Origin of the sequence: Neobacillus vireti, from assembly GCF_001026695.1 — a bacterium.
Taxonomy (GTDB): Bacteria; Bacillota; Bacilli; order Bacillales; family Cytobacillaceae; genus Neobacillus; species Neobacillus vireti.
In genome coordinates this window covers 230,687-288,357 of record NZ_LDNB01000017.1, presented here as the reverse complement: position 1 = coordinate 288,357, position 57,671 = coordinate 230,687, and the positions used below count along the sequence as shown (strand labels likewise).

The window sequence follows — 57,671 nt, the reverse complement described above, 5'->3', positions numbered from 1 at the left end:
ACGATTACATTTAATCTATTTAATTATAGTAAAATATCTAAAAATTTTCAATACTTTTTAGATTAAGAGGAAGGAGTTTTTCAACTGGCAGCAACAACGAGATGAAAAACTCCAACTTGAACATTTCAACTTTAAAATTAATACCCGGTACCTTGCCCGCCAGTAATAATTGCAATACTAGAGCTTGCACCAATTCTTGTTGCACCAGCTTGAATCAATTTTCTAGCGGTATCTAAATCTCTGACACACGCAGAAGCCTTCACACCTAAATCCGGACCAACTGCTTCCCGCATAAGCTTAATATCTTCAGCTGTTGCACAGCCAGGTCCAAAACCGGTGGATGTTTTCACAAAATCGGCGCCTGCCATCTTAGCAAGAATACAAGCTTTTTTCTTTTCTTCAATTTCTAAAAGGCCCGTTTCAATGATTACTTTTACAGGTGCATGACCTTTTGCCGCTAATACAACACCTTCAATGTCCTTTTTCACTGTTTCGAAGTCGCCTGATTTAAGCGCACCGATGTTAATGACCATGTCGATTTCCGTCGCGCCATTTGCAATCGCATCGCGGGTTTCAGCGGTTTTTACAAATGTGCTCGTTGCCCCTAATGGAAAGCCGACAACCGTGGTAACGCCGACACCAGAACCTTTAAGTTCCTTCGCAGCTGTGGACACCCAATATGGATTAACACAGACAGTGGCAAATTTATGTTCCTTCGCTTCTTCACAAAGCTTTACGATTTGGTCTTTGGATGCTTCCGGCTTTAATAACGTATGGTCAATCATCCGCGCAACGGATGGACCAGTAATAATATTGGACGCAGAACCTTCTTTATAGGTCACGTTCCCGGAAACAGCTGGTTTCGCTTCCTTCAATGCTTGTTTATTTGTTAATTGTTCCATAATTTGATTCGTAATTTGTTCAACTAATGCCTCAATTTGCACCCTTGTTCACCTCACATTAATATAGTCGATCAACGATTCCGGCAATGACTGCATCAAAAGAGCCTTTCGGGTCTTCTAGGATGTCCCGTGCCGATCCACCTTCTTCAAGGATTAGCACATAGTCGCCAACGCCTGCTTGAAAGCGGTCAAAGGCAATCATCGCGTCACCGCATTCATTGCCTTTTGCATCAACAGGGATGACAACCATCAGTTTTTTATTCTGATGACTCGGTGTTTTAATCGTTGATACGACATTCCCAACCACTTTTGCTAGTTTCATTATTTTGCTGCAGGTAGAATCTTCTCGATATCTGAGTGTGGTCTAGGGATAACATGAACGGATAAAAACTCGCCAACACGCTGCGCTGCATCAGCACCAGCCTCCGTTGCTGCTTTAACGGCACCAACATCACCGCGTACCATTACCGTAACCAAGCCGCCGCCAACATTCACTTTTCCGAGTAGTGTCACGTTTGCTGCTTTCGTCATGGCATCTGCTGCTTCAATTGCTCCTACTAACCCTTTTGTTTCAATCATTCCTAATGCGTTGCTCATTTATTTTTCCTCCATTCGTTTCGTCACGTTATAATAGTCGATAATTCCGAGAATCCCAGCATCTGACGGGACTAAATCTTTGTTAAGCGGCAGAGACGACTCTCTGCTTTTTGCTAAGTAAACGAGGTCGCCTTCTCCAGACTGTCCAATCGTATCGATAGCCACAAGTGGTTTGCCTTTTTCTTTCAACCCGTCATCGACTGGTTGGACAATAAGAAGCTTTAAACCCTTTAAATTGTCATTTTTATGGGTACAAACCATATTGCCAATCACTTTGGCTACAAACATTGAAAAAACCTGCCTTTACCGGTGTAAAAACCGGCTTTCGATTTCCATTATTTTTGTCACACGGCGGTCATGACGACCGCCGGCAAATTCGGTTTCCAGCCATGTCTTCACTAATTGCTTGGCTAATCCCTCGCCAATAAATTGACCGCCAATCGATAGCACATTAGCGTTATTATGCTCTTTGCTGTTAATAACAGAGGATAAGTCCCAGCAGACTGCGCCGCGCACACCCGGTATCTTATTCAAGACCATCCCGCTGCCAATGCCGACACCATCAATCATGATGCCAACATAGTCAGCATTCGTCGCAACCGTTTCACCTACTAAAAAGGCAATATCGGGATAATCTACTGATTCGTTTGCCTTACAGCCAAAATCTAAATATTCATAGCCTAATTCAGTTAAATAGAGTTTTAAGGTTTCTTTAAGTTCGTATCCACCATGATCGCAACCTATCGCAACTTTTTTCATGAATTTTGTTCTCCTTTGGCAAATACCTTGATCATTCCATCAAAAGATTTAGCCTTCAAGCTAGCGCCGCCAACGAGCAGGCCGTCGATATCCGGCATCCTGCTATATTCGGCTGCATTACTTTCATTTGCCGAACCGCCATATAGGATCGAGACACTCTCTGCTTTTTCACCTAAAATTTGTTTCAAAACAGATCGGATATAGGCGTGTGTTTGCTGCGCTAATTCAGCAGTAGCTGACTGCCCAGTTCCAATCGCCCAAACTGGCTCATAGGCAATGATAAAATGACTGGAATCAATCTTATTCAAGGCACCGAAAAGCTGTTTAGCTAAAACCACTTCGGTCTGTAATGCGTTTTTTTGTTCTAACGTCTCTCCGATGCAAATAATCGGAGTAAGACCAGCCATAATCGACTGTTTTACTTTCATATTGACCAATGAATCATCTTCACCGGCATATTGTCTTCTTTCGGAATGGCCAATAATGACGTATTCACAGCCGACATCCTTCAACATCTCAGTCGATGTTTCTCCGGTGTATGCACCATTGTCGGCCCAATGTACATTTTGCCCGCCTAAGTGAACCGGCTTCCCTGACTGTTTAATAAAAAGATGGGCCGGGTAAAGCAGCTGTGCCGGGGGGCAAACGACCACAGTCACATCATTACTGCTATTGATTTCTTGAAAAAATTCAGCTGTTTCCGCCAGCGTTTTGTTCATTTTCCAATTCGCAATCACATATGTCTGCCGGTCACCTTGGATTTGCAGACCGCCTAAAGTTTGGCCAATTACATCTCTGACAAGGTTTTTGATATAGCTTTCAATGGATTGTTCCATTTGAATTCACCTTATTCTGCTTTCGGTAAAATACCTTCTACATCGCCGTTTGGACGTGGTATCACGTGTACAGATAGAAGTGTGCCAACGCGCTGTGCCGCATCTGCTCCTGCTTCTGTTGCTGCTTTAACGGCACCAACATCCCCACGCACCATAACCGTAACAAGACCGGCACCCACTAATTCCCTGCCTACTAACGTAACATTTGCCGCTTTCACCATTGCATCTGCTGCCTCAATTGCTGCTACCAAACCTTTTGTTTCGATCATTCCTAATGCTTCTTGACTCATTTTATTTCCTCCTTTAGTAACTTCTAATTTTGGTGTTGTCGCTTTTGTTTCTTGTGAAGTGACGGTTTTTTCTTCTTTCGACTTTGCCAATTAACACACCCCACTAAATAATTCTAAATCCATCTACTAAAACGCAGCGGCGCTGGCGTGTAAATGTTTTTGCACTTGTTAAGCCTTCACCAGTCGGACCTGCAATTGTAAGCGTTGTGAAGCCTTCACTTTCAAAGCCAAGACCAGCAACAGATGGTCCATTTTTCACAAAAATAGTCGCTTGGATTTCTTGTGCCATCTTAGTTAAGTTGGTGATATTTTGCGAGTGCATGATCGCCGTATGACGATTTCCTTTTTCAGCTATGACGGCCAATTCAATTGCTTTATCCACGTCAGGAACTCGGACGATTGGTAAGATTGGCATTAACATTTCAGTCATCACCAATGGGTGATCTTTTGTGGTCTCAGCAATAATTAACTTCACATTCGGACTTACTTGAATGCCGGCTGCTTGCAAAATCACCGAGGCATCCTTGCCGATAAAGTCTCTGTTCGGATAAAACTTATCATTTTTCTTCACTAACACTTTTTCCAATAATTTTTCAAATTGGAAGCCTTTGAGTTCTATCGCTCCGTTTTTGACCATTTCTGCCTTTAAAGCGTTTGCAGCCTTATCAACAACGAAGACTTCTTTCTCAGCGGTACATAAGACGTTGTTATCAAAGCTTGCACCTTGGACAATATGAGCCGCCGCTTGTGAAATGATCGCTGTTTCATCTACCACCACTGGTGGATTTCCAGGACCTGCAGCAATTACTTTTTTACCAACAGCCATCGCTGCCTTGACAACAGGTCCCCCGCCTGTGACAACAAGTGCATTTACTTTAGGATGGTTCATCACTTGTGCCGAGGTTTCAAGATTCGGTGCGGCTACAGAGGTAAGGGCGTTTTCAGGCCCGCCTGCAGCGACAATCGCTTGGTTTAGCAGCTTTAATGTTTTCAGCGACACCCGTTTGGCGCTTGGGTGCGGGTTGTAAACCACAGTATTCCCGGCGGCAATCAGCGAAATCGAGTTATTAATAACAGTTGCTGCCGGATTTGTTGATGGTGTTATCGAGCCAAATACACCGATAGGGGCATATTCTACAAGTGTTAAACCATCATCCCCGGAATAGGATGTACTGACTAAATCTTCGACTCCTGGTGTTTTGTTGGCAGCTAAAAGGATTTTAGCCACCTTGTCCTCCACCCGCCCTAAGCCGGTTTCGTCAACGGCGAGCTGTGCCAGCTCATTTGCTTGAGCGCAGCTGACTTCTCTCATGTTGTCAATCATTTGCCTTCTCGAGGCCAATGGGAGCTTGCGCAGCTTTTCCCAAGCAACTCTTGCTGCTGCGGCAGCTTCATCGACTGTTGCGAACACGCCGTCGCCTAAGCTGACATCATTTTGTGGCGCAATAGGAGCACCGGCTGCTTCAGTCTGGCCTAGTTGCTTTAGCACCTGTTCAACCATTTTTTTGATATCGGTTTCATTTATTTGCAAAATTAGTTACCCCCTTTTTTAAAGGTTAAGGACCCTTTTATCTCAATCTGATCGACAATTCCCACGATTGCCGCATCAGCAGGCACACCGTTTGTAATTTCTGTTTGTCGTGCAGAACTTCCGCTGACGAGTAAAACGACTTCACCGACTCCTGCTCCAACAGTATCGATTGCGACGAGTGGTTTTCCGTCTTCTTCGATACTTCTCATATCAAGTGGTTGTACAATCAGAAGTTTCTTCCCTTTTAATTTCTCTGCTTTAGTGGTAGATACAATCGATCCTACCACTTTACAAATGATCATAGCGTCCCTCCTTTCGAGGAATCGACCTGCTTAATATCAATCTTTAATTCTCTCGCTAAGTCCTTTGCCGAAGGTGTCACCTTACTCCTAGCTGGAACAACTATTTCTCGTAATCCATCGCGATCAGCTTTTTCTACATGCTTCGCTAGGATGAGAGCTTGTTTTTCTTGGGAGACAATGTATTGGTCTTCAACCGTTTGTGCAAGCTTCTTTAACGGCACCCACTTCACATCATCTGCTTGAATCTGCCGAATGTATGACTGCAGGCGTGCCTGGACAGAATGCGGCGCATAGATTTGCTGATACACATTCGGTTCGACATCATCGTTTGCGATAACAATGGGCTTACCAACTAATTGATATTGAATCGCTAACCACACCGCTATTTCATCATCGATTGTTAAGGCAAGCTTCGATACCAATTGATAGGATGCAGCAGGGACAACAAGAACGGCTGATTTTTCCATTAAGGCAAGCAATTCTTGTTGTGAAGTCTCTTCTAATAAAACATATGACTTTCCGCTCAATTTAGTAGTTGCTTCGAGCCAATCCTTTGATAAAATTAACGTCACCTCGTAAGAATTCACTAACGGGGTAACCGCTTCCAATATTTCCGCTGGATTAGGAGATTGGTAACCTAAAAGTATAGCAATCGGTTGTCCTTTTTTCACTTGCGACTTTTCCTTTAAGTAGGTCTCGACAACTTGCTGGACGAGCATTTTAACCTGTGATTTAATATCCACCAGCATTACTCCCCACTAACTTTATTTCTACTTTCAATGGCGACAATTTCTCCAATTTGTCCATTTTTGATATCTGCAGCATTTGCCTCATCGAGGTCAATATGCATCTCAAGATTGTATTTTGGTGAAACACGAATCAAAACATTGGAGAAAATAACTCCGCGTGCTCCAGCAACTTTCACTTGAACAAGATCTCCATCCGAAACAGCAAACGCTTCGGCATCTACAGTATGCATATGGATATGGCGTGCGGCACATATCAGCCCTTCATTAATGGTGATTTGCCCGCGCGGACCTTGGATAGTGATCGATTCTGAACCTTTAATATCACCGGAGTTACGAATTGGCGGTTTCACACCAAGCGTAAAGCCGTCGAATAAAGACACTTCCACTTGCGTGCTGCCCCGCGCAGGGCCAAGAACTCGAACATTTTCAATCTTACCCTTTGGACCAATTAAGGTAACAGTTTCCTTTGCAGCAAATTGATTCGGCTGGGAAAGGGCTTTCAATTTATTTAATTCGTAGCCTTTCCCGAAGAGCCGTTCGACATGTTCAGGTGATAAATGAATATGCCGGTTTGAAGCTGCAATCGGAACTTGCTTTGCTGGTTGAAGTGTATTTTTGACAATCTTTTCGACTAGTTCTCTAATACTCTCTTTATCCATTAATGTTATCACCCCCCATTTCGAGTAAAGCCTTGGCAGTATACTGATCGGTAATCAGTACATTTGCGTGCAGGCCAATCAGGGCACCATAAATACCATCAACTTTCGTATTACCGCCTGCAATCAGGATGCCGTAATCTTTTCCGGCCAAGTGCGAGAGTTCAATGCCAATCGTACGGTCATTTAAAGCTTCGTGGCTTATCTTCCCGTCGATATCAATAAACCTAGAGCAGATATCACCAACCGTTTGATTTGAGCGTAAAATCTCGATATCACTGTCTAAAAAGTAACCCGCATGCATGAGCGTCGATTGTTCGCCAGGCTCCCCGACCGTAAAAATCGCGATATTAGCCTGTTTGCCTAACTCTAATATTCTTTTTACATGCCTGTCAGCCACAATCGCCTGCTTGACGACGATATGGTCTACCACCGCTGGGACCGGTAAGAAATGTGGTGTCGTATTGAAGGCATTAGCAAGGCCATTGATTATTTCTGATGCATATGTGTTTGACTCAGAATAACTTACCCCACCATTAAGTTGAACAATCGTAATATCCTTTACATTCTTAGGCTGCAGTTTTTTCACGAGTTGATAAAGGGTTGTTCCCCAAGTAATTCCAATGGTGTCGCCGTTTTGAACAATTTCATATAAATAATCGGCAGAAACGTCTCCCAGTTTCTCTTTGATGAGTTCATCTTCATATTCTGGAATCGAAGCGACAATACAATGCTTTAACTGGAATTTATCCTTCACTTGCATTGCTAATTCCTGAACATCCTCGGCCGGATTAATTATTTTGATATGGACAACACCTTCTTGAATCGCTTGATCCAGAAGCCTGGAGACGGTGGGGCGGGAAATACCTAACTGCTTCGCAATTTCCTGTTGACTGTAGTCTAATTGATAGTACAATTTCGCCACTTCAACAAGGCGCGAAATTCTTTCATCCGCCATTTTAAACTCACCTAATTTTTAAAGTTATTAAAATCAAAAACTAAAAGAAAACGATTACAAACTATTGTTTAAAGAAACATTGCATATTTTCATGAACGAGAACTGCGTGAAATTATGTAAATCTTATGTGAACAATTGCTAAATTTATTATAACTCATTCAAATCTTCTGTCAATTATTACTTCGAAAAATTTCGACATTCTTTCACACGGATACGCGAAAAGAACCCCATTCTATTAAATGATTGATATAGTGAATTTATGTCCTAAAATGAAAAAAAAGAACACTCGTAATTTACAATTTGTAAGTTACGAGCGCTCTTCTTTATCGAAATCAACGGATTTTATCCAGTGATTCAGTGAGTGTTTTGACGATAAAATGTAAATCTTTCTGTTCAATGTTGAGTGGCGGTGCTAATGTCAACACATTGTTGTATCCTGCTACTGTTGCGCCGTTTTTCCCGATGATAATCCCTTCCTGTTTACAATTTGCAATTACTTGATTAACAAGGGCTACATCCAACGGTTCCTTTGTGCCCTTATCCTTCACTAATTCAATCCCCACTAGTAAGCCTTTACCACGAACATTTCCGACATAGGGGTGGTCCTGTAACAGGTTCGTTAGATCATTCAGTAACTGTTCCCCTAAATCTCTGGAGCGGTCAAATAAGTTTTCCTTTTCCATAATCTCGAGATTCTTTAACGCAAGTGCACAGGCTGCGGGATTGCCGCCAAATGTATTTACGTGACGGAAGTAATCATACTCCTCTGTCCCTTTAAACGCTTCGTATATGTCTTTACGAACTGCTGTCGCCGAGAGTGGCAGGTAGGCACTTGTAATTCCTTTTGCCATGGTAATGATGTCCGGCTTTACCCCATAGTTCATAAAGCCAAACGGTTTGCCGGTCCTGCCGAAACCGCAAATGACTTCATCAACGATAAGTAGTGCGCCATGTTTTTCACAGACCTCTTTTGCTGCCTGCATATAGCCGTCCGGCGGAACAAGTACACCGCCCCCGGTGATAATAGGTTCCATAATCATTGCCGCAATTGTCTCACTGAGCTCCCATGTCATCGTCTTGTCAATTTCTTTGACCGAAGCTAGGTCCCTTGGGTCTGAAACGTTTGTATCATCTCGGTACGAATCCGGAGGTGATACATGGATAAACCCTGGTGATAACGGCTCATATTTATATTTTCGTTGTGCCTGCCCGGTTGCAGCTAAAGCTCCCATTGAGTTACCGTGGTAGGACCGGTACCGGGAGACGATTTTATAGCGATTATGTTCGCCCTTTTGCTGATGGTATTGCCTGACGATTTTAAAAGCCGTTTCGTTTGCCTCTGAACCGCTGTTCGAGAAAAAGATGACATATTCATCGCCTAGCATTTCATTTAATTGTTCTGCTAGTTTAATAGCCGGAACATGGCCTTGCGATAGTGGAAAATAGGCCATTTCCTTTAATTGTTCATAGGCAGCTTCTGCAAGCTCGGTCCGGCCGTAGCCAACATTTACACACCACAGCCCTGCCATTGCATCCAAATAACGTTTGCCGTCGGCATCTGTCACCCACGAACCCTCTGCCTTCGTGGCAACAATCGTTGCTTTCGGGTTATAAGGCTTCATCGAATGCCAGACATACTTATCATCCTGGTCTAATAATGTTTCATGGGGCCGACTTGTTTGAACCATTTTCATTCCTCCATATTTTGGAATTTGGTGCCTGACACCATTTCTACGCGTCAAATCTTGAGGTGATCATTTTCTTCCGAGTATAGAAGTTTAACCCGTCTTTTCCATTCACATGGAGGTCACCGTAGAAGGAATCCTTCCAGCCGGAGAATGGGAAGAAGGCCATTGTTGCCGGAACGCCGACGTTGATCCCTAACATGCCGGCATCAGCTTCTTCGCGGAACTGGCGAACAGCTTTTGCGTTATTTGTATAAATGGTAGCTCCGTTTCCGTACCTCGATTTACGGATAAATTCTAACCCCTCATCTAAATTATTCGCACGAAGCAGACTTAAGACCGGTGCAAAAATTTCGTCTTTAGCAATGGTCATCTCTGGAGTAACATGATCAAATATCGTTGGTCCGAGGAAATTTCCTTCGGGAAGGTCATCCATTTCCCGGCGGCCATCCCTGATCAAATCTGCTCCTTCCTCTACTCCTTTTTCGATATAGCTTAATGCCCTTTCACGGTGTTCCCTGCGGATGACAGGAGTTAATAATACTTCGTCATCCATGCCGTTCCCGATAATTAATTCATCTGCCTTTTTCTTCAATGCTTCAACAAAAGGTTCATTATCGCCGACAACGACAACAGCACTGCAGGCCATGCAGCGCTGCCCGGCACTGCCAAATGTGGAACTTAGCACGTGCTGAACGGCCTTATCCATATCAGCATCAGGCATGACAATATGGTGGTTTTTCGCGCCAGAAAGGGCTTGAACCCGTTTACCTTCAGCAGCTGCCCGCTGATAAACATACTTTGCCACTACCTGCGAGCCGACAAAGGAAATCGCTGCAATATCCTTATGCTCGAGTAAACCGTTGACGACATCATGGGCACCATGAACGACATTTAAGACACCATTTGGTGCACCAGCCTCTGTGAATAACTCTGCTAATCGATTAGCTAAAATCGGCGTGCGCTCAGATGGTTTCAATACAAAGGTATTTCCACACGCCACGGCAAGCGGAAACATCCATAAAGGCACCATCATCGGGAAGTTGAACGGGGTAATTCCGCCAACAACCCCTAGCGGATAACGGAACATTTCTGAATCGATGTCCTCGGCAATACCTGAAAGTGTTTCACCCATCATTAATGTGGGTGCGCCTGATGCGAATTCAACACACTCAATCCCGCGCTGCACCTCCCCAAATGCTTCCTTGTAAGCCTTTCCATTTTCCTCAACAATTAACTTTGCCAATGCTTCATGGTTTTCAGTTAACAGATAGTGATATTTGAACAGGATCCTTGCCCGCTTCGGTACCGGGACGTTTTTCCATTTTTTAAACGCTTCTTTAGCTGCTGCAACAGCAAGATTGACGTCCTCTTGAGATGATACCGGAACTTTTGTTAACAGTTCATTCGTTGCTGGATTCGGTACATCGAGTGTTTGATTGCTGTTCGAATTCACCCATTCACCGTTAATAAAGTTTTTTAAAACTGCTGTATCATTTTTTGTAACGCTCATACTGTAACCTCCTTATTTTTTTAAAAAATAATCGATTGAATTTTCCAACAATAAAACGTTGATACCATCATTATCTCGTATCGAAAGTCGCCTTTCATTAGACAATCCGTAAAATATCTTGAAGCATTTCTGCGACAAATTGAATAATCATTTAACATTTTGCTAATTTTGTGACGATTTACAAGGCTTGATTTGCTCTCTTAAGCTGGGAGGCCGAGAGATAATCATGAACCAAAAGCATAAATTCGATCGCCACCCTTTTTTCATGCTCCATAAAGTCTTCTCCTAACAGGTTTTCGAGTTTATGCAGACGATGGTATAACGTTTGTCTGACGATAAATAACTTGTTCGAGGTTTCCTGCTTCGACCCATTACACTCCAAATAGGCTTTTAACGTTTCTAACAATTTACCATTGTATTGTTGATCATATTGAATGACGGGCTGTAAGTATTCAGAGGCTAGTTCATGTAAATCAGTGTGTCTGCTCATTTGCGAAATCAGCCGATATAAATGCAGATCTTCATAAAAATGATAAATTTGTTTGTTCGTCATTTTTTGTTGAATCCGCAGCGTTTCTTTTGCTGTTTGATAGCTTTTATGTACCTCACTCAGTGATTGAATGAACTTACCAGCTGCAATGATCAGCTTTGCCGAAGTTTGCTGACGGATAAATTCTGAGTCTTGGATCGATTCAATCGCCTTTTTAATCCGTTCCTTTAGATTTTTCTTCGTTCGATTATTTAACAGTATAAAGGTAATCTCATTTCTTTTTTCGACGAAAAAGACAGCAAAGCCATTCTGTTCAAAAACAGAGCGAAATAATAATTTGAAGTAGGTAACATCCTTACTTGATTTTTCCTTAACAGGAATCTGTTTTGTGATTAATACCGCAACATCACTTGTCTTTGGTTTGATTCCATTTTCAACGAGGTATTCGTGGATGTCTTCAAGTGAATGCTCACCGTCAAGCCAGCCGTGCAGCCACTCAAACTCTTCGACGCGCTTTTTTTCCTCCACATACAAATCTCTTAATAAATGCTGGGCTAATGCGGTTGCGGTTCGATCTAAAATCAACGAATCATATTCACTGATGGGAATATCCTTTGAATAGACAACCAATTCAGCATATTCCTGGCCAAACAAAAAAATCGGCGCCGAAGCAATATAATCATAAGGCTGCTTTTTCGCCTCCTGAAGCTTGGTGATAATTGAAACTTGTTCTTGGCGATTGATTTCAGGTACGAATTCATACTCCTGGTTTTTCAAGCGGAAAATGATTTGCACATCCAATGCTGAGAAAATAAATTGAAGAATATCCTCATATGTTTCAATGGTAAGAAGTCGTTTATTTAAGCTCTGCGAATAATTCTCTAAGTCAGAAATCTTCTGGTATTGCTGGTTAATGATGACGGAATGGATGTCTTGAGTGATTTCAACAAACGGCACTTCTTTTTGAAAAATAATAATCGGAAATTGCTCATTATTAGCAAGATCAATGACCTCTGAAGGGACCTCGGACATGTATGTCCCCATCTCAAGGCATAACCCTGCCGTATTGTTTTCAATAAATTCCTTCACCATCGAGACAAATAAATTCACATTTTCCTTCCAGGCCACCCCTGTTGACAAAATAAGCTCGTTCCCATTTAATAGGTTGCGAATACTTGTTACCTCGACAACATGAACCCATTTAACGGTTCTGTGGATGCCCTCCTCGCCTGCAATAACGATTGAGTTTTCAAAGTGCTTTCGTTTCAAAATATCTGCGGTCGTTAATTGAAAATGTTCTTTCATTTGAATAGCACTCCTTGATAATAGTAAGAAAAGGACTGGTCTTTCAACCAGCCCTCTTCCTTTGTAATCAGTCTTTCGGCTGATTCTGACTAATTAATAGACTGGAAAAATATTTCCTTCCGTTGGCGGTCCCAATTAGTAAGGTTTCTGTGACATTTCCATTTGGATGTAAAAAATCAACAGAAGCCCCATTTAAATGTTCTCTTACACTGTTAATTTGGCAGCCTTTTTGGATAAGAAAATCAATCTTGTCACGTTCATCGAGAAATTGTTGATAGTCTGACATCGTATCCCCATCCTACTCTGAGTTAATGTATATAGGTAAGTTGATATTTTTTAGATAGATAAGGTTTCATTTTGGTTAACAGGCTTCGTTTTGCGATATTTCGCCCGCTTCAAATATTGACCGGCACCCGGCTTCCCAACAAATTGCTTGTCACGGACGACATATTCACCGCGTACTAACACAGAAACAGGTTCACCGGTGACCTCCATGCCTTCAAACGCATTGTAATCGACCGCCATATGATGGGTATCAGCAGATATAACCCGTTCAACATTTGGATCAAAAATCACAAGATCAGCATCAGTGCCAACAGCAATCGTTCCTTTTTGCGGATACAGTCCAAAGAGTTTTGCGGCTCTTGTCGAGGTCAGGTCGACAAACTGGTTTAGACTGATCCTTCCTTTCTTCACGCCCTCCGAAAATATAATCGCTAAACGGTCTTCAATAATTGGACCGCCATTCGGGATTTTCGTAAAATCATCACGGCCTAAATCCTTTTGCCCGTTAAAATCAAACGAGCATTGATCGGAGCCAATTGTTTGGAGCTGACCGCTCTTTAACGCATTCCAGAGGGCTTCTTGATTCCATTTTTCACGGAGCGGCGGCGACCACACATATTTGGCTCCTTCAAAATTCGGCTTTTCTAAATAACTTTGATCAAGGACCAGATATTGCGGGCAGGTTTCGCCCCAGACATCAAAGCCCTTGCTGCGCGCCTCAGCAATTTTTTCGGCCGCATCGGCACAGGAAACATGGACCACATATAGCTGCGAATTGGCGAGCCCGGTAAACCTGGCAGCACGACCCGTTGCTTCCCCCTCTAATTCCGGCGGTCTTGTTAACGCATGATAAATCGGTTCTGTATTTCCTTCGTCGAGTGCTTTCTTTGTTAGATAATCAATGACATCGCCATTCTCGGCATGAACCATAACCAAAGCGCCAAGGTCTTTTGCGGTGATAAGCGTCTTGAACAAGGTTTCATCGTCTGCCTGGAAGACATTTTTGTAAGCCATAAAGACTTTAAACGAGGAAATTCCTTCTTCATTTATTACTTGTGGCAGTTCATTTAGAACATTCTCGTTGATTTCCGAAATCATTAAGTGGAAGCTATAGTCAATTACGGCTTTGTCCTTCGATTTATCATGCCAGGTTTGAATCGCATTTTTTAGCGGCTCGCCCTTATTCGTTAAGCAAAAGTCAATAACCGTCGTCGTGCCGCCGAAAGCAGCAGCCATTGTTCCCGTTTCGAAATCATCCTTTGTGACCGTGCCGCCAAAAGGCATATCCAAATGGGTGTGCGGGTCAATTCCTCCTGGGAAAACTAGACAACCCTTGGCATCAATAATCTCTGCGCCAATTGCCGATAGATTCGAGCCAATTTGCGTAATTTTTCCATCTTCGATTAATAGTTCTGCTTGAAAGGTGTCAGATGCGGTGACAATCGTTCCATTTTTAATAATTTTTTTCATTTAGTGAATCCTCCTAATCTATTATTTGACAATATCTGCTTTGCATTCTGCTGCGACACTTAGGACCGCTTGGCGTTCATTCCAGGTCATTGGCGCCAGCTCTCTTGGTGCTTCAATCATGTCGATAGCTCCATCAACCGGGCAGACAATCGAACATAAATTACAGCCAACACAGTCTTCTTCTCTTACTTTCAGATAGCTTTTTCCATTCGCATCTGTAAGCATATCAATGCATTGATGAGAGGTATCTTCACAGGCAATATGGCATTTATTACAATTGATACATACTTCCGGATTGATTTTTGCGACAATGTTATAGTTTAAATCCAAGTTACCCCAATCGGAGTATTTTGGTACAGATTTCCCGATAATATCGGAGACGGCAGCTATCCCTTTACAATCTAAGTAGTTATTGAGACCTTCAATCATATCTTCTACAATTCGGAAGCCATGGTGCATCGCAGCCGTACAAACTTGGACACCCGTTGCGCCCATCAGGATAAATTCAACCGCATCCCGCCAATTGGAAATCCCGCCAATTCCGGAAATAGGCACATTGATATGCGGGTGCCTTGCACATTCAGCAACCATATTTAAGGCAATCGGCTTAACAGCAGGGCCGCAATACCCACCGTGTGCCCCTTTTCCAGCAACATGTGGGACCGTATTCCAGGTATCAAGGTCCACTCCCATTAGGCTATTAATCGTATTGATCATACTAATCGCGTCTGCCCCGCCATTGCAGGCTGCTTCAGCAGTTGCGGTAATATCGGTAATATTAGGTGTTAATTTGACGATGACAGGAGTTTTCGCTACTTCTTTCGCCCAATAGGTCTGACGTTCAACAAGGGCTGGGACCTGCCCGGAGGCTGAACCCATTCCACGCTCGGCCATACCGTGTGGACAGCCGAAGTTTAACTCGAGTCCATCAACCCCGACATCTTCAACACGCTTGACGATTTCATGCCATTTTTCCTGCTTCGGTTCCACCATTAACGAAGCGATAATCGCATGGTTTGGGAATTTCTTTTTCGTTTCATAGATCTCCTTTAAATTGACATCCAACGGACGATCTGTAATCAGCTCAATATTATTGAAGCCAGCGACTCGTTGACCGTTAAAACTGATTGCGGCAAATCTTGAAGTAACATTTAGGATTGGGTCGCCAAGTGTTTTCCAAACCGCTCCCCCCCAGCCGGCCTCAAAGGCTCTTTGAACCTGATAGCCTGAGTTGGTTGGAGGTGCTGATGCCAGCCAGAAAGGATTAGGAGATTTTATTCCTGCAAGGTTTATACGTAAATCAGCCATTATTTTTCCTCCTTTTGATCGATTAAGCTGTTCCCACAGCGATAAATTGCTTGTGAATCGCATAGGCAACATCTTTGCCCTGCTGAGCAGCGGTTACGACCATGGCATCGCCTTTTCCTTTGCCAAAAATCACGTCGCCGCAGGCAAATATTTGCGGATTCGAGGTTTGAAGTGTTTCTTTATCGACCTTTACGACACCGCCTTCATGTGTTAGACCAAACTGCTCAATCAAATCCAAGTATCTTGTTTGACCAATTGCTTTGACAACAGCATCTACCGGGAGGACATGCTCCGACCCTTCAATTGCTGCAGGTCTGCGGCGGCCATCCGGTTCCGGTTCACCTAGTTCCATCTTGATACATTCAATGCCGGTGACACTACCTTTTTCGTCACCGATAATCCTTTTTGGTGCGGTTAACCAGCGGAACTCGACGCCATCCTGCTTAGCAAATTCATATTCAAAGTCATATGCCGTCATCTCATCTTCAGTTCTTCGGTAGAGGATTTTAACGTTTTCGGCACCTAAGCGGACCGAACAGGTGGCTCCGTCAATCGCTGTATTTCCGGCACCGATGACGACAACCCGCTTTCCACGGAAGTCATTGGACAGCTCTCCGTCCTTTGTTGCCTTGACAAATTCAATCGCATCAAAGACACCATCTAGATTCTCGCCTTCAATGCCAAGGTTTGGCACATGGGCCATTCCAATTGCAATTACAACCTTATCGAAATTTTCAGTTATTTCAGCAACGGAAATATCTCTGCCGACCATTGTGTTTGTTCTGATTTTGACATTCATTTTTTCAACTTGCTCCACTTCCCAGAAGGAAATCTTCTGTGGCAATCGGAAAGAAACAATCCCGTACGTATTTAATCCGCCAGCTTTCTCTGCTCCTTCAAATATTGTTACATCATAGCCAAACCTTGCAAGTTCGCGTGCCGCAGATAATCCAGCAGGACCGCCGCCAATAACGGCAACTGTTTGTCCATTTGATTTTCCAGATTGAAATAGGGTTTGTTCATTTTGAATGGCCCAATCTGTCGCATATCTTTGCAGATTGCCAATCATAATTGGTTTTGTTGAGTGATTGAGGACACAAGCTCCTTCACAGAGTTCTTCTGTTGGACAAACCCTTGAACAGCTTGCACCGACTGGGTTTGAAGACATAATCGTTTTTGCGGATCCAAGAAAATTACCTGAGGCAATTTTCTTAATAAAGGTTGGAATATCGATACCTGTTGGACAGGCTTTAATACATGGGGCATCATAACAATAGAGGCAGCGATTGGATTCTTCCACCGCTTCTTGGTTTGTCAGTCCTGGTTCCACCTCTTGAAAGTTTATTTCAAGATTTGAAAGGGAAATTCGTTGCATTTTTTCAATCGCCAATGCGAAACCCTCCTTTTAATCAATGGTTTATTAACCAATTAATATTTTCAAGATGAAAGCGCTTAAATAATTATCCATCTCTGGTTTCGGAAATGACTCCACTCCCCTCAGGTTCATATATGTAGTTTGCAGAATATTCTGCAGCTTATCTTCATTTTACAGACCCATTGTTGGCATTACACCTGACAACTAGTTAAATAATACAGCTATTTCATTATCCACTATGTAAAATGATTTGCTTCCTTAAAAACTTCCTTCTTGTTTATTATTCTGAATTCTCTACCAATTTACCATATAAAAAGTAAGGATATTGTAAAAAAAACTCGAAATCTATCTTTCTTTCTTTTTATCGAAAAAATTCTTGATTCTCTAAACATCATTAGTTTTACTGAAAAAATCATCTTTCCATCGAAATCAAATGCTTACTTTTTCTTAAGAAAGTTTTCGACATACTTCATGAATTTTGTCGAATCATTATTAAAAACAGGCATCGGATTCTCTTCCGATGCCCCTTTCTATCCTTATTCTTTTCCTTACTTTTCTTCCGCCGCTTCAACAAGCTTAAATAAAAACCGATAAATTAACAGGAAAGCTTCGCCAATTGTCATTTCTTCTGTAAATCCTTCTACATAATTCAGCGCAAAATTCAAATTCCATAAACCGTCATCATGACTAAACATTAAATCGAATTTTGCTTCCCCGCCATGTAAATGAGTATTCAAATGCTCCTTTAACGTTTTTTCGAATTTCTTCTGAAGTTTTAATCCTAACATGACGTCATATGTCCCGAAGACATCGTCAGCCTCTAATGAGACAGCTTCAACTCCAATCAACTCAAACCAATGGGACTCTAAATAAATAAATTCATTTTTATGCTTTTTTAGGTAATCGAGTGGCTCCGATAAGAACGAGGAATTCTCATTCTTCAGCATATTTTCTGATTCTTTATCACAACGTTCAATATAGGCACCCGCGAATCGAGTGTTAGGATCCTTTAGGTCAATTTGGCTGTTTTCAGCTAATTTATTTTTTTCTACATACTCTTTTTCTTCTTTAAACATCGCGAATCCATCGCTATTATGCTCTGATATGTATTGTTTAATTTGATCTTTTAACATTAAAAAATCCTCCTATTGAACATTTCTTTTCTTACTATAGAGTTTTTTTGCAGAAAAAAGCAAATTTGTTCACTTCACAAACTGCTTATGCAAAAAAATAGAGGTGACTTTGACAGTCACCCCCTGGTTTAATATTTAATTTTCCGCTAACTTAGCCTTCATCATTTTTCCTGCTGACTTGACTCCGCCTGGATCTTCAGCTTGTTTTGCCCGTTTAATAAAGAAAGCAAGAATGAGCGCAACAACGGCAATACCGGTGGCAATTAGGAATGAGAAATTTATTCCATTTAACATTGCCTGCTCCATAATTTGTTGTTTCATTTCTTTGATTGCGGCTGGTGTCGGCTGTTCAGTAAAGTGTTTCATAGCAGCATCTCCGAGTTCTTTCGCCTTTGATGCCGTCCTGTTTGTCATAATCGTTACCAATAACGCGGTGCCAATCGCCCCGGCGACCTGGTTCATCGTATTGTTCATTGCAGTCCCATGTGGATAGAAACGTGCAGGTAATTGATTCAGCCCATTTGTAGAAACCGGCATCATCACCATAGACATACCGAAACTTCTTATTGAGTACAGAATAATTAAATGTGTATAGCTAGTTGTCAATGTTAATTTGCTAAATTCATAAGTCGTTACAACGATAATTAATAAGCCAAGGATTGCTAAAAGACGTCCGCCGAACTTATCAAATAATTTCCCTGTAATTGGCGACATAATGGACATCAAAATCGCTCCTGGCAACAGCAATAGTCCAGCATCCATTGGAGAAATTCCCCTTAGTGTTTGAACATAGATCGGGAGAAGTAACATTCCAGAAAACAAAGCCATATTAACAACCATTGCAATGGCAGATGATAAAGCAAACATCGGGTATTTATAAATTTTAAAATTAAGCAAGGGCTGTTCTTGTTTTAATTGACGTAATATGAACACTGTTAAAGAAATAACCCCAATGATTATTGTCCCGTAGACCTGCGGACTATCCCAACCTTTACTGCCGGCAGAACTAAATCCATATAGGATTCCGCCAAAACCGATACTGGATAATAGTAAAGAAAGAAAATCAAGTCTAATATTAACTTTTTCCTTTTTATCTTTAAGCATGAAAAATCCTATTAATATGACTACAATAGCAATTGGAGTCACAAAGTGGAATAGCATTCTCCAGTCATAATGTTCAATGATCCATCCCGATAATGTAGGCCCAATCGCCGGTGCAGACATTAATATTAATCCGAAAACTCCCATCGCTGCCCCTCTTCTTTCTACAGGGAAGCTAATTAACATAACATTCATTAATAGTGGCATCAAGATGGCTGAACCAGAGGCTTGAATCATCCGGCCCGCTAATAACATTGGAAAGACATGGGCAAATCCTGCTAGGATGGTTCCGACTGTAAATAATCCCATAGCAGCTAAAAATAATTGTCGAACGGAATATTTTTGAATTAAATAGGCTGTAGCAGGAATCAAAATTCCGTTTACTAACATAAACCCTGTCGTTAGCCACTGAACCGTCGCCGGTTCAATTTTTAAGTCCTTCATTATAGATGGCAAGGCAATGTTTAGTAATGTGTTATTCAAGAATGCAATAAAAGCCCCAATCATCAAAACCGCAATAATCCCGTACGGTGGACGCTTGGTCTCTTTTATAGTTTGATTCATTAAGTTTCCCCCTATAATATTAGTACATTTTTTTATACCCCTGTTATACACCTTGCTAATAATATACTCTCGGTTCAACTTTTGCAAGTAAAAAAAACATTAAAAATTAGGCGTTTGTGTTCAGTATATAAATAAGGTAGTATAAATTTATACAGTAAGTACAAATCAAACAAAAGGTGATTAAATGTACAACCGGAAACAAAATGTGATTAAGATGGCACATCAATTATTTGTCGAAAAGGGCTTCCATGCTACCTCTATTCAAGATATTTTAGATTATAGCGGCATTTCTAAAGGAACATTTTATAATTATTTTTCATCAAAAAGCGAATTATTAATCGGTATTTATAAAACGATTTTCAAGGAGCTAGAAAAAGAGCGCTCTGATTTACTATTGGGTCATGATCCATCAGATATCGAGATATTTATCAAACAAATGGAATTACAGCTGATTTCAAATAAAAAGAATAAGTTAATTGCCCTTTATGAAGAAGTCATGGCTTCCAATGATGTCGACCTTAAACAATTTATTCAACGCACTCGTTTGAGTACACTTCATTGGTATTATGCAAGGTTCTTAGATATCTTCGGCGAGGATATGAAACCATACTTGCTAGATTGCGCCATCATGTTTCAGGGAATATTACAGCATAATCTTCATTATAATCGAATGGCCTTTGAAACAGGGGAGAAAATCAACCAGGTGGTCCGGTATAGCGTCGGGCGTCTAGTAAAAATGGTTGATGATGTGGCCGAATCCGGTAGTCAATTGCTAGAACCTGGGCATTTGGAAAAGTGGCTGCCTTCTTGTAACCGCAATAATCAAACATTTAAACAACAACTACTCCACCACGCTTTACCGTTGCGAAAAATGATAACGAAGAATTTGCTTGACGAAGGCGAACAGGAGAAATACCTCGAACTTTTAGACTTTATCCACGATGAATTATTGGATGGAAATAAGCCTCGAAAATTTCTAATTGAAAGTGCTCTGATTTCTTTGGATAGCAGTTCATTATGGAAAAAAGAATTGAAACAGCTGGAAGAACTGATTGAACATTATTTTAAGCAGTTAGAGGAAGTGCACTAAAAAATTGACCCCTAATCAACCGATTAGGGGTTTTTTAATCCAGCTCCAGCGCCTAGCCCCTCGGGGTCAAATAACCTTCAGCACTAAAAGTCAAAGGGCGGTCTTTTAGTGCTGAAGAACATTTGCCTGTCGGGGCTGACCAAGGCGCTTGCGCTTTTTGTTTCTGGATGTGTTATGTATCGCTGTCGCTAGTAAACAATGCTTTCTGAACATCCCAGATGATGAAATACTTCGAGTATTGCCTGGTTTCAACAATAGCCTCTTTACCTTCTTTAACAAAGATTAATCCAGAACCCATTTGTTCTTCATATTTCCAGCCATTTGACTTCATAAATTCCTTAACGATATCATATCGGCTATCCCCTGTATTTTTCGATAAATACCGGCTGCGATTTTCTGTTTTTGAGAACTGCTCGTACTCAGAATCGAAAAAATGCAGTTTCATGGCTGATACCATTAATGGAACTGGATTCCCCTCCTGAAATAACACAGACCCAAAAGAACTAATAATAATAGCTGATCCAAGTGCCAATATAATAATGGAAGTAATAAATATTCTTTCCAGCTTTCCCATCCTTTTTCCTCCCGATCAAACCTCTCATACTTCATTAGACGGTTTAGGGGTGGTTTTTGTTTCAAAATGGGATATTTCAGTTTTATTACAAGATATTTACTTATTGGTTAAAAAGGTGCTTGGCATGACGACAGCAACGACCTCACCAAGTGCGCAAAGAATATCATTTGCATAAACCTCGGTTTCCACCTTAAACTTTTTCGGGTGAATTTCATGGACGATTCCAACAGCCTTTAACGGGACACCATGTGGAGTAGGCTTAAGAAAATTAACATTTAGTGAAGCGGTTACAAAACGTGGCGGGTCAACTTTCTCTCCCGGTTCATGACCATTTTTTCGATGCAGTGCAAGAGCTGCAGAACCTGTTCCGTGGCAATCGATTAGCGAAGCAATAAGTCCGCCATAAACAAATCCCGGCAATGCGAGATGCTCTTGTTCAGGTGTATAAATCGTTACGGTTTGCTCATCTTCCCAGCCGGTTCGGAAATGATGCCCCTCCTCATTCAAGCGGCCGCAACCATAACACCATGCAAAGTCATCCGGATACTCATCTTGAATTGCATTTACTATTTTTTCAACCAAAGTAATTCCCCCTTTTTCAGAAAAGTATAACATATTTCTCGTCCTATGATAATATTTAGTAGTACGAAATAGTAGGGAGGAATGACAAATGAAAAAAAAAGTTGAAAAAAGGCTTACCCGTGCTGAAGTACCGGAGGAATTGACATGGAACCTCGTGGATTTATTCCCGTCTGAACAGGCTTGGGAAGCAGAATTAATTGTGATAGACCAAGAAGTCGCAAAGTTTGAGAAATATAAAGGTACCTTACATACTGGTCCAATTGCATTACTTGATTGTTTAAGTGCCCAAGAACAGCTGTTGATGAAATTAATAACGGCCGGGACCTTTGCAAGCTTAAAGCAATCGGCCGATGGAACCGACTCGCTTAACCAGGCAAATACAGCAAAATTTTCAGCCCTTCGTACAAAAAGTATGGCGGCCATGTCGTTTATTAACAGTGAAATTCTTTCACTTACGGAAGGGACAGTCGAAAAATACCTTCAGGAAGAACCTAGACTTGAAGATTTCCGAAAAAATCTCTCCGAGCTCCTTGAAACAAAAAAACATATCCTTTCACAAGAAACGGAAGAAGCAATGGCAGCACTTGGTGAACTACAGGGTTCTCCATACCAAATTTATCAAATGACCAAATTAGCTGATATGGACTTTTCTTCGATTGAGGATGCAGAAGGAAATGAGCTCCCTGTATCGTTTGCCTTATTTGAGAGCCGTTACGAATTCTCAGCTGATACAGACATTCGCAGAAAAGCATACAACTCGTTTGTTTCATCGTTAAAGCAGTATAAAAATACCATGGCCGCTACCTATGCTGCTGAAGTGAATAAACAAGTAACCCTCGCCCGGCTGCGGAAGTATGAGTCTGTTACACATATGCTGTTGGAACCGCAGCAAGTAACACTTGATATGTACAACAATCAGATTGACATCATCTATAAAGAGTTAGCACCGCATATGCGCCGCTTTGCTCAATTAAAGCAAAAGGTTTTAGGCCTTGACAAGCTGTTGTTCTGTGATTTGAAGGCCCCTCTTGACCCGGATTTCAATCCGAAAACAACTTATGAAGAGGCTAGTCAAGTAATCTTGGACTCTCTCCAAGTAATGGGACCAGAATACTGTGCTATTATCGAGCGTGGTTTTAAAGAAAGATGGGTTGACCTCGCCGATAATGTTGGGAAATCAACCGGTGCATTCTGTTCCAGTCCATATGGTGCGCATCCATATATTCTCATTACTTGGCAGGACAACATGCGCGGCTGCTTCACCCTTGCACACGAATTCGGCCATGCGGGACATTTCTATTTAGCAAATAAAAATCAACGAATTATGAATGTCCGTCCCTCCATGTATTTCGTCGAAGCTCCTTCAACGATGAATGAAATGTTATTAGGGCAGCATTTACTCGCCAGGACGGAAGATAAGCAAATGCGCCGCTGGGTAATCCTGCAGTTGCTAGGAACCTATTATCACAACTTTGTCACCCATTTACTTGAGGCGGAATACCAGCGCAGGGTGTATGCACTTGCTGAAGCTGGCAAAGCCCTTACAGCACAGACATTAACTGAAACCACCGGGGCGGTTCTTTCCGAATTCTGGGGAGACTCTGTTGAAATTGATGAAGGAGCGGGCTTGACTTGGATGCGCCAGCCACATTATTATATGGGCCTATATCCATACACATACTCCGCAGGCTTAACCGCATCGACCGCTGTTGCGCAAATGATCCAAGAAGAAGGCCAGCCTGCCGTTGATAGATGGCTTGATGTACTACGAGCCGGCGGAACAATGAAGCCAGTGGAGCTCTTAAAACACGCAGGCATAGATATGTCAACACCAGACCCAATCCGCAAGGCAGTTGCATATGTTGGCTCCTTAATTGATGAGTTAGAACGTTCATATCAATAAGAACGGGAATAAAGGTGTCAGGCACCATGTGAATTTTTCACATGGTGCCTGACACCCTAAATGACCCACTTAATAACACTTAATAACACTTAATTCTTAAGCTGGCTTTGGTAGGCGTTTGTTGTTCGTATTTCGATTGTTAATGTGCCTTTTCCGTAGATGGTTTTTATTAGGAATGGAACTCCTGTTGTGTTTTGAAACTGAAAGTCGGGACCGCCATAGGAAACGGTCGCATCCCTTCCTGCAGGCACATAGCCGACAGATAAGGAATGATGATGTTTCTCTACATACTTTACACCTAATTTGTCTACGGTATTGAACAAAGTCGAAGATGTTTGGCAAATGCCCCCGCCGACTCCATCAACTAATTTCTTGTTGACAATTTCTTTCGCTATTTGATATCCATGGGCGGCATCGCTCGGGCCCACAGTTGTATTAAATGAAAAAATATCCCCGGTGCCAACAATGATATTATTAATTGCTTGTGCTGAGATCTCAATATTTTTTGACCGGCCAACGACCGCGCTATTGAATTTTGTTGTATAGGATGCGACAGCTACTTCATCTAAATGGGCAGCGTCTTCCGGCTTATAGCCGCTTTCAGTCACATATAATGGCAACTCGACATCACCACCGACTACCGATGCCGCCATCAGCTTTTCAACCAACTCGGATTCCTCTAAAATGATTTTTGGCTTTCCTTTAATAATCTGTCCATTGGCGTCCAGCTTATCTAAAATCATCCGTTGGTCATACCCAGGCGATTGATCCGTCCCCCGCGCCAGTTCCTTGGCCCACTTTTCCATTTCCTTTTTATATGTGTCATTTTCATTACCAAACCCTAAATCAACAGGAAGAAAGGATTTGACTAGATCCTTCGTAATAGGGTCGATAACATTTACCACAACAGGCTTTGGTTCCTCTTCCTTCTTCGGTTCCTCCTGGGGCTTCCTTTCAGGCTGCTGTTGCGGCTCGGTTACACTTCCTTCTAAAGACTTATCTTTCACCGTTTTTTCTGTACACCCAGCCAACCCAACTAAACTGCTAATTAAAAAAATGGACAGGATCCACGTCCGCTTTTGGATTTTCCACAACTTCTCCACTTATCCTTTCATTAAATGGTTTCTTAGTAACAATCATATAAAAAATTTAGATGGGGCCCTTCGGCTCCCACTCACCTATCCTATTCCTTCCAGCATGTCGATATTACTATAACTCCTCTTTTAATTTGCAAATACAACCAACAAAGGAACTTTCTGTATTTTAGTTGCGATTTCGACATAAATCTACAAAATACACGATGCTCCGAGCAAAGAAAATTATTATATGGTATAATGGAAATATCTGATTCGCTTTTTCAGCCTTGATGAAGAAATAAATGTAAAAGGAGGTTTTTTTCATGGAACATTCAATTGAAACAGTTTATTTCTTGGAAAACCCTGAGAAGAATATTGTGAAATTTGCAACTGGCACCCAACTTCGATATGAGGATGTAATAAAAGAGGTTTTTGGTGTAGCTAGTATCAATGATTTACAAATGATGATTCAGTATAATAAAAGTTTTCAAACAAGCATATGTAATAGCCATGGAATAAGTGAAAAGAAGATTACACTTGATAAAATCATTCGGATTGCATCTAAGGTGGATATGCTTCTTCTAAAAAAGCAATTAATGGACCAAGAAAGAACTAGCATTGACGAATATCTTGAAGCGAACATCCCCATCACACGCCCCTTTGATACCATAATTAAACTGCAAGAAGGAATTTTTCAATGGGATGACAATGAATCTTCATATAATTCAGTAAACTTACGCGCCTGATACCTTTGTGGTTAACAAAAATTAACATACATTGGCAAGGTTCTTTTTTTTAAATATTAAGAGCTGACAACAAAAAACCGCTAGGATTTAAGTCCAACGGTTTTTTTGTTCCCTGCTTTATCGATAATAAGCTGACTAATCGTGAATTTATTTACGTCTATTACTCTTCTTTTTCGTCATTCTCCCCAATAAAAACGCTCCTGCCGCTACGCCGAGGATTGTATTGGTTTTTTTGTTAAATACTTGTTTGGCGACAAGATTTAAGTTTTGCGGTCTTTCTGCAAGACGTCTCATGAAATAGCCATACCAGTCATTTCCAAATGGTACATAAGTACAGAAGTTGTATCCTTCGCTTGCTAGTTTTAACTGAAGATCTTTTCTGAACCCATAAAGCATTTGAAATTCGAATTTTTCTTTGGGAATGTTGTTCTTTTTAACAAATTCCTTTATATGATTAATGATTTGATGATCATGAGTGGCAATCGATGTAAATTTTCCGTTAAGCAGATGCCATTCAGTAATCTTAATAAAGTTCGCATCGATATCTTTTTTATCTGGGTAAGCGATTTCATCGGACTCTTTATAGGCACCTTTTACAATCCGAATCCGGAAGTTCCGATATTTTTCAAGATATTCTTGTGCCTGGCGGAAGTAAGACTGAATAACCGTTCCGACATTCTCATATTCAAGTGAAAGATCATCTAAAAGATCAAAAGTCGGCTGCAGGTGGCTGTAGTCTTCCATATCGATATTAACAAAAATCCCATAATTGTTTGCCTTGTCGACAATTTCTTTGACGTTGTTTAAGCAAAAGTGATAGTCAATATCCAATCCTAATTGTGTCGGTTTCAAAGAAATATGTGCATCCACTTGATTCTTATAAATCGCTTCAATAACCTTAAGAATTTGTTCTTTCGCTTCTACCGCTTCTTCTTCTTTAAAGACGAATTCTCCTAAGTTATCAACAGTACAAGAGATTCCGTGGGCATTAAGCTCTTTAATACTTCTGATGGCTTCTTCTATATTGGTGCCGGCAACAACGGTTTGGGCTCCCATTTTTAACCCATACTTTTTAGCTGTATTATTAAGAAATTGATTTTGGGATAAACCCATGAAAAAATCTTTTAACATAGCGATTTCTCCTTGCAGTTAAATTTACTAGTTTATTATAGCATACGCTTTCAATAAAAATTATTTTGCGAATATTTCCAATTTAATATTATGAGAAATGGTAATATTCAAAGGTTTGGAAGATTTGAACGGCACACAAAAGGGTGTCAGGCATACTTGGCACCTGACACCCAATTATCATTTAATATTTATTCCTTCTGTTTCGATTCCGCAAGAAAGCAGGGATATCCAGTGAATTTTCCGTCTCTTGACCGTACCGGCTGCTTTCTCTGTATGGTTCTCTTGTCTCTTGTTTATTATCCTCATTATTATACAGCGTTTCTTCAGGATAGTCCCATTGCCCGCGGACGTTTCCATGTGCTGGTTTCTCTGATTCTTGCCACCCATAATAATTTACTGGTTCCTCTACTTTAGGTCTTTCACGTCTAGGCTGTCCTTGAAAATTTGACTTTGGCAGTGCTTCCCTAGAGGATTTGGAAGATGGTTTCTCCTTATCCATAAATCCAGTGGCAATGACTGTTATCATGATTTCATCCTTATAGTTATCGTTAATGCTCGACCCGAAGATCATGTTCAATTCCTTGTCAGCTGCCGAAGCGACAATATCCGCAGCCGCTTGCACTTCAAACAGACTTAAATTACTGCCGCCTGTTATGTTCATTAAAACGCCTTGGGCTCCATCGATAGATGTTTCAAGCAGGGGGCTCGATATCGCCTTTTTGGCTGCATCCACAGCACGATTTTCCCCCTTTGCCACCCCAATCCCCATTAATGCCGTGCCTTGATTCGACATAATCGCTTTCACATCAGCAAAATCAAGATTAATTAATCCCGGAACAGCAATTAAGTCGGAAATACCCTGCACACCCTGACGAAGAACATTATCCGCTTCCCGGAATGCTTCAACCATCGGTGTTCTTTTATCGACAATCTGTAATAAGCGGTCATTTGGGACAATAATTAAGGTATCAACCGCTTGCCTCATTAACTCAATGCCGCTGACAGCATTTAATCGGCGCTTATGCCCTTCAAATCCAAACGGACGCGTTACAACTCCTATCGTTAGGGCACCAAGCTCATGGGATATTTCTGCTATTGCCGGCGCAGCTCCTGTTCCCGTTCCCCCGCCCATTCCAGCTGTTACGAAAACCATGTCGGCACCCTTTAAAACTTCTTGAAGCTGACTTCTGCTCTCTTCCACTGCTTTCCTGCCAATTTCCGGATTTGCCCCTGCTCCTAAGCCTCTTGTTAATGACGCACCAATTTGCATCCTTATCCCGGCCTTCGATGAGTTAAGTGCTTGGGCATCGGTATTCACTGCAATAAATTCAACACCTTGAACACCATCCTCAATCATTCGGTTCACGGCGTTATTTCCGCCGCCGCCTACACCAATTACTTTAATTTTTGCTGCTTGATCTATGTCCATGTCCCACATAATTCTTCCTCCTAATTTCCATTCACTATTATAAATAATTTAGCGATAATTTTTTCTGATTTAGTAGCTTTACAATAAAAAAACTCTATATTTAGATATTTTACCAATATAATAGCGTTTTTTATATAGTCCGCAGGACATTCCTTTTAAAAAAATGCCATGAAACATCCAAATCGTTAGTTGGATGTTTCCCGACATTTCATTTTCAGCGATTATTAATCGTCAGACTTCTTAATCTCCATGTAAATGGAACGGTCACTGGTAATACCGAAACTGATCGTTTTCTCTTCCCCTGACGCTACCTCTGCCCAAAATTCGATATGGTTGGCGTCTACTGATTTAAACTCATCAGTTGATTCCTCAATCTTCCAAAAACGGTCACTAATGTTATGGTTAATTTTAATCAGGACGCTTTCACTCTTTCGGTTTTTCAAAATATATTCATGCTTTTCGTATTCGTAGTTTTTCATTTTATAGCGTTTTAAGATTTTGCTTTCACAAACAATATCAAAGGCATTGCCAATATATAAGGAAATGTTTTCATCCTTCGTGGTGTGGGAAATACGGTCTTCGCCGATAAATTCAGTCGTATTCTCTTCGCAGTCGTCTTGATAGACTTTAATCTTCCCTTTAGGCAGAGGGATTCCCATTCGATTAAGCACAGAATTCTTGATCTCGAGCATGACTTTCGGATTTTCACTATAGGAATCAAACTCGTAGTAGCGTTTAAAGGTACCATTTTCAACATGGATAAACTTAATTTGTTTTTTCTGATTATCCTTTAAGGTGGTCGTTCCTTTTAACGTATAAATATGGTAGTCTGCGAATGGCTTATCTTCAAAATGTTCTTCCAAATTCGTGAGGCTATAAACAACTGGCTCTATATCGTAAACTCTTCCCTCTTCTGCCCGGTTCACATCGCCAGCTAAAACCTTTAGCTTAGCATCATGAAAAGCAGCTCCTGAAAAATTATCGATTTCTACCCATCCACTAAGGTCAAATGTCTCATTTTTAAGTTTGAGCACATAATTAGTTTCCCAGCTAATCCCTTTTGTTATGTAAGATACATTGATAGATTTAGAGTTTGATGGGACCACTTTCCAGATAAGTGCAGGTTTAACAATTAATTCATTGGGAAGTTTTGGTAAAATAATCTCCCCGGCTGGATCAAGGACAATTTCTTTCGTGGCGGCATTTTCCAAAACAAGTCCGCCACTCACACTTAGCAAGCGATACTCGGCTTTTTCTTTCGTTTTACTATCTTGTAAAAGAACCGTGTGATCCATATACTTCTCCAGCAGCTTTGATTTATCTACTAAATCAAAATCATAGTTCAACTCTTGCACTTCAACACCGGCAACAATGATAGAATCGGTTTCAATCTTTTTGGCAACATCTAAATAATGAACAATGGTCTCATTCTCCTGCGGTGCATAATCCCTCGTCTCTTTCACAACTGCAAAATTGGCATTATAAATCGTTAATGATAGGTTTTGAGTATTAGCAGAAGAAGATTTGTAGACCATAATTTGATTCCTCCCAGTAATTAAGATATTTATACACATTTTAACATAAATATCCATCGTTCCGCCAAAACTTCCTGTAAAATAAACGGAATTTTTAGATATACAACGACAAAAAAAGCCCACTATTAGATGTGAGCTTTTCCTCTTAGTCTATATAACAGATTAAATCCAATTTGTCAGTTCCATTTCTCTGCAAGCACAATCGTTTTGGTCAACAGTTTATGATTCGGTTCGTCTTGCAAGGAAATATGTTGGAAAAAGCAAATCTCTTCGCACAGATGACAATCGATACATTTAGCGGGTTCAAGGTTAATTCTGGTGGTCCTATTCGCGTTCTCTAGGGTTAATGCACTGGTCGGACAAAGGATGGTACAGGCTCCGCAAAAATTACAGTCTGGTAAAATAGTCGGTAATCGGCAATCTTTCCGTTTTTTTAAGTCTTCATTTTTCTGTAATTCAGCTAGAAATAGGTTGCGCTTATTCAAATATGGAAATGCCGATTCATTTGTGAACCTTTCGACAATCCTGTTTGTTACCGCTGTCCATTCTTTTTTCAGGTTTTTAACAGGATGATCCTGCAGCTTTTCTTGATAAGTTTGAATTCCAGCACCGCCTAATTCCACGCGAAGCGCATGCTTATTCGTTGTCTTGATTTCACTTACTAATCTAGTAAAGAACGTCCGCCTGCCATTATTAAACTGCGTTTTCTCCTTAGATGGCTGAATTGTTGACGTGACGAACAACTGCTTTTCTGACATTGCTTCTCCGGCTCCCATCTCACTCCGCCAAACAGCTTCGCCCATTGTGACCTCACAATCGCGACAGCTCTTTTCAGATTGATAGATAGAAAGATTGTCACAGACGCTGCTAATACTAACCCAGACCTCTCTAGGAATCATCCCTAAGCAAGGGACTGTCACCGCTGCAATTTCCGAATTAGAAATTTGCATTTTATCACAACTCAAGTAGACTTTTTCATTCTGTTCGCACATCTGAATAATAGTTGTTACAAGTTGATTGAGCGAAGGTCGTTGTGATGAAAGAGCACTCGTAGGACAAACGGTTGTGCAAAGGCCGCATTCAACACATTGGTCATCAATTTCAATTTTGTTATTTTTGAACGTAATGCTGTTCGTTGGACAATTAGCTACACAGCTCTGACAGGTGCTTTTGGGTGAAATTAACCGTGTACATAGGTTTTGTTCGATATTCAGTCCTGACATTCCTTTTTCAATCACATTAACTAATTTGAAAAGATTCATTAGTCTTGACCTCCTCTCAGTGCGAAGCCCTTTCTACTTATAAATGAATAGCTGTTTCATAAAATTGGAACCGGGCAAGAAATTCGCTGACAAATAGAATGACGAATACGAGCGAATAAATGATATTATTCTGTTTGTACTGATTTTTAAAAGTAAAGGTAAGGATTGCAAAGGCGATAACGAATGTGAACAGCCTAATCCAAAATAGCAATTGATGTGTCGTCAATCGGGCCGCCTCGACGGCTTGCGGCAAACCACCCTGTAATGATGAAAAATAGACAACCATCACAATGGCAGCCGCGATCAAAGCAGTAATAGAAATACCGGAAATATTTGCCGAAAGTTCGCCGCGAATCGCTAAAAATGCACCTACAAATAAAGGTCCTAATATGAGCGATGTTAAAAAGAAACTGAAAAGAGTGGTAACACTGTTCCATGCTGGAATCGCTGGTATCATATAAATTTTTGCTGAGGAAAAGATGGCGATCACACCAATAGCGGAGGCAATTCCCCCAATCAAACTACGTTTACCAGCTTCGTCCTTAAGCCAAAACCAGGTGTATAAAACACTTAAGCCAACAAACATCCCGTAAAACGTGACTTCACGACTTAACCATGAAACACCGATATTTAAAATGGCGCGATAGGCTTCAAAGGGATGACCTAAATGCAAGAGCGAAATGAGAACGGAAATAGCGCCAAGTACAACCAGTGAAATGGAGATCATCAGCCCCGATTGTCTTGAGATAGGACACTTTTTCCTATCAAGCCACCATAGGGTCACAAATCCGCCAATGACAAGCTGCGACAAGATTGTAAAAATCACTAGAGGCAGGTCATGCATCCTTAAAACCTCCTTGTTTGTTTGCCCGGTTTTGGCAAAATAAAATGAGTAGTTGGGTGTGTTATCGATGGATCGGCAAATGTCGGCACAACGCTGACGGAGTTTGAAGGTTCGACTTCATTATAGTCAACGATTTGAATGGCCTCCAACGGACATTTTTCCACACAGATTGGCAATTGTCCCACATCCAAGCGGTCATAACACATACTGCATTTATCCATCTTTTTCTTCACAGGATTAAACTGCGGCACACCATATGGACAGGCCTTGCCGCACATTTGGCAGCCAATACACATGTTTTGATCATGAACAACAATCCCATCTTCACGCTTCGTATAGGCACCTACTGGACAAGCCTTTTTACAAGCCGGCTCATCACAGTGGTTACAAGCCGTGGAAACAAAGGCACGGACAGGCGTTCCAACAAGCTCCTCCGGCAACTCTGTTACCCTGCGCCTTCGCATGTTTGGTTCAAGCTGATAAAAGCTTTTACACGAAATTTCACAAGCGTGGCAGCCGATACAACGCTCAATATTTACTAAAAATCCCAGCTTTTTCGCCATCGTAGCTCCTCCTTATGCTTTCTCAATGTTTACAAAGTTATCGTGAAAGGCGATTCCACGCTGCCCTTTTTTATATTCACCCATATCTTCTGCCAAGGCCTTAACGGTAAAATTCTCGGTGTAATTAACACCCTTCCACCAGCCCTCATACATGACAACCGTATCAGCCGGCACCATCTTTGTTATTTTTGCCGGAAGCGTCATATAGCCGGTTTCATTGATAATCTTTACGATGTCTCCATCCTTAATCGACCTTGTCTTTGCTAAATCTGGATGTATTTCAATGAACGGATGATCCTGAATCGCCATAAGCCAGTCCTGATGCTGAAATTGGCTATGAATGCCAAATTTCCAGTGTGGTGACATACAACGGATTGGATATTCCTTTGGTGCCTTGTACTCTTCGGTAAAAACAGGTAATGGATGATGTCCGTACTGGGCAGCCTTTTTAGAATAAAATTCATACTTGCCAGATGGGGTTCTAAATTTTAAATCGTTCCAAGCAACAGTTATGCTTTCGTTCGCTTTTGCAGTACCGCCGTTTTTCCGAAGATCGTCCCAGCTTTTTACACCGAACAACGCCTTAATATCATTATTCAATTCCTTCTCAACCCATTCAAGCGGGTCACCTGAGACAGGGAATGTACATGAACCTGGTTCTATTTGATTTAACTTTTTCGATAAACCCATCGCAATTTCTAAATCACTCTTCGTTTCATAAAGTGGTTTAATCGCTTGTTCATTGACATTCATCCAATAGTGCCAGTAGCTGACATTAATCCCAACAGATTCAAACGGGGTTGTCACCGGTAGAACAATATCTGAATACTCAACCGTCTGATTCATATATAAATCAGCGGTTACGACTAAATCCATTTGATCAAATGCCTTTTTGACAACTGTAGGTTCTGGATCTTGAGCCAATGGGTTTCGGCAGGCAATCCACATCATCTTAATTGGCGGCTCATTCGCAGCCAACACCTGTGCTCCAAAGTTGTTCATGTTGACGAAGCGATCTTCTTCACCACCGCTGCCTTCAGGAGCACCGAAGCTCATCGTATGATAATTAAATCCCCATGTTTCGCCGCCAATATAATTGACACCGCCGCCTTTTTTGCCAATATTGCCTGTAATCGCAGCTAGGGCATCTATCGCTCGCACCATCGCCCCACCGTTCACATGACGCTGCATCCCAAAGCCAATCCAAATATTGGCCGGCTTTGCCGTTGCGTATTCTCGAGCAATACGTTCGATGACAGGCTTTGGCACACCTGTTTTTTCTGCAGCCCAATCAAGTGTAATATTCTTTTTCACATATGCGAAAAATTCATTAAAACCAATGGAATTCTGATTCACCCACTCTTTGTCATATAATTGATTGTCAAGGATGTAGCGAATCATCCCAAGGGCGAGCGCGCCGTCCGTACTTGCTTTCACTTGAATATACTCATCCGCTTTCGAAGCTGTTTGTGTTATAAGCGGATCAATCACGACCAGCTTTGTCCCGTTCTCTTTTGCCTCTTCAATAAAATACATCGAGTGTGCAGAAGTCCAGGACGGATTGGCACCCCAAAGAATAATATAATCGGCGTCAAGAAATTGTTCCGGATCATTGTTATAGGCAACTCCCATATCAAAGCCTTGTGCGTCAGAGCCCGCAGGATCACATGGTGTTCCTTGCGCACGTGTTGTATAGCCGATACTTGAAAGCATCCCTTCGGTTGCATAGTTTAAAATATTGAAGTTCCCCGAATATTTATTTAAACAAATCGGCAACGTACTGCCGTATTCCTTTTTTATCTCAAGGATTTTTTTCGCAATAATCGTGTAAGCTTCATCCCAGCTAATGCGTTCCCAGTTTCCTGATCCCCGGCCTTTTTGCCGCATCGGATATTTAATCCGGTCTGGTGAATAAACAACTCGTGGATAGGTGTTCCCTTTCACACAAAGGCGCCCTTTCGTATAGGTGTTCTTCTCATTTCCGGTAATAAAGGTGATTCTGCCGTCCTCCACTGTAGTTAAAATGGAACACGTATCATAGCAATTTCGTGGACAAGCATTATAGAACTGCTCAACTTTTCCATTTGTTTTGGCAGCCGCCTTTGGAATTAACCCTTTCGGCGCCTGTGTGCCTGCTGCTCCTAAACCTAATAATGCACTTAATGAAACTGAACCTTTAATAAAAGTCCGCCTTGAAATCGTTTCATTCAACATTATAGACCCTCGCCTTCTATCAAACTTTTTTCTAGCAATATAAATCCTTTTAACATATAGCCAAACGCTAAGGTAATCAGACTTTGACTATGTTCCTCGATTCGAGCGCAATGTTGATCGACCCATTTTAGTAAGTGTTTTTCCAAAAATAAATGTAGAGCTTCCTTCTTTTTTTCAGAGCTTAATAAATGAAGGATAAATTCTAATTCGAACTGGATATGATCGTCTGGTAGTCCGCCTTCATTGGCTACCTGCAGTCCTTCATAATAATAGAAGTTCCGAACTTTCAATGTTTCTGCCTGCATTACGGTACCTTCGAAGTTTTGATAGCTTGACTCAAAAGGAGAAGCCAATAATTTATTGGGTCCGACAAACAAGCGGTTAAAATCATATTCAAACGGTTCGAGCGTTTGGGTTGTCATGTTCTGTAGCTGAAGGACTGCTTTTCTTCCCCAGTCATTTGATTGTAGTGCCGGCTGGCATTCAAGTATTTCTAATAGTTTTCCCCATTCTGCAGCAGGAAGTTTTAATAAATCCCCCCTGTAGTAATGCAGGAATAGTTGATACATAAACATCCGTTCTTCTAGGCATGAATGTTTTATTTCAGAATGGTTCATCTTATTTGCCCTCTTTATTGGAGATGACTTCCTGCTTCAGCTTTTCGAATTCCTGCTTTTCTTCGTTTGTTAGTTTCATCTCTTCTTTCACGACAGGATTTGCTTCTCCCAAATAATCTTCATTTGGTACCGATTGAATTTTATCTTTAATATCCTCATTACCCTGCTGCTGACAGCCAAGCAGTAACCCCGCGACTACCACATTCATAAGGAGGAAAAGGACTATTTTCTTCATCGTGTTAACTCCCTTCAGGATTATACATAAAGCTTATCATGTTAAATGGTGAGCAAATGTATAAGTCTCTACAGTCTTTCGGAATGGATGGTGTAAAAAGAATTAATCAGGAATATTTGTCACAGTTTGCTCAAATTTTCACAATGAATTGGACACATTTCCAATCATCGGGGCAAATAAGTGAAAAAAGTATGAATATCTATCTAAATAGCAAACAGGATTTGTCTGTTTTGCCCTCAGATAGCCTCATTCATACTTTTTCTAGAGTTTCGCTATATTTACTTGCAGGTCATTTAAAGCATTCCCTTTTCCGCCTGTTATGAATTCCCCCATATCAGCAGGTGTAAAGGCAAGCAGCTTATTAATAAGCGGATGATTCGGATGGATCACTAAGGTATGGTGATTTACCTCTTCAGAGTACCTGGCACGGATCATAATTTCCCCATTTTCATTAAATATCCTTATCAAGGAACCTGCACGAATCCCTTTTTCCTTGGCAAGCGATGGATGAAGATAGATAGATGGCTCTTTATTTATTTGCTTATAGGATGGTAAGTTTTGAAATTGAGAATTGATCCGAAAAGGTTCATGGTTTAATAGCAAGGTAAAAGGATAATTTTCACTTTTTCTATTATCTAACAATGCCATACCAAACGGAGAAAGCTGATTTTCACTCGCCTGTTGTGAAAAAAGTTCAATTTTTCCCGAAGGAGTTTTAAACTCTAACGCTTCCCATGCTGTTTTCGGGACATCGACTCTTCGCGGACCTTTTAGTAATTCACGCCAATCCCCTATCTGGAGTGATTGATAAAACTCATCCGTGAATTCCTGTTCAATAAATTCCTCATCCGTAAAATCACTTGGAAAGGCACTAAAATCCGCCTCGAATTCATTTAACCTTTTGGATAACATCCGGGCAATTTCAAGCTCGCTCTTACTTTCAAAATAGGGCGGAATAGCCGGCTGATTTATACTAATCCAATGGTGCCAATAACTTGCGACAAGATCCCACTCTTCAAATTGAGTTGTCGCAGGCAAAACAATATCAGAGTATTGGGCAGTTTCCGTTAAAAAATGTTCAACTGTCACAATCAGTTCCATTGATTGAAGGGCTTTCTTTAGCTGCTGAATATTCGCACTCTGTGTGATTAAATTTCTACAGGTAATCCAAAGAAATTTAACAGGGGGATCTTGCTGCATTTGCAAATCATTTGCGAAATTATTGAAATCTAAAGCTCGAACGCCAGCTGCCTTTTGGTTATCACTTGGTAAATGGTTCAAAATATTATAGGTGAACTTCCAGGTAGTCCGTTGTCCGAACTGAACTCCACTCCCCTTGCGCCCAATATTCCCCGTGATTGCTGCAAGAGCATTGACTGCACGAATATTTTGACCGCCATTTTGATGGCGCTGCATTCCAAAACCTAGCCAAATATAGGCGGGTTTATTTCTTCCAAGCCTTTCCGCTATGAATTGAATCGCTTCTATCGTTTGTCCGCATTGCTGTAATGCTTCCTCCATTGAAAGTGGTTGAATATATTCCTGTAATTCACCCCAGCCATTCGTATGTGCCGTAAGAAATTCAGCATCATATAAGTTATGTTCAAGGATATATTTCGCCACGGCAAGCGCTATGGCCCCATCACTCCCGGGTTTGATTTGGATAAAGGTATCTGACTTTTTCGCTGTCTCCGTATAGACGGGATCGATTGTAATGACCTTTGCCCCCCGTTTTTGGGCTTCATAAATATAATTCATCGCATGAATCGATGTCCAAACTGGATTAATCCCCCAAAGAATGATCGTTTCCGCATGAAGGATATCTTCCATATCGGATGTTTGGTGTTCTCCATAATCATAATAAATTGCATCCATCCCTGGCGCCCAGCATGGATTGCCAACGGCTCTTGAAGTTCTTCCTAACCCGTTGAAGAACCCTTCCATGGCATGGTGCAGTACTCCCATGTTCCCTGAATATTTATTGAGCGCTAAAGACAAATGGGAATCATACCGATGGTAAAGCTCTATCACTTTTCCCGCGATGGTGTCGATCGCTTCTGTCCAGGAAATTCGCTGCCATTGCCCGCTGCCGCGCGGGTACTGCCTCATTGGATATTTCAAACGATCTAGATGATAGACATTGTTGATATAATTATAGCCTTTCGCACATAACAAACCTTTTGTATAGCCGTGCTTCGGATCACCTGTAACCTTAATTAGGCGTCTGTTTTTCGTATATCCAAGCATGCTGCAAGAGCTATAGCAATTGCGTGGACATACATGGCGAGTAATCGAATAGGTTTGGTCCAACATGCCTCCTCCTTATCCTTGTCGAAATTGTTCTAAACTTGTTGAATTTATCTTCAATTCCTTTTAAAGAAACATATATACTAAGTATATAGGGAAAAACCAGATGTGAAAGGCAAAAAGGTGATCATTTTATGAAACAGCTAGGATTTCTTGTCCATACTGAAAAATGTTTAGGTTGTCGTTCTTGTGAATTTTCCTGTAAAAACGAACACGGACTTGAGGGGTCCTTCAGGAGAAAAATCCATTCATTCGAAGATGAAGAAAATAAAAAGGGTCATAGTTTTCACCATTTTTCCATGGCTTGTAATCACTGTGAAAACCCGGCATGTATGGCTGCTTGTCCAGAGGGTGCCATTAAGAAGAAGCCTAATGGAGTTGTCATAATTGATAAGGTGAAATGTTCTGGGTGTGGGAAATGTGAAACAACCTGCCCTTTTGATGCCATAAAAATGAACCCGCTAACAGCGAAGGCGGATAAATGCGATATGTGTTATGAGCGGCAACTGCAAGGGAAACCTACAATATGTGTGTCTGCGTGTCCGGTCAAAGCCCTTGAAATCATTGACATTAACGACCCACAAAGTAGCCATTATGATAAAGCGATTTATGGATTTGAAATGAAAAAGATGACGAATCCATCAATACGATTTCACAAGAAAAAAGAAGATATCCAGCAATTTTGGTGTAGATAAAAAGGAGACTTCAACGTTATGCTCACCTTTCAAGAAATGATAAGCGCCTCCCCCTTTCATCACGCCGAAATTATTGGCGGTTGGGAAGGGAATGTTCGGCAATTTACCAGCATGCAACATAATTCAATCCGGCTAGAGGAACCTTCACTAGTCCTACTTCCAAAATCAGCAAGCACCGTCATCCAGCTGCATGAATACCTTTCTGTTTCATATGTCCAAGGAATTCTTATATATGGAAATGATGACCTATTTATCCCACCTGCCGCTAGTGACGCCGCTGACAGTTATAAAAAACCGGTCTTACTGATAAAAGATACGAACCCTGACAGTATCATCCAAAAGTTTGCTGACCTAAAGCAGCTTAAAACATCGGGCCTCTTCCACTATGTTTGGGAACGATCTACCAGCTTTTGGCTGCAATTGATAAATGACAGTGGTTTGGCAGGGGTACTCCGTCGTCTTCGGCTTATTCTAGGTCAAGAAATCCTATTAGTAAATGAGGAGTTACAGATTTTTTCATTAGATGAAGGAGCTTGGACGAGTGTCCATGAGCCATTTTTAAAATCCATTGCCAATCAGCATGGACCAAACAATCAAGAAACCTTTTCATTATTAAAAAGTGGGGCCGATGATTATCTTCTTTTTCAGTTACATTCTGGAGAAAAGCATTTTGGATATCTCCTGTTTCAAGAACAGCCCGGGATGATGATTGACATTTGTATCGAACAAATCACCCATGCCCTTCCAGCAATTGTTACATATTTAATGAAGGAAGAGGCTGTTTTGGAGGCACATCGTTCCTATAAACAGCATTTCCTTTATAATCTTCTCTATAATAATCTAGAATCTGAGCAGGGGTTAATCTCACAGGGGAAGCAATGGGGCTGGGACTTCACCATACCTACCCAACTAATGGTGATGAGATTAAATGCCAAATCAGACATTGCAAAATTTACAATCGATATCGAAGCGATTATCCGGAAAATCCGCTCTCTCGTTTCTTCTGCTTTCCTACAGGCAATCACCTTCCCTATTCAGGGCAATATTGTCATCATTGTTTTTGATGACCGTGACAATACGCCTAAAAAACGGAAAGAGTTCATGATTTCCTTGGCAAATAAAATTCAAAAGGAGATCGAATTTTCCCAGCCAAACATGGAATGCCACATTGGCTTAGGGCGGCATTACCCGTCTAATATGGAGTTGTTTCGCAGCTTCTATGAAGCAAAGGTTGCACTGGAGTTGGGAAAGTATGAAACCAAAAAAAGTTCCGTTCGGCATTTCGAGGATATTGGAATCGCAAGACTTCTTTCTAATATTCATAATGACTTACTGCATGAATACTATGAAGAAACGTTGGGGGAACTCATACTAATAGATGAAGCAAATGATGATTTTTACCTTGAAACATTGGAAGTATTTTATTATAACAATGGTGATATTAATCAAACGGCTGAACATCTCTATATTCATCCAAACACCCTAAGGAAGCGGTTAAAAAAGCTTGAATCGATCTTAAATATTGATTTTAATCAGCTTGATGACATGCTAAAAATATTCGTCGCCATTAAAATTATGAAAATGCTAAAATAAACGGATAAAGCTAAAGCGGAGAGGAGCTCACTCCTAATGAGTAGAAAAATTATTGCCTATAACTTTGTCTTAACTGAGGCCCTTGAACAATTAGATGACAGATTTGAAGTAGATTTTTTTGAAGGAATTGACCCAAAAACAGATCTAGCTTTTTTAAAGGCCCTCCAAGAGGCGGAAGGCATTGTCGGCCTAGCACTCCCGGTAGATAAAGCATTACTGGACAGGGCTCCAAATTTAAAAATTGTTGCTAATAACTCAACAGGTTATAATAACCTCTCGATTGAAGAGATGACAAAGCGCGGCGTTATGGGGACACATACCCCGGGAGTTCTAGAAGATACAACAGCGGATGCCATCTTCGGCATACTCCTTGCGGCGGCAAGGCGCATTCCCGAGCTCGATCACTTTGTGAAGGCGGGGAATTGGAAGCAGCATTTAACCATCGAACAATATGCAGTCGATGTTCACCATAAAACATTAGGTATCATTGGCATGGGAAAAATCGGTTCAACCATCGCTAAACGCGGGCATTTCGGCTTTGATATGAAGATTTTGTACCACAATCGCACTCGGAACCCAGAGACCGAGGAAAAATATCATGCTTCATACTGTGACCTTGATACATTGTTAAAGGAATCCGATTTTGTTTGCTTAATGACCCCGCTGACACCTGAAACAGAGAATTTAATCGGCGAACGAGAATTTAAATTGATGAAAAAATCCTGTATTTTTGTCAATGGCTCGCGTGGAAAAACCGTTGATGAAAGAGCACTGATTGAGGCATTAAGAAATAAAGAAATTCATGGTGCTGCCTTAGACGTTTACCAAACAGAGCCAGTAAGGGCGGACCATCCCCTACTCCAGTTTGCTAATGTGGTGACAACACCGCATATCGGGTCATCAACCTATGAAACCGAACTAAAAATGGCCAAGCTTGCAGTCGAGAATCTGCATGCTGGATTAACTGGTAAACGTCCTAAAAATTTGATTAATCCTGATGTGTTGAACTAGTTGTTACTATTTAAAACGAATCAGTATTTTCAAATAGGACAAAGTAAATATGAGCAATTTTTTTCTATTGCTCAAAAAACTTCGGCGGGAGTGATGGATCATGGCTAGAAACAAACTTTTAGTTCCGGGTGCAGGCAGTGTTCTGGATCAAATGAAAGAAGAAATTGCGGGCGAGTTTGGAGTTCAGCTTGGTGCTGATACGACCGCACGAGCAAACGGTGCAGTTGGCGGTGAAATGACAAAACGGCTTGTCGCTTTAGCTGAACAATCATTACGAAATCAACAAGGTCAATAACCTGCGATTTCCGAATCAGGGTGTCCCAATATTGGGGCTCCCTTTTTCGTTTAATACTATACAATTCCCTCTTTATTAAGGTTTAATAAAAATAAAGGCGATTTTTAAAGGAGATAACATGAACAAAAAAACAGCAATCGTTACTGGGTCCTCGAGCGGCTTTGGTTTGTTGTGCGTCATTGAACTGGCATTGAAGGGCTTTACGGTGATTGCGACAATGAGAGATAGTAATAAAGCTAAAGCATTACTAGAACGCGCGAACGAAAACAATGTGGCTGAATTCATTCATATTCAACCACTCGACGTCACATCGGCTGATTCAATTAATAACTTTGAAACGATTCTATCTGACTATCCATCTGTAGATGTGCTGGTAAACAATGCAGGTTTTGCCCAGGGAGGTTTTAGCGAGGAGCTTTCACTAGAAGATTACCGGCAGCAATTTGAAACCAACTTCTTTGGTGTGATTGCTGTGACCAATGCAGTCCTTCCTTTTATGAGAGTTAGAAATCAAGGCAGGATTATCAACATGGGCAGCATTAGCGGGAGATTCGGATTCCCGGGTTTATCTGCTTATACATCATCCAAGCATGCTCTAGAAGGGTATAGCGAAAGCTTAAGACTTGAGCTCAAACCTTTTGGGATTGATGTATCGATAATCGAACCGGGGTCGTATCAAACCAATATTTGGTCTAGCGTTGACCAGATGGAAATCCGTACTGATTCACCCTACAAATCCTATATGGAGAGTATGTTAAAAGAAATGGAAACCGGAAAAGCAGAACATGGCAATCCCATGGAGGTTGCTAAACTAGTAGCTCAAATTGCCTCACAGCAGAAAAATCCAGCCCTTAGATATTCGATTGGTAAAGGTGTAAAGAAAAATCTGTTGCTAAAAACCATCCTGCCCTGGAAAACCATTGAAGCTGTAATAATAAAAAAGCTAAAGCAATAACCTGTAATCGCGGAAGTCAAAAAAGGAAACCCTCTTTCTATTTTACCTTTTCAAATGATCACAACACTTTAGAGGTAAAATTACCCATAATAGAGAAAATGTTGTATGATAAATAGGTATCATCCCATAGGTGGATTCTAACTGTAGAAATCAGAATCTTTCTATTTATTAAAAAGAATCTGGGAGGTTTAAAATGCTAAGTCAATCTTTAATTGAAGACGTACTGACAGCAGCTTTATCAACGGGTGGGGATTTTTCGGAGATTTTCGTCGAGGATCGTTTTACGAATAACTTTACCTTGCAGAGCGGAAAAATTGAAACCTGCCTTTCCGGGCGTGATTTTGGGATTGGCATCCGTGTTTTTAAAGGATTGCAAAGCGTCTACGCCTATACAACCGATCACAGTAAAGAAGGTCTTCTGAAAGCAGCTAAAAATGCGGCACAGGCGATTAGCGGGAATTCAATCATTCAGCTGGCCCCTTTTGTTCACGAGTCAGTCGAAAACATCCATCCTATCCATCTCAACCCGCAAGAGGTCGATAAATCCCGCAAGGCATCGATCATGAAAAATGCTTATGATTCGGCAAAAAACTACCATTCTAGTATTTCACAGGTTACTGTCCGTTACATGGATGAAGAGCAAAATGTCCTGATTGCCAATTCGGAAGGGAAATTTGCCGAAGACAAACGAGTGCGTTCAAGGCTGGCGATTCAGGCAGTAGCAGTGCGTGATAATCAAATGGAAACAGGTTTTCATGGACCGGGCGCCCATCAAGGCTTTGAATTTTTCGAGAATTTAAATATCGACCATTTTGCGAATGAAGCAGCCCGAATTGCTGTGACGATGTTAGACGCAAGCCCTTGTCCAAGTGGGAAATTCCCTGTGATTATCGATAATGATTTCGGCGGCGTTATTTTTCATGAAGCCTGTGGCCATGGATTAGAGGCAACCGCTGTTGCGAAAAACAACTCTGTGTTTGCGAACCGCATTGGTGAAAAGGTTGCACCGTCCATTGTTACATATATCGATGACGGCACGATTCAAAATGAATGGGGTTCCAACAATATTGATGATGAAGGTGAAAAGACGCGCAAAAATGTTCTCATTGAAAATGGTATTCTCAAAGGCTATTTAATTGATAAATTTAATTCAAGACGAATGGGCATGGAATCGACTGGTTCGGGAAGAAGACAATCCTTCCGCTATGCGCCGACCTCGAGGATGACAAATACGTATATTGCCCCAGGAACATCAACTCCTGAAGAAATCATTGCCAATACCGAACATGGTATTTATACCAAATATATGGGCGGCGGTCAGGTTAACCCATCTACAGGTGATTATAACTTTGCGGTTATGGAAGCGTATGAGGTGAAAAACGGAAAGCTCGGTAAGCCATTAAAAGGTGCCACCTTAATCGGAAATGGACCTAAAACCTTGCAGCTTGTAGATATGGTCGGAAATAATTTAGGGCATGGCGCTGGAATGTGCGGTTCGCTAAGTGGAAGTATTCCGGTTAACGTCGGACAGCCAATGATCCGTGTCAGCGAAATTACCGTCGGTGGGACAAAGGGGGAATAAGTGCATGAATATACAGGAATTTCAAGCGAACCTATTTAGTGCGGCACTAGCCAGCGGTTTTACGGATGTTGAAATGTATTATGAAAAGAAAGAAGTATTTGGCTGCCAAATATTCAAAGGGGAAATTGATCAATATGAAATTGCCGAGGACGGCGGCATTTCCTTCCGCGGGATATTTAATGGAAAAATGGGCTATGCCTATACCGAAAAAATCGACGATGCCTCCATCCCCTTCTTGTTGGATAACGCGAAAGAAAACACGTTGATCATAAATGATGAAGATAGAGAAGAAATCTTTGCCGGCAGCAGTCACTATGAGCAAGGAAACTTTTTCTCTACTGCCTTATATGAAGTAACCATCCCTGAAAAAATACAATTTATTAAAGATGTGGAACGAGAACTACTTGCATTAGATACAAGAATTGTTGCGACAGACTATTGCATGATTCGAACAGAAACGGTTTCGCGATCTCTTTCAAATAATAAAGGTTTGTCATTAACGGATGGAATGAATTATTTGTATGTCATCGTGGAAGCGATTGTTAAGGACGGGGACGAAACAAAAACATCATTTGAATTTACAGTGTCTAAAGACTTCCATAACTTAAATGCAAAGGAAATCGCCAAAAAAGCTGCTGAAGAAGCACTTTCTCAATTAGGTTCAAAGAATATCGTTAGCAAGGACTATCCGGTTCTTTTAAGAAATGATGCCGCAGCAAATCTATTGGCAACATACTCGCCAAATTTTTCAGCGGAAAATACACAAGCAGGGATTTCATCTTTAAAAGATAAGCTCGGAACACAGATAGCCAATCATAAGATTACCATTGTTGATGATCCATTCCTTGAAGATGGCCTTGCTAGCAGGACGTTTGACAGTGAAGGAGTTGCAACTAAGAAACTTACATTAGTAGAGTCAGGTGTGCTGCAATCCTTACTTCACAATCAAAAAACAGCAAAAAAAGAGCAGGCTGAAACTACTGGCCATGCCCATAAGGATTCCTATAAAAGTGCTGTCAAGGTCGGTCCATCTAACCTATATATTGAACCTTCCGATCTCTCCTTTGAAGATTTGCTCGCTACCATGGACGAAGGTATTTTGATTACAAGTCTATCTGGTTTGCATTCAGGCGCCAACACAGTCTCAGGTGACTTTTCAATTGCCGCAAATGGGTTCTATGTTGCAGATGGAAAGGTACAATACCCAGTTAATTTAATGACCATTGCAGGTAACTTTTATCAATTATTGCAGCATGTCGAGGAAATTGGCTCTGATTTAACATTCCCGCTTTCACCGATCGGCTCCCCTTCGGTTTTAGTTAAATCGTTGTCGGTTACAGTAGAGTAATAGCGCTTTTTGTGGTGGGGATCCAACTGGATTCCTACTATATTTGATTCAACCTAAAGTAACACATTAAACTCGTTTTTAATATCCTGAACAAGTTGCTCAACTAAACCTTCTTGATAGCCCGCTTTTTGCCGCATTTTAAGGACATTCACTACTTCAAGAAGTTCAGGTGCAGTTATTGACTCCAATTTAGAAAGCCTGCCAGAAATATCCTCATCTGAAATGGTTTTATCATAGGATTCAACATCCATCCTCCAACAAGTTACATGACCCTGATAACGATCGAAAAGCCGCTGTGCCATCGATACCCCTTCCGGATCTAGGTCACCCGAATAGTAAAGGTGACAGCCCGCTTCCACTAATAACTCCAACAATATCCAGCTCGCAGCCCGAAATTGCCCGTGGGTGCAGATTACAGGAGCATCAGCAACCTCATCAACAATCGTCGAACAAACACTTGAATTTTCAACAATCCAAACCTTTTTTCCTGCAGCGGGCCAGATTCTTTTTATTTTCAGTAATTCCTTAAGCGGAACGTTTAGAACTGTGTCAGTTTCAGCTGCGGCTTTCCAAACAGGATGAATCCCCATTTCACCTTCCGCAAGTAATCCGCGGCAGGAAACAAAACTCCACAAATCATCCCTCATCAAACCATACAAACCTAGCAAATCATTTAGATCCTCTGTTGTTTTCGGCATTCCCGGTACGCGTCGCCCCTTAAGCTGTTGATCTACCTGCAGGCAATTGACGAGCAATTTCCCAGTTAGTTGATTATTATCGAAAATATGTGGATTTCCCGTTGTTCGTTGGGCAAACAGCGGCAGTCTTTCATACTTATTCTCCTTACAGGGAAGATCTTGATATGCTTTAAAAACGGTGATGAATTTTTCCATTAAACCAACCGCATCCTGCTTATAAAGCGACCAAATCCACCGGGAATCCGGCGGTTTCGACTCAATCCAGTCCCACCACCAACTTCCCTCAGGACATATAAAAGATAACTCTTGTAAAAACCTCTTTTCTTTCTCTTCTTCAATGCCACTTTCCTCATGTTTAGTAAGTATCGACTCCCCGAGCACTTCTTCAAGCAATTCAATAAGGGAATACTCTGCAAAACCGGTCAACGGTAATTCTTTTTCAAAAGAAAGTAATGAAACCTTCCCTTTTTCAAGGAGCGCTTCAACAGACTGTCCCAAAAAGCCGGCAATTGATTCCACCTCATCATAGGAAAAGCCATCCAAACTCACCATGCCGCCGATTCTCCCGATTGAACGGTATTTTTCTTTAAATAGGGTAAACAATTTAACAAAACCTGGTTCGTCCCTAAACACCTGTACTTTGTCAATCATGTGTCACTAGCTCCTCAACGTGCTCATCGTCCACCACAAAGGTGCGCTGTTTCCCGTCCCATTGATAGCGAATCACAGTAACAAAGTCGGCATTCTTTGGCCGTACTAACTCGCAAATTGATAGACTTGAAATGGTGTCATAATCTCCCCATAAGGCTTGTGAGTTCATTATATAGTTAAAGCCAAGCTGTTCCACCACTTCAAACATGTCACGGATATTATTCTCATCGACCCCGGCAAAGGCCTCATCGAGTGAAATGATATACGGCGCCATCTCTCCTGCTTCTTTATATCTTGAATAGGCCGCCGTAAACAACGGAATATACATCGCCATTGCCTTCTCGCCGCCGCTAAATTTAAAGAAGGCATTGTTCGTCAATTCTCGTTTCGGTTCATTTACACGTTTAAATGAAAGAACAAAAGTGAACCACTTCCGATAATCCAACACTTCTTTTAACACTTGATGAAGCGTCGATCCTTCATTCCGTAACTGAATTAATTCCTTCGCTTTTCCTATTCTCGATTGGAAGTGTTTTGTAATCCGATTTAAATCATCCTCGTTCAAAAACTTACTATTCCGCTGCAAAAGCTTAACCAAGTCTTTTGTATCCAATTCTTGTTCCGATTCGGCCGTTAATGGTTTCCATGCAATCGAGAACGTTAATCCAGATGAATTATCACGGCTTTCCATGATTTTGTCCATCTCACTCACCCATTTTTCGGCACGTTTGATTCGATTTCGTAAGATTACTCCAACTGTATTGACGATAATATCCTCATAGAGTTGGCGGTCTTGTTCATCAAGCCAACCTTTTTGGTCTTCTAACTCTTTTTCCAGTGATGTGAACACAAAATACGGACTGACACGCTGGCCTTTATATTCCATTAGAATTAAACGGCGGCTTTGAAGCTGATTCCATTCATTCATAAATGGTTCATAGTATTCGCCCCATTCCTTCGAAAACCACTCTGGACGCTCGGTCTCTTCCGGGTATTCAAACATCCTGTACTCCGTTAAAAATATCTGTTCATTGATGAACGTCTTTGTTAGCTGTTCATTTAGCTTCGAACGGTCATATTTTCCTAAAATGGATTCCAGCTGTTTAACGATTTTAACAGGATCCATTTCAACAACTTCTACAAAACCACGGGCGATATCCGCTCTCACCATCTGTTCCCATTCGTCCGCCATATTTGACCAGAATTCCGCACTTGTTTTAGCTGCTGCTAATTCATTTTGACAGGTTTCTTGTTTTGCTTTCTTCTGAGGAATGGTTTCAAGTAGATGATTGATGCCTTCTGTTGCTTCCCTTAGCTCCTGCTGCACTTGTTGAATCCGAAGTCTTACTTCCTCGATCCCTTTTAGCTTCAGCTGTTGCTCAATTGACTCAATTTCAGCCTTTTCTTTCCGCAACTGTGATTCCTTGACATTTTGATCCCCTTTAAGATCGTCCAGTTCCGTTTCCATTTCAAATAAGCGATGAGTTAAATCCTCTATTCTTTTCCGGGCAAATAAACATTTTTGAAAAAGATCTTTAAAGCTATAGAGTTGATCACGATAGTTTTTAGCTGAGATTAATGCTTGCCCTAAGACTTCTTTAGTTAAAGAAAGATTTAGCTGGCGGCCTTCTTGATGGAGCTGTATTTTAATCACTTGGAGGTGACCGTGTACTTGCTTCCACTGTTCATCCAGCTGAAAAAGAACCTTTTTTTGCTCCTCCAATTGATGGCCGGTCTTTTCAATCTGAACATTCAAGTCATTAAGTTCCTGATCTGTTGGCATGGTCTGCTTCCATTGTGCTGCTTGGAGGAGATTCTCTTCGTATTGACTGAGTTGCACCTTTAGCTCCTCTAACTCTAATTGGAGTTGCTCAATGGTTTCCTGACATTCTTTGATTTTCTCTTGCTGGTATCGTTTGCGGGATGAGCGGCCGATATATTTAGACGGCCCTTCATTTGGTGCATGCCCCACTAAACAACCAAGTGAATATGATCCATCGACATCCACATGAAAACCTGCCCCTTCCTGTTCAAGGGAGATGCTCCGTAATATTTCATCAACAAGTTTGTTTGAAATAAGACTGTCTGCCTCTAAATCCGGACGCAAATAATCTGCTAACGTATATCCGAGTAATTGCGGCTCAGGACGAATTACCCGATCATGGGTTGGGGCAAGGGCATTTTCAGTGATCAAGCTGTCCAATATGCCCGTTTGTTTTAACGCAGATTCAATCCGCTCTTTCTGTTCTTCGGTCACATCATCTTGGAACTCAACGGCCGCATAAAACGGAATAAATGCCTGCCCGTCTTCTAGCAGCTGCAAGCGAAATGCCTCTGTATCCTTAGCACGATCCGGGTTTGGCATTTTTAATGTCTTCCAGTGATGCAATTCTGCTCGTGCTGCTTCCAATTCGTGCTTTTTATCTTCTATTTTTGTCTCCATGAGCTTTTTCTTCGTACTGATATCGGTAATATAATCATTAACCACAGCAAGGAGTTTTTCCCTCACTTGCTCGTACCGATTTTCTTCATATAAACCTTCGATTGATCGGGCGATTTCTTGGCGTCTTTCATTTGAAAAAATAAGCTTTGGATGCTGCTCAATCCAAGTAAATACCTGATGCTCCAACCTTTGCTTCTCTTCCGTAAACCAATCGGCTAAATGATCGAGATTCTTGCGGATTGCATCTACCTCTTTCTTTTTCTCAGAGGATTGCCGTTGGAGCCGGTTATGCTCTTCTGACAGACGATTTTCCTCATCAGCTAATTGATTTAAATTCGCAAGTAATTGTTCATGACTGCCAATCTCACCAATCCAGATGGAAAAATCAAACTCCTCCTCCTGATGACGTTCGAAATCATGGACGTTAACCTCATGCTCTGAAAAAGCAGCCTCTTCCGCATCAAATTGCAGCTCCCCTAATAAATCTTCCATGCCGCTTTCATGCTGCCTTATCTGGTTTTGACTCTGCTCCCGCTCCTGCCATAGACGATTGTACTGACTGTTTTTGTGGTCCCATTTCTTTTGTAAGGAATTTATTTCACTACTTAAAGATTTTGTATTTTCTATTTTCTTACGCTTATCCTCTTCCAGATTCCAAACCTCATGGCGCTCCAACCGCTTTTTTTCTTCTAAGGCAATTTCTTGCTGCTGGGCAAATTGCTGCTTCTGTTCCTCTTCTTGTTTAATTTCTTGAGTCAATTCTTCGTCTTGGGCTGTTAAACCTTTTACATGTTCCTCAGCAACAGTGTACCTTTTTAAGGCATCCTGCCACTTCCCTGCCCGTTCGGCCAAAATATATTGATTATAGGAATGATACTGGTTAACCAGCCTGCTGCTAGAGGCAAATTCCCGTTCCAACTGTTCGAGCTGCTGCTGGGTTTGATCCATACTTTCAATGGTATCAGATAGATGCCTTAACTCATCATCGGTCAAAGGAGGCAAGGCCGACTCTAATATTTCATAAATCACTGTCGGTTTAAAATCCTTCGAAAGTTTAGGACTTCGTAATTGGATTAAAAGCTTGATCAAGTCTTCATAAGCTTCATTTGATTGGAAACCAAAAATATATTTATTCACCAGCTCCATATATTCGCGCTGGGTATGAACAACATAGCCGCCCTCTCCGATCCGATTTTCCAGTTCCTTTGCGGAAAAAGGAACTCGGTCTCCTAGTTGCGAATGTGCAAGTTCAAAATCATATCCAATTCTGCGATTATCGGTAATCACAAAATACCAAGACTTAATTCCTTTATGCCGCTTGGCTTGCATCCCGATCCCAGTTGTAATGTATCGCTCTACGCCGGCCTTTTTATATTCGATAAAAAGATACCCTGTACGCTCATCACGATCGACCACCTCTTTTTCCCCGAGTAAATAATCTTCCATTCTGCGGGCTTTAGATCCAAATGGATCGAGTCGGTCAGGTGATTTTTTCCCGTCTAACAAAACAGGCAGGAAGCTTTGCATGGTTACAGATTTCCCGGAGCCGTTCGTTCCCCTAAGCAGTAGCTTTCCATCCGAGAAAGGAAAAATTTCATCATCGTAATACCAAAAATTCAATAACCCCGCACGGTTCATCACCCATTTTGCCTCTGTCATCATTCTGTTCCTCCTGTTTGAAAATCACTCGGATATTCCCCCGTCATGACCCCTGTTAATGACTTAATCCGAATAAGAGAAGTTTCTGAATCCACTTCCGCCATCATCCAATCCTTCATGGCACGAAGCAGTTCCGTTCGAATTCCTTTTGTACTCATATCGCGAAAATACTTTGCCCAGCCTGTTCCAAATTGCTGCCGTAAATCATCCACAACTTGTTCAAACTCACCTTCCGTCATCAGTATTTCACCATTTTCGTTTGCTTTGAAGCGCTCAGGCTCCCCATGAATGTACTTTGACAACTGAAGGATAATGTCAGTGGATGCCTTGGAATTAGGAAAAACCTGTTGATATTGCCTTGGCTCCGCAATCGATAAAAATGCCGTATTTTTATAGACATGGAGTTTATACTCACTGTGCTTTTCAATATCTTCTGCTAAGCGGTTACGATAGTTCCGGATATAGAGAAAATCAGGATCCTGTTGATCTAGCCGATGCAAACCAGGTGAAAAGAACAGCTTGCGGTACACCCGCTTCCTACGTTCATCCTCTTGGTTCAATTTCCAATCTTCTTTTAGTAACTCGCTCCAGTGCTGATAGCTCGAAAAATCATCTGGATATGTTCTCATGAAATATCGACTATAGGTGCTAGCTTCATATAAAACTTCCTGCTCTTCATTTTGATCGAAGCGGCCGATATCCCCATCAATGGTTCGTATGAGCTGAAATTCCATCAAAACTTTTACAGCTCTTATCAATGATTTCCGGTGGGTATAGAGCGTCCAATCAAGCGGAAAATCTCCAGGATAATCGGCTTGAATCTCTTGACATAGTTCGGAAAGCAAAAACTGTTCATCCACTGCTTTCCCCTCTAAAAAGGCAAGTGCGCAGCAAAAAATCGCATAGTCCATTGGCTCTTGGAAATCTTGGATGCCCATCCAGCCTTCCGGTTCAACAGGAATTTTTTCCAGTTTAATAAAATGTTGATGAACAATTAGCCGCAGGCCGAACTTTTCATCAAGATAGCGGCGCAATACCTTCTCCCGCTCACGAATCAGCTGATACCATTCAGGTTGTTCGGCACGTAAGATCCAGTAATGATGAAACAAGATGTCCATTCCTTGGATTGCCTTTTCATCGAATAATTGCGTTTGTTCCATTATCATCACCTAGTCTCCTCAAACAAGAATGTCGCATCAGGCATTAGTAAATTGCCATCCTCAGCTTGTAAGGTAATAGTTTTCTCATAATCAAGCATTACCTTTACGTGAAGCCCGTAATCAGTCTTGACCATGCGATTTTTGGCCGCCATTGATTTCCCAATCCAGCTTAACAAAACCTTGCGGATGAATGGTTCAACTGTCGAGAGTGCTGAAAGCGTAATTTTACCTTGGGTCATATATTTTTCGATTAACTTTTTCTCTTGTTCTCTTTCCTTTAAATAGAGTTCTCGCTGCTCTTTTTTCTTCTGTTCATTCGAGTTAAACGATCCCGGTTTTGTTTTTTCACGGTAGCGGACCGTTCTCGGTTTTATCGTTAATTCAGTCGGTGCCTCATCCCATGTATCGACATGAAGGTTTTCAGTGGTCGCTTCCTCAAGCTGGAGATGTTGAATCGTCATCGAGCCGAATACAACTGCTGAAAGTTTATGAGCTTCCTCACTATCCCTGCATTCAACAAACCATTTTGATAATTGCAGATAGTCCTTTTTTCGGCTGCGAAAATGCTGCTGCCTTTCACCGATGCGCTGAACGTATCTTGTCATCCGGCGAATCATTTCATTGGTCTGCCACTGAAGGATATCTAGTTCACTTTGCTGAACAGCCGACCCTAAAAACCACTGCCGTAATGAAAACCAATATTCCTCATATTCAGTAAGCCAATCGTTTGTAGATGACGAAACATCCTCAAGACGGGGAATTGCCCCGCGATGCTCGATTAATTTTTGAAAAAAATGCTGTAACCGTTCCAAGGTTAATTCTGATAATGAATGCTGGATTTGCAGCGATGTTTTTTGCAAGGATACAATAAAATCTCGCAAATATGTTGTAAACTGATTTTTATAGACTAGAAATGCCTCTGTTTGCATTCGTTGATCGGTTTGTTCACTATTAATATAAGCAATATAATCAGCAGTGCTGGTACGAATCGTTTGAAAATAGCGAAATACGTCCTCCCAAATCCGCATATATTCTTCTGCCGATTTGTTTAGGTCATTCTCTAGTTCATTTTGAAGGCTGGTTATTGCTTGGAAAAGGCGATCAAATTGGGAGCGTTCTAACGACCCTTGGAACGTATCTCCTAATTTTTCTAGTTGCACAATCATTCTCTCAATCTCAACCGTGTAGGGTGTACATTGATAACGGAACCGTTTCTTTTTATATTCTTCAATTGTTTTTGCGTTTGTCATATCCTGCCTGGCAATTAAATTATTCCATTTTACAAGCTGCGCTAATTGCTGGTGGAGCTGGTCCTCTTGAAAGTCCGCGAAGGCAGGTATCGAACGCATATGTTCCAATAACTCTTCCGGTGCAATAAAATCTCTCATTCTTTCGTGCTGGTGATAAAAATAGCGAAGAATCGTTCGATAGTGTGCCGCGGAGTCGGCTGTTAAATAACTGGCCTCTATTATTTTTTTCATTGTTGAATCCATGGATCATCATCCTATTTTTTGTCTATTATTCCCATTGTATAATATTGAACTAAGGATTCCTATACTTACGTTTTTCCATTTAAACATTGACATCGAATGGTTTTAAATTTATTGTAATCTTGGTCTGTAATTAAACTGATTGGTGAAATTCTTTTTAAAGGCTTTCAGTTTTTCGAAATACTTCAGGCAAAGAATTAAATTTTTTACAAAAAGTAAAGGAACCCAAAGATGAAGACAAATAATATTAAACAACACCCGCTGTTATCGTTTGAATTTGCCGATTCGCACGGCAACGTAAAACCGCTTACATTTCAATATCCAATCCAGGTGATAATGGCGGATACAATCGAGGATGTCCTGCCATGCTTTCAACTTGTCCAGGATGCGGTAGATAACGGTTATTACGCTGCTGGTTTTTTATCATACGAAAGTGCACCCGCCTTCGATTCTGCTTATCTAGTCAAAGACAAGAGTTCAATGCCGCTGCTATGGTTTGGAATCTTTTCGGAACCGCTCCATCAACCGCTCAGCAGTAATGGTACGTATACACATACCGAATGGAACCCTTCTGTTAGTACAGATGAATACGATAAATCGATTCTTTCGATAAAACAAGCGATTGAATCTGGCGATACCTACCAGACAAACTATACGATTCGACTGAACGCTCACTTCCAAGGGGACGATATCGCTTATTTCGAGAAATTAAAGAGAGCTCAAGCTTCCGATTATTGTGCCTACATCAACACAGGTGAGCATAGTATTTTGTCCGCATCCCCTGAACTGTTTTTTCATTTAGAGGGTGACAATATTACTACTCGACCGATGAAAGGGACAACGAAAAGAGGAAAAACCCTTGCAGAGGATGAAGAAAACGCCAACTGGCTCTATCATTCTGAAAAAAACCGTGCTGAAAATCTCATGATTGTTGATCTGCTGCGCAATGACTTAGGTATGATCGCTGAACCTGGTACGGTTTCCGTTCCAAAGCTTTTTGAAATTGAACATTATCCTACCGTTCATCAAATGACTTCGACCATTACAGCTAGCGTTTCAGCCAATACGAAACTCGTAGATATTTTTAAAGCCCTATTCCCTTGCGGCTCGATTACGGGTGCTCCAAAAATCAGCACGATGAACATTATTGCTGATTTAGAAACGTCAGCGCGTAATGTCTATTGTGGGGCGGTTGGTTTTATTACACCGAATAAGGAAGCTATTTTTAATGTACCAATCAGAACAGTATTGATTGACCACCATTCTGGGGAAGCCACCTATGGTGTTGGCGGTGGGATTACCTGGGATTCGACTACTGAAGGTGAATATGACGAAATACTTGCAAAAGCAAGATTACTCGAAGAAAACAGACCGACGTTTCAATTGCTGGAAAGCTTATTACTAGACAACGGTACCTATTTCTTATTAGAAGAACATCTCAATCGCTTGAAAAATTCCGCCCAATACTTTGGTTTTCCATGCGATTTGGTGGATATCAACAAGACTTTACAAGAGTTTACGAGAAAAAATAAAGCTGGAAAGTTAAAAGTTCGGCTCCTTTTGGCAAATGACGGGGAAATTATCATTGAAGGAAACCCGATTACATCACCTGAGGGTGTACTGAAGGTGATGCTTGCCGACGAACCGCTAAATAAAAACATCCTCTTTCTGTATCATAAAACGACCAATCGGAACGTTTACTCTTCCTTTCAAATTAAGAATTCTGATGATGTTTTCGATGTGCTTCTTTGGAATGAAGACGGTGAGTTGACTGAGTTTACCAATGGGAATCTTGTTTTAGAAATCGATGGATTATTGTGGACACCTCCCGTGATAAGCGGCTTATTAGCTGGAACATTTCGTGAAAAGTTACTTAAAACTGGGGAAATTCACGAGAAGATTTTAACCATTGGAGACCTACAAAAAAGCACAAAGATCTGGTTTATCAATAGTGTACGGAAATGGCTCGAAGTTCGATTGGATCATTAATAAAAGGTGCCTGACCCCCAGCGATACATCACTAGGGGTCAGGCACCTTTTTCTGGGGAATCTATCTCACCCTATTACTTTTCACCACAGGCTGAATAACCTTGGACTTAGAGTAATTAGATTCATCTTTCTTATACGCGTACCAATAAGCCATGGCAATAAATATGGTTCCACCAACTGCATTTCCTAAAAAAACAGGGATAAAATTATGAATGTACTCCAACCAAGTAAAATGTCCTGAAAATATGGCTGCAGGAATGACAAACATATTGGCAATAACGTGTTGAAAACCGATCGCGACAAATGCCATAGTTGGAAACCAGATACCTGTAATTTTCCCTGTCATATCGTCTGCTCCATATGAAAGCCACACAGCGGAAGCAACGAGCCAATTACAGCCAATTCCCGAAATAAACGCCTGGAGAAAAGAGGCGTCAAGTTTATGTTCGGCGATACTAATTGTTTTTTCCAAGTAAGGTACCGTTTCAGTAAGTCCAACCAGGTGTCCGAAAAAATAGGCGACAAACACTGCACCAAGAAAGTTACTGACGGTTACTAAAAACCAATTTTTGAAAACCTGTCCAGAAGTAACTCGTTTAGCCATCCTTGCCAGCGGAACAGCCATCATATTCCCGGTCAGAAGCTCTCCACCAGCTAGTAAGGTAAGAATTAGCCCGATTGGAAATACGGAGGCCCCTATCAGATTGCTTAACCCTTGTAAATTTCCAGATAAAGTTCCTGTTACTCGGATGAATAGTAAGTAACCTAAAGCTATAAATGCCCCCGCTTCGAAACCTAAAATCATGGTCTGTACTGCCGGATAATTTGTTTTTTTAACCCCATTTCCTATGGTGATTTCGATAATCTTTTCTGGTTTACTGTATCCCATATTGTGAACTCCTTAAAAAATAGTTTCTCTCATTTTGTGAAATACCTAACATACTCTTATTCTATAATAATTTTCCCCTTAAACTTGTGAATTTTTCTTTAACTATTTGAAAGCGCTTTCCGTATTTGTTTGCCAACGTAACTGCTGAAAATGCAAAAAAAAGCAGTGCATTTTGCCAAACGACTGCACTGCCTGTTACTTTTTTCAATTTATTTCGACCTTGAAGGTTAAACCCCTTTATATGCTTGCCGATAAATATCAGCTAATTCCGCAACCAATGGAAGCTTAGGATTGGCGGTTGTACATTGGTCTTCAAATGCCTTTTCAGCGAGATAGTCGATCTTGCTTTCGAAAAGAGATTTTTCGACATGATTTGCCTCAAGGCTCATCGGAATTTCAAGCTCTCCTGCTAACTTAATAATAGCTTGAACAAGACTTTCGACTCCTTCTCCCGTTGTCCTAGCCGGAAGACCAAGTATTCTCGCAATTTCCGCATAGCGCTTGTCAGCAATGAAATGGTCATATTTAGGAAATGCTGTATACTTCCTTGGTTTTGCTGCATTATAGCGAATCACATGTGGCAGCAAAATTGTATTGGCCCGTCCGTGCGCAATATGGAATTCTGCCCCAAGTTTATGTGCAAGACTATGGTTGATGCCAAGGAATGCGTTGGCAAAGGCCATACCGGCAATTGTTGATGCATTATGCACTTTTTCGCGGGCTAATTCGTCACTTCCATTTTTATAGGCTCTTGGCAAATACTCAAATATAAGCTGGATTGCTTTCATGGCGAGGCCATCTGTATAATCATTGGCCATACAGGACACATAAGCTTCGATGGCATGGGTTAAAACGTCCATTCCTGTATCAGCAGTTATATGTTTTGGCACCGTCATCACAAACTGTGGATCAATTATCGCTACATCTGGTGTCAATTCATAATCAGCGAGCGGATATTTCATATTTGCTTCCTTATCGGTGATAACAGAGAATGATGTTACTTCCGATCCTGTGCCAGAGGTCGTCGGAATCGCCACGAACTGTGCTCTCTCTCCTAAACGCGGATATTTCACAATTCGTTTTCTAATATCTAGGAATTTTTGTTTCAGTCCAAAGAATTCGGCATCTGGATGTTCATAGAACAGCCACATTCCTTTTGCCGCATCCATTGCAGAACCACCGCCCAGGGCAATGATGACATCCGGCTGGAATCTTGCCATCATTTCTGCGCCTTTCATAACCGTATCGATGGATGGATCTGGTTCCACCTCTGAAAAAATTTCGCAATGGACGTAA

General features: G+C 41.3%; 52 protein-coding genes (1 of these 52 cut by a window edge). 11 read left to right on the top strand and 41 right to left on the bottom strand.

Annotation, left to right across the window (positions count from 1 at the left end; translation table 11 throughout):
* Nucleotides 1–137: 137 nt before the first annotated feature.
* The 21 genes from deoC to AA980_RS21440 all read right to left on the bottom strand — a co-directional run bounded on the left by deoC (nucleotide 138) and on the right by AA980_RS21440 (nucleotide 19,809).
* Nucleotides 138–785, bottom strand: coding sequence for a deoxyribose-phosphate aldolase (gene deoC, locus AA980_RS21540; protein WP_034723861.1), 648 nt, complete (start codon nucleotides 783–785; stop codon nucleotides 138–140).
* A gap of 175 nt (nucleotides 786–960) precedes the next feature.
* A complete protein-coding gene (locus AA980_RS21535) occupies nucleotides 961–1,224 on the bottom strand; it encodes a EutN/CcmL family microcompartment protein (protein WP_024028002.1) in 264 nt (87 codons plus the stop codon).
* Nucleotides 1,224–1,499: a BMC domain-containing protein gene (locus AA980_RS21530; protein ID WP_024028003.1), complete on the bottom strand. Its 276-nt coding sequence runs from the start codon at nucleotides 1,497–1,499 to the stop codon at nucleotides 1,224–1,226. Before AA980_RS21530 ends, AA980_RS21535 begins: the two co-directional genes overlap by 1 nt.
* Nucleotides 1,500–1,787, bottom strand: coding sequence for a EutN/CcmL family microcompartment protein (locus AA980_RS21525; protein WP_024028004.1), 288 nt, complete (start codon nucleotides 1,785–1,787; stop codon nucleotides 1,500–1,502).
* Between the two features lie 15 nt (nucleotides 1,788–1,802).
* A complete protein-coding gene (locus tag AA980_RS21520; RefSeq protein ID WP_024028005.1) occupies nucleotides 1,803–2,258 on the bottom strand; it encodes an RpiB/LacA/LacB family sugar-phosphate isomerase in 456 nt (151 codons plus the stop codon).
* On the bottom strand, nucleotides 2,255–3,094 hold the full coding sequence (gene tpiA / locus AA980_RS21515; protein ID WP_024028006.1) for a triose-phosphate isomerase: 840 nt from the start codon (nucleotides 3,092–3,094) through the stop codon (nucleotides 2,255–2,257). Before tpiA ends, AA980_RS21520 begins: the two co-directional genes overlap by 4 nt.
* Nucleotides 3,095–3,105: 11 nt before the next feature.
* Nucleotides 3,106–3,384, bottom strand: coding sequence for a BMC domain-containing protein (locus tag AA980_RS21510; protein WP_024028007.1), 279 nt, complete (start codon nucleotides 3,382–3,384; stop codon nucleotides 3,106–3,108).
* 103 nt (nucleotides 3,385–3,487) lie between these two features.
* Nucleotides 3,488–4,915 (bottom strand): aldehyde dehydrogenase family protein, encoded by a 1,428-nt coding sequence (locus AA980_RS21505; RefSeq protein WP_024028008.1) that lies wholly within the window; start codon nucleotides 4,913–4,915, stop codon nucleotides 3,488–3,490.
* A 2-nt stretch (nucleotides 4,916–4,917) separates the two neighbouring features.
* On the bottom strand, nucleotides 4,918–5,217 hold the full coding sequence (locus AA980_RS21500; RefSeq protein ID WP_024028009.1) for a EutN/CcmL family microcompartment protein: 300 nt from the start codon (nucleotides 5,215–5,217) through the stop codon (nucleotides 4,918–4,920).
* Nucleotides 5,214–5,960, bottom strand: coding sequence for a hypothetical protein (locus AA980_RS21495; protein WP_152681193.1), 747 nt, complete (start codon nucleotides 5,958–5,960; stop codon nucleotides 5,214–5,216). Before AA980_RS21495 ends, AA980_RS21500 begins: the two co-directional genes overlap by 4 nt.
* 5 nt (nucleotides 5,961–5,965) lie before the next feature.
* On the bottom strand, nucleotides 5,966–6,625 hold the full coding sequence (gene pduL / locus AA980_RS21490) for a phosphate propanoyltransferase (RefSeq protein ID WP_024028011.1): 660 nt from the start codon (nucleotides 6,623–6,625) through the stop codon (nucleotides 5,966–5,968).
* Nucleotides 6,618–7,580 (bottom strand): sugar-binding transcriptional regulator, encoded by a 963-nt coding sequence (locus AA980_RS21485; protein ID WP_024028012.1) that lies wholly within the window; start codon nucleotides 7,578–7,580, stop codon nucleotides 6,618–6,620. Before AA980_RS21485 ends, pduL begins: the two co-directional genes overlap by 8 nt.
* Before the next feature lie 332 nt (nucleotides 7,581–7,912).
* Nucleotides 7,913–9,268 (bottom strand): aspartate aminotransferase family protein, encoded by a 1,356-nt coding sequence (locus AA980_RS21480; RefSeq protein WP_024028013.1) that lies wholly within the window; start codon nucleotides 9,266–9,268, stop codon nucleotides 7,913–7,915.
* Nucleotides 9,269–9,311: 43 nt separating this feature from the next.
* Nucleotides 9,312–10,778, bottom strand: coding sequence for a CoA-acylating methylmalonate-semialdehyde dehydrogenase (locus tag AA980_RS21475; RefSeq protein WP_024028014.1), 1,467 nt, complete (start codon nucleotides 10,776–10,778; stop codon nucleotides 9,312–9,314).
* 178 nt (nucleotides 10,779–10,956) lie between these two features.
* A complete protein-coding gene (locus tag AA980_RS21470; RefSeq protein WP_024028015.1) occupies nucleotides 10,957–12,573 on the bottom strand; it encodes a PucR family transcriptional regulator in 1,617 nt (538 codons plus the stop codon).
* A 67-nt stretch (nucleotides 12,574–12,640) separates the two neighbouring features.
* Nucleotides 12,641–12,859, bottom strand: coding sequence for a hypothetical protein (locus AA980_RS21465; protein WP_024028016.1), 219 nt, complete (start codon nucleotides 12,857–12,859; stop codon nucleotides 12,641–12,643).
* 50 nt (nucleotides 12,860–12,909) lie between these two features.
* Nucleotides 12,910–14,328 (bottom strand): dihydropyrimidinase, encoded by a 1,419-nt coding sequence (gene hydA, locus AA980_RS21460; RefSeq protein WP_024028017.1) that lies wholly within the window; start codon nucleotides 14,326–14,328, stop codon nucleotides 12,910–12,912.
* A gap of 21 nt (nucleotides 14,329–14,349) precedes the next feature.
* On the bottom strand, nucleotides 14,350–15,636 hold the full coding sequence (gene preA, locus AA980_RS21455; RefSeq protein WP_024028018.1) for an NAD-dependent dihydropyrimidine dehydrogenase subunit PreA: 1,287 nt from the start codon (nucleotides 15,634–15,636) through the stop codon (nucleotides 14,350–14,352).
* Nucleotides 15,637–15,658: 22 nt separating this feature from the next.
* Complete coding sequence (locus AA980_RS21450) at nucleotides 15,659–17,011, bottom strand: NAD(P)-dependent oxidoreductase (RefSeq protein ID WP_034723864.1); 1,353 nt, start codon at nucleotides 17,009–17,011, stop codon at nucleotides 15,659–15,661.
* A 548-nt stretch (nucleotides 17,012–17,559) separates the two neighbouring features.
* Nucleotides 17,560–18,144, bottom strand: coding sequence for a hypothetical protein (locus tag AA980_RS21445; RefSeq protein WP_024028020.1), 585 nt, complete (start codon nucleotides 18,142–18,144; stop codon nucleotides 17,560–17,562).
* A gap of 135 nt (nucleotides 18,145–18,279) precedes the next feature.
* The gene (locus tag AA980_RS21440) at nucleotides 18,280–19,809 is read right to left on the bottom strand and encodes a DHA2 family efflux MFS transporter permease subunit (protein WP_024028021.1); all 1,530 of its coding nucleotides are present in this window, start codon (nucleotides 19,807–19,809) and stop codon (nucleotides 18,280–18,282) included.
* A gap of 184 nt (nucleotides 19,810–19,993) precedes the next feature.
* Here AA980_RS21440 and AA980_RS21435 point away from each other — a divergent pair, with 184 nt between their 5' ends.
* A complete protein-coding gene (locus AA980_RS21435; protein WP_024028022.1) occupies nucleotides 19,994–20,899 on the top strand; it encodes a TetR/AcrR family transcriptional regulator in 906 nt (301 codons plus the stop codon).
* A gap of 172 nt (nucleotides 20,900–21,071) precedes the next feature.
* On the opposite strand, the gene AA980_RS21430 is transcribed toward AA980_RS21435, so the two are convergent.
* Nucleotides 21,072–21,473, bottom strand: a complete 402-nt coding sequence (locus AA980_RS21430; protein WP_024028023.1) for a hypothetical protein — start codon at nucleotides 21,471–21,473, stop codon at nucleotides 21,072–21,074.
* Nucleotides 21,474–21,569: 96 nt separating this feature from the next.
* Complete coding sequence (locus tag AA980_RS21425; RefSeq protein WP_024028024.1) at nucleotides 21,570–22,055, bottom strand: PaaI family thioesterase; 486 nt, start codon at nucleotides 22,053–22,055, stop codon at nucleotides 21,570–21,572.
* Between the two features lie 88 nt (nucleotides 22,056–22,143).
* On the opposite strand from AA980_RS21425, the gene pepF reads away from it, so the two are divergent.
* Entirely contained in the window at nucleotides 22,144–23,958 is a 1,815-nt protein-coding gene (gene pepF, locus AA980_RS21420) for an oligoendopeptidase F (RefSeq protein WP_024028025.1), read from the top strand.
* A gap of 89 nt (nucleotides 23,959–24,047) precedes the next feature.
* Here pepF and AA980_RS21415 read toward each other — a convergent pair whose 3' ends face one another.
* Nucleotides 24,048–25,043, bottom strand: coding sequence for a VanW family protein (locus AA980_RS21415; RefSeq protein ID WP_034723866.1), 996 nt, complete (start codon nucleotides 25,041–25,043; stop codon nucleotides 24,048–24,050).
* A gap of 314 nt (nucleotides 25,044–25,357) precedes the next feature.
* On the opposite strand from AA980_RS21415, the gene AA980_RS21410 reads away from it, so the two are divergent.
* The gene (locus AA980_RS21410) at nucleotides 25,358–25,780 is read left to right on the top strand and encodes a hypothetical protein (RefSeq protein ID WP_024028027.1); all 423 of its coding nucleotides are present in this window, start codon (nucleotides 25,358–25,360) and stop codon (nucleotides 25,778–25,780) included.
* Between the two features lie 147 nt (nucleotides 25,781–25,927).
* Here the strand turns inward: AA980_RS21410 and AA980_RS21405 are convergent, their stop codons facing one another.
* The 10 genes from AA980_RS21405 to AA980_RS21360 form a co-directional block, all read right to left on the bottom strand.
* On the bottom strand, nucleotides 25,928–26,911 hold the full coding sequence (locus AA980_RS21405; RefSeq protein ID WP_024028028.1) for a proline dehydrogenase family protein: 984 nt from the start codon (nucleotides 26,909–26,911) through the stop codon (nucleotides 25,928–25,930).
* Nucleotides 26,912–27,092: 181 nt separating this feature from the next.
* A complete protein-coding gene (gene ftsZ / locus AA980_RS21400; RefSeq protein ID WP_024028029.1) occupies nucleotides 27,093–28,349 on the bottom strand; it encodes a cell division protein FtsZ in 1,257 nt (418 codons plus the stop codon).
* Nucleotides 28,350–28,564: 215 nt separating this feature from the next.
* Complete coding sequence (locus AA980_RS21395; protein ID WP_024028030.1) at nucleotides 28,565–29,875, bottom strand: DUF4139 domain-containing protein; 1,311 nt, start codon at nucleotides 29,873–29,875, stop codon at nucleotides 28,565–28,567.
* A gap of 176 nt (nucleotides 29,876–30,051) precedes the next feature.
* Entirely contained in the window at nucleotides 30,052–31,137 is a 1,086-nt protein-coding gene (locus AA980_RS21390; RefSeq protein WP_024028031.1) for a 4Fe-4S binding protein, read from the bottom strand.
* 37 nt (nucleotides 31,138–31,174) lie between these two features.
* On the bottom strand, nucleotides 31,175–31,981 hold the full coding sequence (locus tag AA980_RS21385; protein WP_024028032.1) for a dimethyl sulfoxide reductase anchor subunit family protein: 807 nt from the start codon (nucleotides 31,979–31,981) through the stop codon (nucleotides 31,175–31,177).
* A 2-nt stretch (nucleotides 31,982–31,983) separates the two neighbouring features.
* Nucleotides 31,984–32,544, bottom strand: coding sequence for a 4Fe-4S dicluster domain-containing protein (locus tag AA980_RS21380; protein WP_047771928.1), 561 nt, complete (start codon nucleotides 32,542–32,544; stop codon nucleotides 31,984–31,986).
* Between the two features lie 12 nt (nucleotides 32,545–32,556).
* Complete coding sequence (locus tag AA980_RS21375; RefSeq protein WP_024028034.1) at nucleotides 32,557–34,758, bottom strand: molybdopterin-dependent oxidoreductase; 2,202 nt, start codon at nucleotides 34,756–34,758, stop codon at nucleotides 32,557–32,559.
* Entirely contained in the window at nucleotides 34,758–35,375 is a 618-nt protein-coding gene (locus AA980_RS25925) for a TorD/DmsD family molecular chaperone (protein ID WP_024028035.1), read from the bottom strand. The genes AA980_RS21375 and AA980_RS25925 overlap by 1 nt, the downstream gene beginning before the upstream one ends.
* Before the next feature lies 1 nt (nucleotide 35,376).
* A complete protein-coding gene (locus AA980_RS21365; RefSeq protein ID WP_024028036.1) occupies nucleotides 35,377–35,610 on the bottom strand; it encodes a hypothetical protein in 234 nt (77 codons plus the stop codon).
* Nucleotides 35,611–35,871: 261 nt separating this feature from the next.
* Entirely contained in the window at nucleotides 35,872–37,923 is a 2,052-nt protein-coding gene (locus AA980_RS21360; protein WP_034723829.1) for a molybdopterin-dependent oxidoreductase, read from the bottom strand.
* 128 nt (nucleotides 37,924–38,051) lie between these two features.
* Here AA980_RS21360 and AA980_RS21355 point away from each other — a divergent pair, with 128 nt between their 5' ends.
* The 7 genes from AA980_RS21355 to AA980_RS21325 all read left to right on the top strand — a co-directional run bounded on the left by AA980_RS21355 (nucleotide 38,052) and on the right by AA980_RS21325 (nucleotide 45,396).
* Nucleotides 38,052–38,612 carry a 4Fe-4S dicluster domain-containing protein gene (locus tag AA980_RS21355; protein WP_024028038.1) on the top strand — a complete coding sequence of 187 codons (561 nt, stop codon included), beginning with the start codon at nucleotides 38,052–38,054 and terminating at the stop codon, nucleotides 38,610–38,612.
* An 18-nt stretch (nucleotides 38,613–38,630) separates the two neighbouring features.
* Nucleotides 38,631–40,205, top strand: coding sequence for a PucR family transcriptional regulator (locus AA980_RS21350; RefSeq protein WP_024028039.1), 1,575 nt, complete (start codon nucleotides 38,631–38,633; stop codon nucleotides 40,203–40,205).
* Between the two features lie 36 nt (nucleotides 40,206–40,241).
* Nucleotides 40,242–41,216: a 2-hydroxyacid dehydrogenase gene (locus AA980_RS21345; RefSeq protein WP_024028040.1), complete on the top strand. Its 975-nt coding sequence runs from the start codon at nucleotides 40,242–40,244 to the stop codon at nucleotides 41,214–41,216.
* A 100-nt stretch (nucleotides 41,217–41,316) separates the two neighbouring features.
* Nucleotides 41,317–41,511 carry an alpha/beta-type small acid-soluble spore protein gene (locus AA980_RS21340; RefSeq protein WP_024028041.1) on the top strand — a complete coding sequence of 65 codons (195 nt, stop codon included), beginning with the start codon at nucleotides 41,317–41,319 and terminating at the stop codon, nucleotides 41,509–41,511.
* A 118-nt stretch (nucleotides 41,512–41,629) separates the two neighbouring features.
* A complete protein-coding gene (locus tag AA980_RS21335; protein ID WP_024028042.1) occupies nucleotides 41,630–42,466 on the top strand; it encodes an SDR family oxidoreductase in 837 nt (278 codons plus the stop codon).
* 193 nt (nucleotides 42,467–42,659) lie between these two features.
* Nucleotides 42,660–44,048 carry a TldD/PmbA family protein gene (locus AA980_RS21330; protein WP_024028043.1) on the top strand — a complete coding sequence of 463 codons (1,389 nt, stop codon included), beginning with the start codon at nucleotides 42,660–42,662 and terminating at the stop codon, nucleotides 44,046–44,048.
* A gap of 4 nt (nucleotides 44,049–44,052) precedes the next feature.
* A complete protein-coding gene (locus AA980_RS21325) occupies nucleotides 44,053–45,396 on the top strand; it encodes a TldD/PmbA family protein (protein ID WP_024028044.1) in 1,344 nt (447 codons plus the stop codon).
* Between the two features lie 53 nt (nucleotides 45,397–45,449).
* On the opposite strand, the gene AA980_RS21320 is transcribed toward AA980_RS21325, so the two are convergent.
* The 4 genes from AA980_RS21320 to AA980_RS21305 are packed head-to-tail and all read right to left on the bottom strand — an operon-like array spanning nucleotide 45,450 to nucleotide 53,500.
* On the bottom strand, nucleotides 45,450–46,745 hold the full coding sequence (locus tag AA980_RS21320) for a TIGR02679 family protein (protein ID WP_024028045.1): 1,296 nt from the start codon (nucleotides 46,743–46,745) through the stop codon (nucleotides 45,450–45,452).
* The gene (locus AA980_RS21315; protein ID WP_024028046.1) at nucleotides 46,738–50,847 is read right to left on the bottom strand and encodes a TIGR02680 family protein; all 4,110 of its coding nucleotides are present in this window, start codon (nucleotides 50,845–50,847) and stop codon (nucleotides 46,738–46,740) included. Before AA980_RS21315 ends, AA980_RS21320 begins: the two co-directional genes overlap by 8 nt.
* The gene (locus AA980_RS21310; protein WP_034723868.1) at nucleotides 50,847–52,007 is read right to left on the bottom strand and encodes a TIGR02678 family protein; all 1,161 of its coding nucleotides are present in this window, start codon (nucleotides 52,005–52,007) and stop codon (nucleotides 50,847–50,849) included. Before AA980_RS21310 ends, AA980_RS21315 begins: the two co-directional genes overlap by 1 nt.
* Before the next feature lie 5 nt (nucleotides 52,008–52,012).
* Entirely contained in the window at nucleotides 52,013–53,500 is a 1,488-nt protein-coding gene (locus tag AA980_RS21305) for a TIGR02677 family protein (protein ID WP_024028048.1), read from the bottom strand.
* 228 nt (nucleotides 53,501–53,728) lie between these two features.
* Here AA980_RS21305 and pabB point away from each other — a divergent pair, with 228 nt between their 5' ends.
* Nucleotides 53,729–55,486 carry an aminodeoxychorismate synthase component I gene (gene pabB, locus AA980_RS21300; protein ID WP_024028049.1) on the top strand — a complete coding sequence of 586 codons (1,758 nt, stop codon included), beginning with the start codon at nucleotides 53,729–53,731 and terminating at the stop codon, nucleotides 55,484–55,486.
* 61 nt (nucleotides 55,487–55,547) lie between these two features.
* On the opposite strand, the gene AA980_RS21295 is transcribed toward pabB, so the two are convergent.
* The 3 genes from AA980_RS21295 to adhE all read right to left on the bottom strand — a co-directional run.
* A complete protein-coding gene (locus tag AA980_RS21295; protein WP_024028050.1) occupies nucleotides 55,548–56,375 on the bottom strand; it encodes a formate/nitrite transporter family protein in 828 nt (275 codons plus the stop codon).
* A 61-nt stretch (nucleotides 56,376–56,436) separates the two neighbouring features.
* Nucleotides 56,437–56,583, bottom strand: a complete 147-nt coding sequence (locus AA980_RS27355) for a hypothetical protein (protein WP_156351177.1) — start codon at nucleotides 56,581–56,583, stop codon at nucleotides 56,437–56,439.
* Between the two features lie 19 nt (nucleotides 56,584–56,602).
* Nucleotides 56,603–57,671: the 3' end of a bifunctional acetaldehyde-CoA/alcohol dehydrogenase gene (gene adhE / locus AA980_RS21290; protein WP_024028051.1), read on the bottom strand. The gene runs 1,529 nt beyond the window's last position; the window shows 1,069 of its 2,598 coding nt (coding positions 1,530–2,598); the start codon falls outside the window, past its right edge; it ends in the stop codon at nucleotides 56,603–56,605.

Bases quoted from the DNA above. Each gene is read 5' to 3' on its own strand.
- AA980_RS21345 (WP_024028040.1), top strand. From the start codon at position 40,242: ATGAGTAGAAAAATTATTGCCTATAACTTTGTCTTAACTGAGGCCCTT.
- preA (WP_024028018.1), bottom strand. From the start codon at position 15,636: ATGGCTGATTTACGTATAAACCTTGCAGGAATAAAATCTCCTAATCCT.
- AA980_RS21525 (WP_024028004.1), bottom strand. From the start codon at position 1,787: ATGTTTGTAGCCAAAGTGATTGGCAATATGGTTTGTACCCATAAAAAT.
- AA980_RS21410 (WP_024028027.1), top strand. From the start codon at position 25,358: ATGGAACATTCAATTGAAACAGTTTATTTCTTGGAAAACCCTGAGAAG.
- AA980_RS21530 (WP_024028003.1), bottom strand. From the start codon at position 1,499: ATGAGCAACGCATTAGGAATGATTGAAACAAAAGGGTTAGTAGGAGCA.
- tpiA (WP_024028006.1), bottom strand. From the start codon at position 3,094: ATGGAACAATCCATTGAAAGCTATATCAAAAACCTTGTCAGAGATGTA.
- ftsZ (WP_024028029.1), bottom strand. From the start codon at position 28,349: ATGTGGGACATGGACATAGATCAAGCAGCAAAAATTAAAGTAATTGGT.
- AA980_RS21330 (WP_024028043.1), top strand. From the start codon at position 42,660: ATGCTAAGTCAATCTTTAATTGAAGACGTACTGACAGCAGCTTTATCA.
- AA980_RS21340 (WP_024028041.1), top strand. From the start codon at position 41,317: ATGGCTAGAAACAAACTTTTAGTTCCGGGTGCAGGCAGTGTTCTGGAT.
- AA980_RS21365 (WP_024028036.1), bottom strand. From the start codon at position 35,610: ATGAAGAAAATAGTCCTTTTCCTCCTTATGAATGTGGTAGTCGCGGGG.
- deoC (WP_034723861.1), bottom strand. From the start codon at position 785: ATGATTGACCATACGTTATTAAAGCCGGAAGCATCCAAAGACCAAATC.
- AA980_RS21350 (WP_024028039.1), top strand. From the start codon at position 38,631: ATGCTCACCTTTCAAGAAATGATAAGCGCCTCCCCCTTTCATCACGCC.
- AA980_RS21475 (WP_024028014.1), bottom strand. From the start codon at position 10,778: ATGAGCGTTACAAAAAATGATACAGCAGTTTTAAAAAACTTTATTAAC.
- AA980_RS21450 (WP_034723864.1), bottom strand. From the start codon at position 17,011: ATGCAACGAATTTCCCTTTCAAATCTTGAAATAAACTTTCAAGAGGTG.
- AA980_RS21315 (WP_024028046.1), bottom strand. From the start codon at position 50,847: ATGACAGAGGCAAAATGGGTGATGAACCGTGCGGGGTTATTGAATTTT.
- AA980_RS21335 (WP_024028042.1), top strand. From the start codon at position 41,630: ATGAACAAAAAAACAGCAATCGTTACTGGGTCCTCGAGCGGCTTTGGT.
- AA980_RS21480 (WP_024028013.1), bottom strand. From the start codon at position 9,268: ATGGTTCAAACAAGTCGGCCCCATGAAACATTATTAGACCAGGATGAT.
- AA980_RS21295 (WP_024028050.1), bottom strand. From the start codon at position 56,375: ATGGGATACAGTAAACCAGAAAAGATTATCGAAATCACCATAGGAAAT.
- AA980_RS21445 (WP_024028020.1), bottom strand. From the start codon at position 18,144: ATGTTAAAAGATCAAATTAAACAATACATATCAGAGCATAATAGCGAT.
- AA980_RS21320 (WP_024028045.1), bottom strand. From the start codon at position 46,745: ATGATTGACAAAGTACAGGTGTTTAGGGACGAACCAGGTTTTGTTAAA.
- AA980_RS21485 (WP_024028012.1), bottom strand. From the start codon at position 7,580: ATGGCGGATGAAAGAATTTCGCGCCTTGTTGAAGTGGCGAAATTGTAC.
- AA980_RS21405 (WP_024028028.1), bottom strand. From the start codon at position 26,911: ATGTTAAAAGATTTTTTCATGGGTTTATCCCAAAATCAATTTCTTAAT.
- AA980_RS21510 (WP_024028007.1), bottom strand. From the start codon at position 3,384: ATGAGTCAAGAAGCATTAGGAATGATCGAAACAAAAGGTTTGGTAGCA.
- AA980_RS25925 (WP_024028035.1), bottom strand. From the start codon at position 35,375: ATGAACCATTCTGAAATAAAACATTCATGCCTAGAAGAACGGATGTTT.
- AA980_RS21305 (WP_024028048.1), bottom strand. From the start codon at position 53,500: ATGGATTCAACAATGAAAAAAATAATAGAGGCCAGTTATTTAACAGCC.
- AA980_RS21395 (WP_024028030.1), bottom strand. From the start codon at position 29,875: ATGGTCTACAAATCTTCTTCTGCTAATACTCAAAACCTATCATTAACG.
- pabB (WP_024028049.1), top strand. From the start codon at position 53,729: ATGAAGACAAATAATATTAAACAACACCCGCTGTTATCGTTTGAATTT.
- pduL (WP_024028011.1), bottom strand. From the start codon at position 6,625: ATGGATAAAGAGAGTATTAGAGAACTAGTCGAAAAGATTGTCAAAAAT.
- hydA (WP_024028017.1), bottom strand. From the start codon at position 14,328: ATGAAAAAAATTATTAAAAATGGAACGATTGTCACCGCATCTGACACC.
- AA980_RS21470 (WP_024028015.1), bottom strand. From the start codon at position 12,573: ATGAAAGAACATTTTCAATTAACGACCGCAGATATTTTGAAACGAAAG.
- AA980_RS21380 (WP_047771928.1), bottom strand. From the start codon at position 32,544: ATGGCGAAAAAGCTGGGATTTTTAGTAAATATTGAGCGTTGTATCGGC.
- AA980_RS21465 (WP_024028016.1), bottom strand. From the start codon at position 12,859: ATGTCAGACTATCAACAATTTCTCGATGAACGTGACAAGATTGATTTT.
- AA980_RS21355 (WP_024028038.1), top strand. From the start codon at position 38,052: ATGAAACAGCTAGGATTTCTTGTCCATACTGAAAAATGTTTAGGTTGT.
- AA980_RS21500 (WP_024028009.1), bottom strand. From the start codon at position 5,217: ATGATCATTTGTAAAGTGGTAGGATCGATTGTATCTACCACTAAAGCA.
- AA980_RS21435 (WP_024028022.1), top strand. From the start codon at position 19,994: ATGTACAACCGGAAACAAAATGTGATTAAGATGGCACATCAATTATTT.
- AA980_RS21390 (WP_024028031.1), bottom strand. From the start codon at position 31,137: ATGAATCTTTTCAAATTAGTTAATGTGATTGAAAAAGGAATGTCAGGA.
- AA980_RS21375 (WP_024028034.1), bottom strand. From the start codon at position 34,758: ATGTTGAATGAAACGATTTCAAGGCGGACTTTTATTAAAGGTTCAGTT.
- AA980_RS21535 (WP_024028002.1), bottom strand. From the start codon at position 1,224: ATGAAACTAGCAAAAGTGGTTGGGAATGTCGTATCAACGATTAAAACA.
- AA980_RS21385 (WP_024028032.1), bottom strand. From the start codon at position 31,981: ATGCATGACCTGCCTCTAGTGATTTTTACAATCTTGTCGCAGCTTGTC.
- AA980_RS21310 (WP_034723868.1), bottom strand. From the start codon at position 52,007: ATGGAACAAACGCAATTATTCGATGAAAAGGCAATCCAAGGAATGGAC.
- AA980_RS21440 (WP_024028021.1), bottom strand. From the start codon at position 19,809: ATGAATCAAACTATAAAAGAGACCAAGCGTCCACCGTACGGGATTATT.
- AA980_RS21520 (WP_024028005.1), bottom strand. From the start codon at position 2,258: ATGAAAAAAGTTGCGATAGGTTGCGATCATGGTGGATACGAACTTAAA.
- AA980_RS21325 (WP_024028044.1), top strand. From the start codon at position 44,053: ATGAATATACAGGAATTTCAAGCGAACCTATTTAGTGCGGCACTAGCC.
- pepF (WP_024028025.1), top strand. From the start codon at position 22,144: ATGAAAAAAAAAGTTGAAAAAAGGCTTACCCGTGCTGAAGTACCGGAG.
- AA980_RS21360 (WP_034723829.1), bottom strand. From the start codon at position 37,923: ATGTTGGACCAAACCTATTCGATTACTCGCCATGTATGTCCACGCAAT.
- AA980_RS21430 (WP_024028023.1), bottom strand. From the start codon at position 21,473: ATGGGAAAGCTGGAAAGAATATTTATTACTTCCATTATTATATTGGCA.